We start from the raw sequence: 41,661 nt of genomic DNA, 5'->3' as shown, positions 1-41,661 counted from the left end.
AATACGTTAAATCATAGAATAGAGGAAACAGGTTGTTTTTATATTTATAATCGGTTTTTTGAATTTTAAGACGGTTTAAAAAACTTAAAAGCCAAATATAAACATCCTAGAACTACACAAACGACTCAACACTGCACACATAATCTTACATAGCTTTAAGAAAAAATTAAGAAAGCGGTGCTGAAATCAATGTAATGATTCAATAATCATTGCTATCTATTTAGTCAACATATAATGAAATAAAACGGATGAGACCGATATGAAAATTGAATTTGTATTTGATATTGTTTATCCCATGAGTTACGTTGCTTTTGAAAAGTTAAAAAAACATTGGGATCAAGCAACAGCAAATAAAATTGAGCTCCTCCCTGTACAAGTCCTTCCTGAAATTCCAGAAGAAGGTTTAAATGTTTACCAATATTTAACTGAAAGATATGGTTCTAAAGAAGCCAATCGTAAACTAGATATGGCAAAGTTTGCAGCTTATAGTGAAGACTTAACGGTTGATGTTGAGCATATGAAACGTATGCCAAACAGTCGCTTAGCACACCAGGCAATTCTCGCACTGAATAATAATTTTGACAAATTTGCACTGACACAAGCTATTTTCCATGCGGTTTTTTCACATGGTAAGGATATTTCCAACCCTGAAGTTATGAGAAGTATTATTGAAGGTATGGGCTTAGATGGTACTAAAATTTTACGCTCAATTCAGCACCAAGAAATAGCCGATAAACAAGCAGAAATTACTCAATATGTGCAAAGTCTCGGTAAGCATCCAACACCCTATTATATTGTGGATGGGCAAATTCAAGATGAAAGTTTCTCAACGCTCGATTTAAAAAAATTGCTTGTTGCAACAGCTTAAAATACTCGTTGTTTAATGACTAAAAAAGCGAGGAGATATATTTATTTTCCTCGCTTTTAATAATATTTTTTGATTAAAAATGATTATATTATTTAAGACTGACTTATAACGAATTCTTCATTTGTTCACCAATACGCTGTATCCGAGCTGCTAATCGTTGGCTTAAAAAGTAAAGAATCACGCTCAATACAGCAAAAATTGTTGTGATTACGATCAAAATAGATTTTACTCGATCTGACCAAACTTGTGCACGATTCACCACAGCATCAATCGACTTTGCTATAGGGGTTTCAGACTTACCATAAAGTTGGTGCTGAATCGCCCAAAGCTGTTCCGCCTTAAAACCATATTCTAAAAAATGCGGATCTGTGCGTTCTGCTTGAACCAACTGTGTATTATATGCCAATGCGACATCTCGATCAGATTTTCCATGCATCAGTGCTGCTTGAGCCAATAAATATGCCTGTACGGTTGGTTTAGTTTCAGTTTTTTGCAAGTAATCATATAGCTGGCTTTGCTGAATATTATCTTTATATTCAATCATTTTTTGAACTTGGTTATCTTCATCATCACGCAAGTCATACTGTACATACGTTAAACCTGACCATAGCACAATAAAAGCGATGAGCCACCCAATAAATTTCAGTATGAATGACTGAAAACGAATGCGGAAAAATTTGATTCTTTTTAAAAATGAAATAGAGATAAATGCGCCAATAAAGGACACCACCATTTTCAAAAAAAGCCAACCAAACCATGAAAGTAAATTCCAAACATAATCAGGCTGATGTAAAAACGCTTTTAAGTCACCATCAACAGCAAATGGAATATGTAATTGCCGAATCTGTTCACTTACTCCAAACCATTGATAAATAAAATCTTGTTGTACATAAAGCGATATTGCACTGAAAATTAGGGCTGTACAACTCACAATCGCCATGACCATGATATGATTGCGACGGCGTTGTAAAACATGTAAACCTGTTTCAATTTGTTGTATTTGAACAGGATCATGCTTATTTTTCAGTGTCTGATAATCAGCCAACTTATTTTATACTCCTCAAAAACATAATTAAAATTATAGACTTATATTCAAGATTTACCTGAAACATTATCTAAGACCAATTGTTGTAAATTACCTTGTAATGCTTTAATTCGCACTGTGGCTTCATCTCGTTTTTGCATGCCTTCTTTCTGAATCTGAATTACATCATTAACTGTTTTAATTAAGCTATTCTGTACATGCTCAAGCGTTTCTATATCAATGACTGAACGCTGATTGGCTCTTGCTGTATCAACAGAATTTTGATGCAGTAAATCTGCATTACGTTTTAATAATTCATTGGTCGCATCATCAATCGTATTGGCAAGTTGAACACTATTTTTCTGTTCTTGCAGTGAAATTGCCAAACTAATTTGGTTTTTCCAAGCAGGTAAAGTAATGTTTTTAATCGCATAAAATTTATCAACCAGCATTAAATTGTTAGATTGAATAATGCGAATCATCGGCAATGTTTGCATCGCAGATTGTTGTAGAATCAATAAATCACTCACTCGTTTTTCCAAATTATTGGCTAAGTGATTTAGGTCATAAATTTTTTGCCCTGTCTGCTGATCTTGCTCTTGTGCCGTTAATGCCGTAATTTCCTGTTGAATTTCCTGCTGTTTCAATTTACCCGCAGCAGCATAAATTCCGAGTTGTTTATACTCATCTTGTACACCATCAAACATTTTATCGAGTGTACCAACACGCGTTTTTAAACCATTTTGCGAACTTTCAATTTCTTTTACTAAAGTATCAATCTGCTCTTTGGTACTATTAAAATTCTGGTCAAAACTTTGCTTTGCACCTTTAAATTTATTAAGTAAACCACCTAAAAAGCCACTATTCTTCGATTTATTTAAAATACTTGACGTATTTAATTGTTGCGCAACCTGTACAACTTCATTGAGTTTTTGCCCTGTAGCATCAAGGTCTTTATTTTTCACCATGCCCAACAACTCATCGGTATATACAGATGTCCGTGTCGCAATTCCCTTACCGTATTCTGCAACTGCTGTCGGATTCATATCTGCAAGCTCTTTGCGTGCAGTCATGACATCGGCATAATCTGTTTCCTGCAACCCCATTTCTCTAAGGCTGAGTTGTTCAAATCTTTGTTGTAGTTCCATTGACTGCTCAACAGGAAGATTCTGCTTTTGATCTGACATTTTTTCGCCCCTAATTATATTTTAATGATGTACTTAAGTTTTTGATGTCGCTCGATCCAAAGAATCTTGCAGTGTTTGAATCAACTTTTCTCGACTTTTATCAAGTTGAGTCTGAGAATATTGTTGATGTTGCTGGCTTTGTTGCACATGATATTGCCATGCAGGAATCAGTACCTGCTCTGCCTCTTTAAAACGGTCAAGTAGGCTCATAGACAATTGTTGTGTCAATATCATTTGCGACATTGCAATATCATTGCTCGCCTGTAAAGTCTGCAAAGTATTAATTTTTTTAGATAATCGCTCAGCAAAATTATCAAGTGGATGTCTTGTTTTGATAAATTGTGGATATTCATCTAAAAATTCTGAAGCAGCCACAATATATCCTGCCATTTGTTCCCGATAACCTGTGGCTTGCAAAAACTTAGTCTGTGATTTCTGAATTTCCAATTGTAATCGTTGTGACAAAACACCCGCTTCCTTCACCAACAGATCAAGATCCTGCATATATTTAATTTTTGCTGAACCAAACTCAAGATCAATGCCTAACCATTTTTGTAGCACGTTAAATTTTTTATTTTTCATTACCTTTGTTGAATTGTTCAATTGAGTAACAATTTGACCAATAACCTGCCCCAATTGCTGATTTAATTTTGGGTCAATACCATTTAAAACAACAGCTTGTGCTTGCACAATTTGATCGGCAAAATGATTAAGGCGCATTTGATCATCAAGTAATGGAACAAGATGATGGCGTTTAATATATAAGAGATGATCCGGATCAATATTTATCTGATCAAGTGGAATCAAAGCGGTCATAGCAATGCTTATTCAATATACGAATTTATATTATTTTTATATAAGGCTCAAATCAACAAATTGCAAATAAAAACATGCTTTTGTGCAAAATCACTACAATTCTATTTCCCCGACTTAAAATCAATTTATAAAAAAGCCAATGATCGAAATCATTGGCTTTCTTTAACTCCCAATAACCATTTAAATCAGTTATGGAAAAAATTAACTCTTGACTTTTTTAGGCTGTAAAAACGGCGCAAACCAATCAAACTAAATAACCCTAACAGACCTAATATACCCGTTGCACCACCACCGCTACGTGCGCTTGGTGTAGATGCTGAATTACTCAATGTGACCGTTGCTGTATTTGAAACCAAACCATCAGCATCATAAACCATATAGTTAAATTTATAGTCAAATGGATCTAATGTATTTTTGATTTGTACGGTAATTTTCCCACCTAAACAGGTTAATTTTTTATCATTACCTGGACATGGACCACTACGTTCAGCAGTAACCGCCACAGGATCAGGCAAACTTGAAATGCGAATTGCCAAATCTTGACCTGCTGCATTTAAATAATAACGTGATTTATTGGGGTTATTCGACAACTGACTGACTAGGCCATCCCCATCATCATTCGTTTGATCGAGTAAATTAATATCAATTTTTTGATCTGTACCATGTTGAATGTTAAAGTTCGCATCTTTTGCAATTGGTGCAATGTTTATAAAATTCGCAACGATGTAGGCACTTGAACTCTTCACAGGATTAGATCCTTTCATTGTCAAAGTATATTTACAGAACTCATTATCACCTGTTGCAGTAATGAAATCATCTGTACGATACATCAGAACCTGTTTCAGTTCCTTATTCCATTCACAGCGCAAGGCAGGATCAATTCGTCCAACAAACTGTTTTTTCTCATCCAATTTTCCTGTGCCTAAACTTTCAACTGTAACATCATAATTTTCTGTCGTTAAATGCTTGATCTCGCGCCCTCCATCAGCACGAACAGCCTCATCAGGTAAATTAAGTGCAAATGGGTCTATAAATAAGGTTCTATATTTTTGATCTGACTTGGTATTATTAAGTAAAGTATTATAATTATTCATCATAATATTATAATACGGTAAATATTCAGGGTTCGTCTCTTTATTATCAATTAAGCCTTTAAACGTATCATATTCTTTTTGGTAGTTATTTATAATAGGTACAACAGATGTATTTATTGTTGCCAAATCCGTTGCTGTTAAACTTAGAATTTCTGTAGAACCAAGATCACAACTCGTATCAGTCGTATCTCGATTTAAAATACGTGTCATACCACGCTGATCTGTTCCAGCACATCCTGTAGAACCAATATCGACAAGATCTTTGTCTGTATTTAAATTTTTAAGAAAATACATCGGCATAAACGCTGTATATTCTGTAGGTGTCTGTAGCGTACTGAGCACGGTATCTGGGTTAACATCACTTACATCAACCAAAGTCTTTTTAACTTCATCTGTAAGAAGTTCTTTGGCTGTTTCACATTGATCATTATCACTTGCAAGTTTTATAGCATTATAAATATTAAGGAAGTTACTCCCCTTCACTTCTGTAACATCACCATCTGCATAACGACAAGATTTACCACCCTCATTAAAAGCAAGAATATTGTATTGTACTGACTTAATACCCCGTGAATTATACAATAACGTAGAAAACGCATTATTTTTAACAATGGTATTATTCACTAAAGCCAAAGATGCACTCGGACTTAGATTAATAGATTTTTCAGGTGTTTTTGAGCTAAATTGAAAAATTCGACCTGACTGTGCATTTGCAATGTTATTGGTAATTGTATTTGCGGTAAATATAGCTGTTGGCTGACCACAGAAAGTCATCGTACTTAAACTACTACTTGAGCCATTCCCCAAAATACTAGCACCCGTTACATTAATCGTTCGATTTGTATATACAAGGTTATCATTACACGTCATTGCCAAGACACTACCTTCGGTTGCGTCATTACCCTGAATAATTCCACGATTAATTGTTAAACCCGTGTCAATATCATTGAGAAAAATTGCACCACCAGATTTTGCTTTTGAATTTAAAATCTGTACGTTAGTTAGTACTGATGTACTTCCCAAATATAAAGCACCACCTGTATCTGAAGAATAGCCATCTTTTAAAATTATATTGGTTAAATTCAAAGCAGGTTTTTTTAAATTTGTCGTATTAAAAATACGTGACTTCCCTTGTCCACTAATCGTGGTTTTAAGTGCAGTTATTGCAGGAAATGTATTTGTTAATACATCCGCTTTACGATAATTAGCAGGTAATTTACCTAAAATTGAAAGCGAAGAATTGGGTTGTAATTCACGTGTCAGCTTATACTCACCCTCGTCAAGTTGAATAACATTGGTCATTGAAGCATCAACTTGCCCAACAGGACAACCTCCATATGCTTTATGCGTAGAAGCAGCCGTTACTGCCTCTCGTAAAGAGCATTTTTCAACATTTTCCCCATCTTCATCATCAAAAGTTGTGACGTAAATGGTTTTATCTTCAGCTGCCATCAGTGACATCGTTGATAAAATTGCGAGTGCGAGTATTCCTTTTTTATAGTTTTTCATCCTGAATTCCTACTATTTTTTAAACCTACGGAAACCAACCAAACCGATTAATCCAAGTAGTGCAAAAATACCTGTACTTCCACCTGATGTTTTTACTTTTTTATCTTCAAAAGTATTCGGCGGATCCTGAACGACTTTCGCAGGTACTTCAATATAAGGATTTCTAGAATCATTGAAACGTGTTGTAGTCGTTACCACTAAAATATTAAATTCATCTGCACCATGCCAATTTCCATTAGGCACATAAGTGATGTCACCTTCCTGCGTTATGCTGAGAGCTCCTTTTGATGGTGTATTCGTTTGTACAACTTTAAGACAACCAGGCAACCATGTTTTACCTTGTGGATCGAGCTCACTCCCCATAATGACTTTACATTGTGCAGGTGTAATTAAGTCTCCATCTTGCAATTGATCTGCTAGCGTAAATTTCGCTATCTCACCATAAAAGATATCTTTACCAACACTTGTAGTTGTTGTTTTATCGACTACAAGCTCTATTGCACCACGATCACATAGCTCAACACTACCAGGTCTTGATAAACCACGTTGATCGGCAGTAATACAAGACATCAAATCACTACCCGTTTGAGGTCCTTTATTGACAATCAATGAATCCGCTAATGTTGTGTAGTTAGTCAATAAGCGCGGTCTAAAATAACCTAAAATCGTTTTGTCTGACTCAGCAAAAGGACACAGTAAGCCATCTGAATTGACATCACACTTACCTTCGACACTCGTGCCAGCAATTAAATTTGCCGTGCCAATCAGTTGTGATGCACTGCCTGCACAGCCCACTGAGTAAAGGTTATTACTAATTTTATTGGCTTCAGCACCCGCAATAACACGACAATCTTCTGTACCATTTTTAGCCAAAATACTATTTACTACATAAGCATTTTTAAATGGTGCATTTATAATTAAGCCTTTCGTGTTCATGACCATCGTAATGTTATTGACCATCATTCCATCCATGACTTTGATGGTATAGCCTTTATTACTAAACATAGTTGTATTAATCATGCCACGCCCTGAGGTCGTGCCAATGTTATTACTTGTCTTTTCATCAAAAGCCTGTTCACTTTCAAAAAGGCTTGCATCTGCATTCTTTACTTCATTATCACGAACTACTGAGTTCGTCACAATAAACTGTGGCATGACACTATAGATCACACCACCTTGATTTGCAGTATTGCCGCGAAGTAATGAGTTTGTGACTCCAACGCTACTTAATGGCTTACTTTCTGTGTATGCACCTGCGTTATAAATTGCTCCACCTTGTCGTGCCTTACCATTCAATAACTGAGCATATTGCAGCAATATATTTTCTTTGTTAAAAATCAAGCCGCCTTGATCTGCACAACTGTCTTGATCACAACCATTTAAAGTAATTTCATTCAATGAGGCTGTAATTAGACTGTCTTTATCTGTCACTTGATCGAAATTTGGTGCGAGCGTACGGTCAATCAAAAAAATACGATCTTTACCTGCCATTTTAATAACAGCATTATTTTTACCTAAAAGTGAATCTATAGCTGCATTTTCATAGACAGATTTAATTAAGAGAGGCTTAGAAATCGTCAATTGACTATTGATTTTATATTCTGACTTTCCGACCAATTCAATGATGCTTGATGCATCTTTACCACCGCAACCATTATATCCCGCCTCAGGCATCCCCTGATTGATATATGTAATTGCTTCACGTAAAGAACATTGTGCATCCGCCTTTACAACATCTTCTGTTGTATTGACCGTAATATTTGCACTATAAGCATGCCCTGTAATACACAATAATCCTAAGCTTATGCCCCGTTTGAGCATTATCGTCTCCTTGGTTTATTTTAATTATTTGCGTCGCAGCCCAAAAAACAGGCTTTAATCCTTTTCGCGTACTTTGTCACAGCTCAATAAAATTCTCAAGAATTTTTAATTACTGTCTGTATTCATCAATCAAGGCATAGATTTGTTTTAAGGTTGCATTTGACAGTCTTGTCTTTTCACCCTTAAGTAATTTTTCTAAACGATCAACCGATTGCAACAGTGTACTGGTTTGATGTGGTCCATGTAATAGCAAATATTCCGTTATCTGTGGGTCAAAATGTACACCCCTACGAACCAATACTGAATTTAAGAGTGCTTGACGATCTGCATGTGAATGACCAGCTGGCACTTTTACACTTACTGCTTGGGTTAATCGAGATTGTAAATCGGGTAATTCAAGTTTTAATTCGATGGGTGCTACACGTGATGAGAAGACTAATTGACCACCACCTTCATTATTATTATTAATTAAATGAAAAACTGCTTTTTGCCAATGTGGCACACCACTAATAGCCTCAATATCATCTAATGCGACTAAATCATAGCGTTCAAGTGAAGTAATTGCTTCAATAGGAGCATCAAGTAATTCAAGTAATGAAACTTTTATTGCCGTTTTTCCTATTTCCAAATAGGAATCACAAATTGCAGAAAGTAAATGGCTCTTTCCTGTACCAGCACCCCCATATATATAGAACCGATCCATTAATCCTGTATGAAGCTGGCGGATTGCATCAATTACAGGTCCCCATCCGGGTCCAGAAAAATCACTAATTCTAGCATCCAGTTGAGGCTCTATATCCAACTGCAATTGACGCATATATTTATTTCATTCCTTAAAGTGGATCTTGATTTGTTTTTACCTTTTCATCTGTATCTTGCGTGTTTTTAATTTCAATATCAAGGTCAAGCTGTTCACTTTGTACCGAAATCAATTCACTCGCCCCTTGGTTATGCAAAGTGACTGTTGTCGGTTCAGACTGAAAAAATGGCGTTTTTTCATAATACTCACGAACATGCTTGAGTAGTACAACAATGACAGCGGCAACAGGAAGTGCGATAAGCATTCCAACAAAACCACCTAGCTGTGCACCTGCAAGTACAGCAAAGACCACGGCAACTGGAGATAAGCCAATTTTATCGCCCAATAAAAATGGTTGTAAAATATAACCTTCAACAAGTTGCCCAATTCCAAATACAGCCAACACCATCAATAGATGTTTTGGATCCATACCAAATTGGAAAAAACAAGCAATCACAGCAGCAACGATTCCAACACCAAAACCTAAATAAGGAATAATGCTACATAATCCTGCAACCATACCAATAATTAAACCAACTTCAAGTCCAATCAGTTGCAAACCTACGGCATAGATAATACCGAGGAGAATCATCACTAAAAATTGTCCTTTTACAAATGCACCTAAAACACTGTGACATTCACTGACAATTTTTAATGTACTTTGTTTATATTGACGTGGGATGAGTCCTTTCATGCTTTGCAACATGCGGTTCCAATCCAACATAAAATAGAAGGCAATCACAGGAATAAGCACCACTATGCCGCCAAGTTGAATAAAGCTTAGACCTGATTGGGCAATTTTGAGTGCAAGAGATTGGACGCTGTCAACACTATAGTTGGTTTGCACATAATCCATAATGACCTTAGACATCTGATCAGTATCAATTTCCATGTGTTCAACATTAAATGTTTGGGATACCCAAGGTAAAAGCGTTGAGTTCACCCAATGAATACCTGCGGGAATACTGTCGCGGGCATACATAAGCTGTTTCCAAACCAAGGGAACAAGGAACCACATCGCCCAAGTGATCACAACACCAATACCTATAAATACAGTCGAAATCGCCAACCAACGTGGTAGAAAACGATCTAGTTTTTCTACAATTGGACTAAATAAATAAGCAATTAAAAATGCAGCAACAAAAGGTACAACAACAGGTTTCAATAAATATAAAACCCAAAGCAACAGAGCAATGCCTGCAAGGATGAAAATTCGTTTTAAAGTCCGATCGTGCATCTAATCACGCCTTTTTCAGATTTAATCATTATAGAAAGTAAAATATTTAAATAAAGATAGCATTTTAGTGCATAAATAACATAAGAGTTTCGTATATTCGGGTATAATCTCCGCGCCAATGCGGAGACTTCAAATATGAGCAACTCATCTTCTACCCCAAACACTGGTTTAAGCTATAAAGACGCAGGTGTCGACATTGAAGCGGGCGACGCATTAGTCGATCGAATCAAATCAGTCGCTAAACGCACAAAACGTCCTGAAGTAATGGGCGGCCTAGGCGGCTTTGGCGCACTGTGTAAAATCCCAAAAGGTTATGAAGAACCTGTTCTTGTATCTGGTACAGATGGTGTCGGTACAAAATTACGTTTAGCACTTAACTTAAACCGTCATGACACAATTGGTCAAGACTTGGTTGCAATGTGTGTAAATGATCTACTTGTATGTGGTGCTGAACCATTATTCTTCTTAGACTACTATGCAACAGGTCACCTAAATGTCGATGTTGCTGCCAATGTCGTAACAGGAATTGGTGCGGGTTGTGAACTTGCAGGTTGTGCATTGGTCGGTGGTGAAACTGCTGAAATGCCAGGTATGTATGAAGGCGAAGACTACGATCTTGCAGGTTTCTGCGTAGGTGTCGTTGAGCAAAGCAAAATTATTGATGGTACTAAAGTAAAATCAGGTGACGTATTGATTGGTGTAGCTTCTTCAGGCGCACACTCAAATGGCTACTCTTTACTTCGCAAAATTCTAGACGTGAAAAACGTCGACCTTACACAAATCGTTGATGGTCGCCCACTTGCAGATGTTGCAATGGAACCTACTCGCATTTATGTAAAATCTATTCTTGAGTTGCTTAAACATGTAGATGTTCATGCAATGGCGCACATCACAGGTGGCGGTTTACCAGGTAACTTACCTCGTGTACTGCCAAATGGCGCTCAAGCAATTGTCAATGAATCTTCTTGGGAATGGCCAACATTATTCCAACTTCTTCAAAAAGAAGGTGGTGTTGAACAGTTCGAAATGTATCGCACATTTAACTGTGGCGTAGGCATGGTTCTTGTTGTGGATGCAACTGAAGCTGATAAAACTGTTGAACTTTTAACAACACTTGGCGAAAAAGCATGGGCAATGGGTCACATTGTTGACAATACTGAATCTGTTGAAGGTGCTGATGAAAAAATCCGTGTGATTTTTGCATAAGCCTAAGTCAAGAAAATGATTAAAATTGCTGTCCTCGTTTCAGGCAGTGGAAGTAACCTACAAGCCCTGATTGATGCCAATCTTTCAGGGAAAATTGTCGGTGTTATTTCCAATAAGCCTGAAGCCTATGCTTTAAAACGTGCGAAGCAGGCAGGTATTGCCACTGCAATTATTGAGCATAAAAAATATCCAAATCGTGAATCATTTGATGCTGTAATGCATCAACAATTGCTTGATTGGGATGTTGATTTAGTGATTCTTGCAGGTTTCATGCGTATTTTAAGTGCTTCATTTGTACAATCTTGGCAAGGTAAAATGGTGAATATTCATCCTTCTCTTTTGCCGAATTACAAAGGTATGCATACCCATCAACGTGTGTTAAATACTGGCGATGTGTTGCATGGTTGTACTGTACATTATGTAACTACTGAACTTGATGCAGGTCAGGCTTTAACACAAGGTGTGTTAAAAGTCGGCTTACATGATACTGTAGAAACTCTCAGTAATCGCATTCATGTACTTGAGCATTTAATTTATCCTCAAGCCATTGAATGGATTTGTAATGGTACGATTCAGCATTTAGACAATGGTGACGTTCACTACAAAGGTCAAAAACTCGATAAACCTATTCAGTTTTGTCAGTTTTAAGATTCTATTATCAATAAAAACGCATCTTAGGATGCGTTTTTTATGGAATAGGTTGAATAATGAAATGTCACTTAAAACAGCCCAGTTATTTAAATCAGGCTGTTTTTATGAATTATAACTTATTGAAATAATTAAACGAATATAGCTTATTTCCTATATGGTGTATTCTATTAGTTTTAGAATTTTTTAAGAGTTTATAAAACAGTTATACAAAGCAAAATATCTATAAACTTCGCTTTTTAAGTCTTTAAATCAAATTTTTAATGCATCTAAATTTTCATCAATTGCAGTTTTTAACCCTCTTCGCTCAAGCCATTTTCTTCCCCAAAGACTTAGCTCCAAAATCAAGTGATGCAATTCTTTCCCCTCTTCACTTAGTGAGTATTCCACTTTTGGCGGGACAACTGGATACACCGTCCGAATCACCAAACCATCTTCTTCTAACTCACGTAATTGTTTAGTAAGCAATCTTTGATTAATACTGACCAAATGACGCTGTAGCTCACTAAAGCGTAAAGTTCCATCTTTAAAAAGATGAAATAAAATAACCCCTTTCCATTTCCCGCCAAGGATATGTAAAGCAGCTTCCATTGAGCATCCGGGTGCAGAATCGTAGTTACGAAGTTTGGTCATAATAATTTATGGTTACCTTTTGGTAAGTAGTGGAATATTTTTAGCGTATAAACAATTTTTATTAGTATGTACCATTATTGCAGTCAAATACAAACTCTATTAGGAAAACAATGTCAGCTCTTTTATTTCACCCCATTACCATCCGAAATACTGTATTTAAAAACAGAATTGCAATGTCTCCAATGTGCATGCACTCAGCAACAGTAGATGGCTACATCACTGACTTTCACATTGTTCACTATGGTGCACGTGCTTTAGGTGGTGCAGGTTTGATCATGCTGGAAACTGCTTCTGTATTACCCAATGGTCCAATCGGTCCAGGTGATATTGGTATTTGGGATGATCATCATGTCGAAGGTTTAAGTCGCGTGATTGAAGTAATTCAACGTTTTGGTGCGAAAGCAGGTGCTCAACTCGGTCATGCGGGTCGTCAACTAGGAATTGATTTACCCTCTATTGCACCTTCTGCCATTCCTTATACGGCTGAATCACGTGTTCCACAAGAAATGAATATTGAACAAATTCAAGAGGTAGTTGAAGCGTTTCGTTTAGGCGCAGCGAGAGCAAAAAAAGCTGGCTTTGATGTCATCGAAATTCACTGTGCGCATGGTTATTTGCTCAATGAGTTTTTATCGCCACTCGCAAATAAACGTACTGATCTGTATGGTGGGAGTCATGAAAATCGCTATCGTATCGTTCGAGAAGTGATTGATGCTGTGCGTTGTGAATGGGATGGTCCATTATTCTTACGAATTTCTTCAACCGATTATGTTGAAGGTGGTAATACATTAGAAGATTTTCTAGTTTATGCACAATGGATGAAAGAACAGGATATTGATCTTATTGATTGTTCATCAGGCGGTATTGCGATGGTTCCAGTCAATACTTACCCGAATTATCAAGTACCTGCTGCTGAATTGTTACGTAAAGAACTCAAGATTATGACAGGTGCTGTAGGTCTTATTGAAACAGGTCGTCAAGCAGAAGAAATTTTACAAAATGGGCGTGCAGATATTGTTCTTGTTGGACGAGAAATGTTAAAAGACCCGTTCTGGGCACGTACAGCAGCGGATGATTTGAAAACAGAAATTGTAGTTCCACCACAATATACCCGTTATGGTTCTGCATGGCAGCGTAGTCTTCCTCGACCAGAAGTAGCACCTTTGAATATTTCAGTTGAAAAAAGTGCTTAAGCTAAAGTAAATTGCATAAAACCCTGATTTTTAATCAGGGTTTTTGTACAGTTATTTCCAAATAAAAAAATCTTATAAATACATTTAATTCTTTTTTAGGCAATTCTGACAAATTTCGGAACTAAAAAAACGACATTTGAAAAGCTTTTTGAGAAGCTCCTTGCGGGAAAGAACGCTACATCAGAACCAATTTTTATCCATTAGAATTTTTCATAAATCACAACACATTCGCTGCAAAACTCACTAGCTTTCTAACTCTATCTGTTTCAGCAAAACAGATATCATTTTCTAAATCAAATTCAGTAACAATTATCTGTTGAGGCAAAAATGGAAAAATCTCTGAAAAAATATCATTATTGATTTTTAAATTATTGAATAAACTTATTCAACATATCCTTAAATAATCATTTATTTTGAATTAATGTTTTAACCAATTCAACCGTTTCAGTCGGATACTCCAAAGGAAACATATGTCCTCCTTGCATTACTACATAAGGAATACCAAGTTTCTTTTTGATTGCCTGAGGCAATTTCTGCTTGATAAAAGGACTGTCTTTTCCAGAAACCAAAATCGTTGGGACTTTAGGCTTTGGCATTAGAAGCCAATATAGAGTCGAATTGGTTCTAAAAATTTTAACTTCATCATCACGTGAAATGGTCAATTCAACCCCACCTCGCCTAGGATCTTCCGTAAGTGCGTATTTAATATAGTCTTGAAAACAGGTTTCATCAAACAATTGATAAAAACCTTTTGGACGCAATAATTCAGCCGCTTGCTCACGTGAATCCCAATGATCACGGCGTTTAGCACTTAAACCTGCAGGCGTAATTTTATCTAACATTTTGGGGTGCAAATATTTCATCAACATCATCACAAATGAGGCTTTGCCCACAATCAATGGAGGGTCGAGTAAGATAACTTGTTCAAATAGTTCAGGTCTTTTATTAGAAGCCAACAAAGACAAAACAGCCCCTAAAGAATGACCAAGTGCAATAACTTTACGACCCTGAGCTTGCTGTACAATACTATCAATCACTTGATCTGCTAAACACGTCCAACCATTTGTAATTGGATAACGATGATCAGAACCAATAATTGGTGTATAAATCACATCATATTGTTCTTTCAATAAATCAAATAATTTACTGTAAACAAGTGCAGGCACACCATTGGCATGTGCAAAATGAATTAAAGGCTTATGACTCATATTTTTAATCTCTTCATCCATCTTTTTACATTACAGTTTTCATTGAACACATAGATCACTCAAATATTAAAGCAAAAAAAATTGCGGAAGTTTTTGCTCCCGCAATAGCTTTACTGCATTTTCACATCATTCTGATTCAAACCAACAGTTTGTCCAACAGCCTCACCAATCCCTTGCCCCATTTGAGCCCCCATACGACCAAGCACGCTATCGAATGGGCTATGTTCAATTGTATAGTTAACCGTTTTATTGATTTTCAGCTCACGTTTTAACGTTTCGATATTACCCTTTTTATCAGCAATACCCAGTTCAATCGCTTGCTCACCTGTCCAAAATAGTCCTGAAAAAATAGCAGGATCTTTTGATTTCAATTTTGTACCACGCCCATCTTTCACAGCTTGAATAAAGTGACTATGAACATTGTCCAATAAAGCTTGAATATGCGCTTTTTGCTCAGGATTGACAGGCTTAGTCATACTAAGAATGTCTTTATTATTGCCTGATGTCATCGTACGATCTTCAACACCCAACTTTTGTGCTAAGCCACTGACACCATAGTTTGGCATAATCACACCAATTGAACCAATCAAGCTTGAAGGATTGACCCAGATTTCATCGGCTGCCGAAGCAATATAATAAGCACCTGACGCCCCCATATCACCAACTACAGCATAGACTTTCTTTTCAGGATGCTGTTGTTTTTGGTAACGAATTTCTTGCCAAATATCATCGGACTGCACAGGCGAACCGCCTGGTGAGTTAATATTCAACACCACGGCTTTACTGCTTGTAGTCGCAAAGGCTTTTTTTAGTGATTTAATGGTATCTTCACTGTTGACACCCTGACTACTTGACTCAATTGTACCGACAATATTAACCACACCAAGATGTGTATCACTTGTACTCAGACCGTCTTCACCGCCTGAAAAATAACAACTCTTCATCATCATACCAAGCACGATAAAGATATAAAGGAAAGTTAATCCTTTAAAAACAATTCCCCATTTACGACTGCGACGCTGTTCTTCCACAGATGCAAGCACGACTTTTTCTAGAATTTGCCATTCTTGCCCGCTTGTTTGCTGCCCTGATGTTTGGGGCTGATTTATATTGTCATTTTGTGGTTTCGGTGGCCAATCGGACATAGACTCAATCCAGATAAAAATTTTAAGACAACATTATATACAACGAATGTGCATAATCTGTCTAATCTGCCAAAATTAACTTATAATTATTTTCAAATTACGCTAGTCTTTAATACAAGTACAACTTACCGAAAGAATATGACTCATAAAACAAATTCAACCACGACCCGCCTTCTTCATTTTTTAGGTCAGCGTTCAATTCGTTTCTCACGTCTTTTTGCACGTATGTTGGCAGGCTTCGTAAATATTGTTCATTCGACAAAAACCTCAAAAACGATTCGGCTCAACATTGAAATTTGCCTTCCTCAATACAACCGCCAACAGCGTGAATACATTACTCAAGCTGCAATTCGTAACGAATTACAGTCCTACTTTGAATTTTTTGCTATTTGGGGCAGTTCAAGTACAAAAAATATCTCACGCATTCGAAAAATTCAGGGGGAATCTTATTTTCATGAAGCTTTAGCTCAAGGCAAAGGCTTGGTGTTAATTGTTCCACATTTTGGCACATGGGAAATTATGAATGCATGGGTTGCTCAACACACCCAAATGACCATTATGTATAAACCTATTAAGAATGAAGATGCAGATGCATTTGTCAAAGCTGCACGTAGTCGTGAACAAGCCCATTTGGTTCCCACGGATGAATCAGGTGTTCGTCAAATTTTTAAAGCTTTAAAGCAAGGCGGTACAACTGTTATTCTCCCTGACCATACCCCACATGTTGGTGGCGATATGGTTGACTATTTTGGTATTCCTCTTGCTTCAAGCAGTCTAAGTGCTAAGTTGATTCAAAAAACCAAAGCACGAACGGTCTTACTCTATGCCATCCGTTGTGAGGATTCTGATCAGTTTGATTTATTCATTGAACCTATTTCTGAAGATATTTACCAAGGTTCTGCTGAACATGGCACACATGTGATTCATCAAACACTAGAGCATCTTATTGAACGCTATCCTGAGCATTATCATTGGAGTTATAAACGTTTCAAAGCACATCCTGAATTAAGACGCTTATATAATTTGCCACATAAAGAGGCAATGCAACTGATTGAGAAAATCCGTACAGAAAATTTGATGAATCAACAAAATACTTTAGAGATAGATTCAGCAGAATAGATTATTCTGCTTATCTATTTTTCAATTTTAAAATCAATTTGTGTATCGTGTATTTTCAACGTCTAAGCCACGTCTTTTCTGACCTAAATTCACGTATTTGCATCTCATGGTTATGGTCTAACTGGAACTGAATTGTCCCCTGATCAATAGTTGTGAGTAGCGGAATTTTAAGTGCCTGTAAACGAGCGAGTGTAATTGGACTAGGATGATGATAGCGATTACCAAAGCCTGCCGATGCAATCACAAGTTTAGGATGAAACTGTTTTAAAAATGCAAAGGATGAACTGTACTGACTACCATGATGTCCCAAAACTAAAACATCGACATTCAAATGCGGATAGCGTTGTAAAATTTGATACTCCGCTTCCCATCCTGCATCTCCCATGAGTAAAAAACTCTTATATCCTTTTCCAACTTGTAGTGCTTGAATATATAGAACGCATGACAATTCATTTTGATTATTGGCAACTTGGTTTAAATCGGCAGATTGTGGCGACAATACTTCTATTTTCACCTGACCATATTGCCAGACCTGCCCTGTATGGCAATATTCAAAAGGATAGCCATCAAAGCGTTGATCTTTTTGATTGGAAAAAACTTGATCTATTTTTATTTCCTCTGCGACACGGCTAAATGCACCGCTATGATCTTGGTCTAGATGTGTCAATAAAACACTGTTCAAATGTTTAATACCTTGTTGCATCAAATACGGAATAATAATTTGCTGTCCAACACTAAACTTGCTTTCATCATAATTTCCACCAGTATCAATCAACATATTATGCTTAGGCATTTGCAAATGAATGGCTTGCCCCTGACCAACATCCAAGATATTTAAGCGAAATGCATCATCATGTTTCACCCCCAACAATATTGGTACGACACACAGCACCGCCCAACCCTTTGGGATCACGCCACGTGGTAAAAAAATTATCAGCACCGAAAGTGAAAGCATAAAAATCAGCAATGGTGTCATGGCAAACCAATGTAAGCTCGATGCCATTAAACTGTCTAAACACCCCAACATCCACAGCAATAGTCTTAAGCAGGCATCTGCAAGCTGAAAAAATAACATTCCTAATGGTTCAAACAGTAGCCATAAAAATGCACCTATCACCTCAATGGGAACAATTAATGCACCAATGATTGGAATAGCAATTAAATTTGCAAAAGGTGCAGCCCAAGACACTTGCTGAAAAATAAGAATCACTAAAGGAAATAACGCAATAAAAATTTTCCATTGCGATTCAATCAGTACTTTTAGCCACAAAACAGTTTTATCACGCCAAGTTTGAACCTGTTCATGTTCAGTTGTAGGCTCGATTTTTTGCTGAATAGTTTGATAAACCCGAATTAGAATAAAACATGCGCCATAAGAAAGCCAAAATGCAGCGGATAAAATACTAAATGGGTCAAAGAGTAATAATAAAGCCGCACTTAAGATTAAAATACTCGATGCCCGCATACGTTGTTGCATTAAAATAATGGTGCTGATCAATATTACGGTCAATAATGTGCGCATTGCCGGAATCTCAAAACCAACAAAAGCTGTGTATAACCAAACACAAAGCACAAAGGGTAAAAGCATTAAATAGGGTCGTGGGATTTTCAGATAAATCTGAGGTTTAAAACGCTTAATCAACAAATTGATTACAAAACAAAAAAGTACGGCAAAAATCAACACATGCGGTCCTGAAATCGCCAATAAGTGCGATATCCCCAAGCGTTTAAACATTTGTTGTGTTTCTTTGGACAGTAGACTTTCATCACCTGTCAGCAAGGCAAGCAATAAGCCTTTTTGCTGAAAAGGTTGCCGAGATAAATAGTCACGAAAATCAAAGCGCTTTTGCTCAACCGCAAGTTTTAAGCGTGCATTCCAGCTCGCTTGCTTTTCTATAAACTGCTGAAAATTATAGCCAAGATTGGATACTTCATTTGCTGTGACGGGTTGAATTGTTTTAACCTGCAACGTTGCCATCACATTGTCTTGTAGCATCCATTTTTCAGCATCAAATACACCGGGAACCGCATAACTATGTGCAGGTCGAACTTTACCACTGACCTGATAATAGTGCCCCGGCAACATATTGGCATATGGTAATTCTTCCTTAATATTGAGTGTCCATAACATCGGTGAATGTGCTTGATTGAGCACAACGGCTTTTTGACGAATTTTCGCGCCTGAAGGATCATCCAATACCCACTGACTGATCTGTGAAATATAGATAATGGCATCAACTTGTTCAATGTGCATGACTCGTTTAGCAAGCCGCTGATCTAATTGAGTATTAGCATAAAAATGACCCGCAAAAAAACCACTTAAGCTAAGTAATATCCCAAAAATACTGCGATAAATTGGAGAGTAACTCAATTTGGCTTTAAAAAAAGGCAGTAATAAACCAATGCCACTCAAGAAAAAAACCACAGTAGCAACAAAAGAAACAGTCGATTGAAAAGTGCTAGGAAAAATATTGCCTATTGTCAAAATTCCGACAATCCACCCTAACAAAAGCAGTAAAAAAGACATAATGATCTTCAATTTTTATTCTTATAATACTATTAAAGCCCATTTACATGAGCTCTAACAAGGTTCGCTATCGGATTATTGACCAAGAATATAGTTGGTTAGACCCATAAACCATCTTGCATATGCAAAACTCGATCGGCTTGTTTAGCAAGTTGTTCATCATGCGTCACAATCAACATTGCCATATTGAGTTCTTTACGTAAATCGGCAAGTAATTCAAAAATACCTACTGCTGTATTACGGTCTAAATTTCCTGTTGGTTCATCAGCAAGCATCAATTGTGGGCGAGTCACCAAAGCACGAGCCAAAGCCACACGTTGTCGTTCACCACCTGATAACTCACCTGGTTGATGGGTCAGACGATGACTTAAACCAACACGTTCAAGCAAATATTCTGCTCTTTGTTTGGTTTCTTTAAAGGTCATATCTTTACGCAACATCAACGGCATTGCCACATTTTCAAGTGCCGTAAACTCAGGCAATAAATGATGGAATTGATAAACAAAACCTAAATGTTGATTTCGTAGAAAACCACGCTCAGCTTCGCCCAATTGATCAAAGCGTCTGCCATTCAACAAAATGCTGCCCTGAGTAGGTAAATCGAGTCCACCCAAAATATGCAATAGCGTACTTTTACCTGAACCTGATGAACCAACAATTGAAACAAATTCACCTTGTTCAATAGCAAGCGATAAACCTTTAATCACATCGACATTGTTTTTACCTTCATTGAAGGATTTATAAATATCTTTTGCCTCAAGCACCAATTTACTCATAACGTAATGCCTCAGCAGGTTGAATTTTCGCAGCACGGTATGCAGGGTAAATGGTCGCAATAAAGCTTAAGCCAAGTGATAATACGACAATTTTCACAACATCTTGCCATTTCAAATACGAGGGTAAATAGTTAATAAAATAGGCATCAAATAAATGCAGACCAAATGCCGTACTCACCCATCCGACCAAATCACTGACTGTTAATGCAAGTGTAATGCCCAAAATTGTTCCCATGATTGTACCGACCACTCCAATTACAGTACCTTGCACCATAAAAATTTGAGTAATGGTTTTCGGTGAAGCTCCAAGGGTACGCAAAATTGCAATATCAGCCTTCTTATCTGTGACGACCATCACAAGTGAAGATACGATATTAAATGCAGCAACAATCACAATCAGCACGAGTAACAATGCAACCATGGTTTTTTCCATCTGAATAGCACTAAACAGATTACCGTGGGTATACGTCCAATCAGAGGCATAAAAATTGCCACGACCCGATTGATTTAAGTCACGAACAATTTCATTGGACATTTGTGGTGCAAGGAAAATGTCATCCAATTTCATTCGAATGCCTTGTGCACCATCAGGTAGTCGAAGTAACGTAGAAGCATCATTGAGTGCGATATAACCTAAACTTGAATCAACTTCTGCACCAATACTAAAAATACCAACAATTTTAAATCGTTTAAATCGGGGTACAACACCTGCAGGTGATGGTGTTGCTTCAGGCAAAACCAACGTGACGCTGTCATTGAGTCTTAAACCCAATCCATCCGTCATTTGCTTACCCAAAACGATGCCGTATTCACCTTTTTGTAGCTTATCAATGCTTCCTTCAACCATGTGTTGCTGAATAATTGAAACATTCTTTTCGTATTTAGGTTCAATCCCCGTGACCATAATCCCCGCAACAGTGCCTTGTGCTGTCAACATCCCCTGTAATTGGGTAAAAGGAGCAACGCCAGCGACATGTTCATGCTGTTCAATTTTCTTTGCAAGTACGGGCCAGTCTGTTAATATTTGTGTTGAGGAAACAGTAGCTTGAGGTACCATACCTAAGACACGGTTTTTTAGCTCACGGTCAAAACCATTCATAACAGATAAAACTGTAATCAGTACAGCGACCCCAAGGGTCAGACCGATCATGGATACGAGAGCGATAAAAGAAATAAAGTGATTGCTACGCCGAGCGCGAGTATATCTCAACCCTATATACAGTGAGATTGGTTTAAACATACCATCCAGTCCGAGGTGTTTTTATGGAAACGTTACAGCATCAAAATGATGGAAACGAGCGTCGTGTTATGTCTCGAATCGATGCTGCATTAAGAATCAACTATCAGGTCATTGCTGAGGAAGTTGCACTTAACGATCCATACGATCCTAATTTTGTATTACCGCGCTATTTTCTACTACTTGCAGAATTAGATCAATTTGATCATGCGATTCAATACGAATTGGAACAATTAAGTGAAAAAGATCAACAAATTGCTCGAATATTATCCTTATTTAATCAAAAATTAAACCTCATCACTGGTTCTTTGTACGATTCGATTGTACAAAGTATGTTACCTAGTCCTCAACATGTAAATTTTTCAGAGAGTGGTTTTAGTTTTCACAGCAATACATCTGTCAAACAAGGCGCTTATTTACACGTCACACTCAGCCATCCTGAAAATTTTTTTCATATTGCTGCCATTGCGCAAGTCGCTTATTCTGAACCTCATCATGAAGGGAGTTATCGAATTGGTGCATACTTTGTTACACTTCATCCACAGGATAAGGTGAAATTATCACAATGCATTAAAAATCAACAAATTGAAACAAGTTGAGCTTATTACTTGAAGGTGTGATTAAAAAATAAGCACAACAAATTCATTTATAAACAATTTAATTATTTTAAATAAAAATAGCAGAACGAATGGTATGAAAAATGGACTATTTCAAGTATCCATTCGTTCTGTATAATCTTAACGCTATAATCAACATTATGACTGATGATCTATATGTTTTAACTTTTCGGCCAATATTCGATTCGCTTTAAAGTCTTTATAAAAATATAAAAATAAACCTGACAACAAAATACCTGCTCCAACAAATACCATCGCAGATGGTTTTTCATTATTTAACATTGAACCAAATAACATCGCCAACATAGGTGTCATCACTGTGGTCAATGATAATGTCGTCGCTTTAATATTTTGTACCAGCTTAAAATAACAGAACATCGCAATTAGGGATGCCATAATCACCGTATAAAGCAGCGCAAGTAATGATTTGGTTTCAGGAATATGCGTCGGAGCATACTGCCAAATAAAGGGCAATAATGCGATTGCAACCCCTGTTGACACTAAAATTGAACCTGTTGCTTGCGCCATAGGCTCAACTGTTGCATTGACTTTTTTCACCCAAAAAATCGACAAACAATAGGTAAATACACTCATTAGCATTAAAGCGATTCCAATCGGATGTACATGCTGTCCTACACCACTACTCATACAAATCACAGCAAGACCGCAAACAGATACGGACATGCCGAACCATTGCAGGCGGTGTAGTTTTTGTTGAAAGCCAAATCGTCCAATTAAACCCGCCATAATAGGTGACAAACCAAACATCAAAGCAATAATGCCTGAGCTTAAATAATTGGTTGCAAGGTAAGTAAAAAATTGCGAACCCATTAGACTAAAAGAACCCGCTACATAACTATGTAATGCGACTTTATCGAAGGGAAAATGAATTTTTAGCAACCACAGCAAGGCAAGTGCAATAGGTAATGCAAGAAAAAATCGAATGACCAATGCCCACATTAAATGTAAATCTTGCACACTCCACACAATAGCAAGTGGCGTTGTTGCCCAAATAAACACCAACAAACCATAAGTCAGCATGATATTACTTTGTGAAACAGGATTTTGCGCAGACATTTTATTTCCAATGACAAAAACAACATCAAAACGATGCTGTTGTTTCTTACATATACATTAATTGGTGAATGGCTCTTTGAAAAAAATCCACAACGAACATTACGCTGTTTTACGTTTCTGCTTCATAATGGTCTGATCAAGACTACTTGAAAATTCACGTTTATCACGTTCAGAAATCGGTGGTGGTCCACCAGTTTGCACACCTGCACCACGAAGCGTTTCCATAAAATCACGCAAATGCAAACGCGCTTTAATATTGGCTTCAGTATAGATTTCACCACGAGGATGAATCGCGATCCCACCTTTCTCAATCACTTGAGCCGCAAGCGGAATATCTTGCGTCATGACAATGTCATTCGCTTTCATACGCTCAATAATTTCTTTGTCTGCCTGATCTGAACCTTGCATGACTTGTAAAGAATTAATCCGTATTGATGGTGTAATACCTACTGGTTGATTAGCAACAAAGGTCACTTCCAATTGATAGCGATCTGAGGCACGAATAATCACCTCACGAAGAATTTTTGGCAATGCATCTGCATCGACCCAAAGTTTAAATGGCAACACGTGCTATTCCAACAATTCACTTATGAGCAGTCTAACAAATACTGTTCGATTTAAAATGCATTTTCAAGTTTTATTCTGATTTCTCATACATTGATAAAATATTCAAATGTATTTGTGAAGTATTTTGTGAATTTTCACATTATATTCTAAAATACAATATTAAAATTATCGCCATCATCATTATGCAATCTTCACAGCCATCTCAGCATCATCCTGCTGATGGAACATCAGTCCATCTGAAAAGAACAATGACTAAACGGCATTTAATTATGCTGTCCCTCGGTGGTGCCATTGGTACAGGGCTATTTCTTAGCTCAGGTCAAGTGATCTCTCAGGCAGGCCCGATCGGTGCCATTATTTCCTATATTATTGGTGGTCTAATCGCCTATATGGTGATGCTGTGCCTCGGTGAACTGGCTGTAAATAATCCTGTTACCGGTTCATTTGGTGCATTTGCGACTAAGAATATTGGACCAGGCACAGGTTATATGGTGTCCTGGATGTATTGGTTAGGATGGTCAGCGACCCTCGGTACGGAGTTTACCGCAGCCGCTTTACTGATGCAGGAATGGTTTCCAAGCACTTCTATTTGGCTATGGACACTCGTTTTTATTATTGCAGTATTGGTTTCCAATCTATCATCAACTCGTTTTTTTGCCGAATCTGAATTTTGGCTATCTTTTGTCAAAGTCAGTACTGTGCTGATCTTTATCCTGCTTGGACTTGCTGCTATTTTTGGATTCGTTGGTTTTGAAGGCTACACCTCTGCACCACTGTTCAGCAATTTGACTTCGCATGGTTGGTTTCCAAATGGTTTATTTCCAATTTTTGCCACTATGTTAATTGTTAATTTTGCATTTAATGGCACAGAAATGATTGGTATTGCCGCAGGTGAAACCGAAAATCCTGAAAAGAATGTACCTAAAGCAATTCATGCTGCAGTATGGCGTTTGATGATTTTCTTTGTCGGCACTATTATTGTCATTAGTGCTTTACTTCCCTACCAAGATGCGGGACTCAATGCCTCACATGGCAGCGGTTTAAGTAGCAGTCCATTTGTTTCTGTTTTTAACCTAATTGGTATTCCTTATGCAGAAGATATTATTCGTTTTGTAATTATCACGGCATTACTTTCTACAGCAAACTCAGGGCTTTATGCTGCATCACGCATGATGTGGGCACTCTCAGTTCAAAAACAATTACCCCGCGTGTTCTCTAAATTGACCAAATCAGGTACCCCTGTTATTGCTATTTTAGTAACCATGATTGGTGGTTTACCAGGATTACTCTCTGAACAATTTGGCGCAGATGTGATCTTTAAAAATCTACTGGGTGTTGCAGCATTCACCATGGTCATTGTGTGGATGAGTATTTGCTGGAGTCAATTTAATTTCCGACGTAAATGGTTGCGTGAAGGTCATACTCTTGCCGAATTGAAATTTAAAACACCATTATTCCCACTTGTGCCCATTCTCGGCTTTGTTGCCTGTACAGTTACGGGGTTAAGTATGGCTGCAGACCCTGAAATGCTTTCAGGTTTCATTGGTTGCTTAATCTTTATGGCAGCCTGTTATGCAAGTTACTATTGGTTATATCATCCTAAAAAATAATTTGAAGATTTATAAAGATCAAATACAGATACGTTAAAAACTGTGCGTAGAACGTCTATTAAATTATTCAGGGGTAAATATTTGCCCCTGTTTTCTATAAAAATTATGTTCTTTTTATCTTAATTTGCTATTTTTCATCCAATCGATTCACAATGCTATAAAAAATCCAATTTCTTGTTTGACAGCCCCATTAAATATCCATATTATAGCGCCATCTTCTAAACGTCCCTATCGTCTAGAGGCCTAGGACATCGCCCTTTCACGGCGGTAACCGGGGTTCGAATCCCCGTAGGGACGCCATATTCTGCTTTATCTTTATTATAAAAATCATCCTCAATTTTATTTCCATCATTTCTCAATTGCACTATTTCATAATATCACTACAATAACCCGCTTCACGTTGTTAACTTTCTTATTATGCAATCTCCACACTCTCAGCAGGATGCTGTACAGTCATCTTCCTCTGCACCGTTAAAACGTGCAATGAGTACTCGTCATTTGGTGATGATCTCACTCGGCGGTGCTATTGGTACAGGCTTGTTTTTAGGTTCTGGTGAAGTCATTGCTCAAACTGGTCCTGTTGGCGCAATCATTTCCTATATCCTTGGTGGCATCATTGCTTACATGGTCATGCTTTGTTTAGGTGAACTTGCGGTACACATGCCCGAATCAGGCTCTTTTGGTAGCTATGCCAACAAATACATTGGTCCAGGCACTGGCTATACAATCACTTGGCTCTATTGGCTCACTTGGGCTGCAACATTAGGCACAGAATTTACTGCTGCTGCACTACTCATGCAAGAATGGTTTCCTGATATTTCCATGTGGCTATGGACAATTATCTTTGCAGCGGTAGTCTTTGGCTTAAATATGAGCTCAACCCGATGGTTTGCCGAGTCTGAATTTTGGCTTGCATTGGTCAAGGTCATTACTGTCATTGCCTTTATCATTTTAGGCTTATTGGCTATTTTCGGTATCATCAATTATCAAGGTTATGAATCTGCACCACTCTTTAGCAACTTGACTGCTTCAGGTTGGTTTCCCAACGGCTTAATTCCTATTTTCACCACCATGCTGATTGTCAACTTTGCCTTTTCAGGAACTGAGCTAATTGGCGTTGCAGCAGGTGAAACCGAAGATCCTGCTAAAAATGTCCCTAAAGCCATCAACACAGCCATTTGGCGTTTATTGATTTTCTTTGTCGGTACAATCATCGTCATCAGTGCATTACTGCCACATAACATGGCAGGATTAGATGCTCACGGTGTTAGTAGCAGTCCTTTCGTGACCGTGTTTAACCATATTGGTATTCCGTATGCAGTAGATATTATTCGTTTTGTGATTATCACCGCACTTCTGTCTGCTGCCAACTCAGGGTTATTTGCAGCATCACGCATGATGTGGGCACTCTCCAATAAAAAACAATTACCTGCAGTATTTGCGAAAGTCAACAAGCGTGGTATTCCTTATGTTGCTGTAATGGTCACCATGATGGGTGCATTACCTGGGCTACTTTCAGAACAATTTTCACCTGAATTGATTTTCAAAAACTTACTGGGTGTTGCTGCATTTACCATGGTAATTGTATGGATGAGTATCTGTCTCAGCCAATTCAACTTCCGCCGCCAATGGTATAAAGAGGGACATACAACTACTGAGTTAGGTTTTGCCGCTCCACTGTTTCCAATAGTACCTATACTCGGTTTCTTCTTCTGTTTGATCACCTGTATCAGTATGGTATTTGATCCTGAAATGTGGGCAGGTTTCATCAGTTGTCTGATCTTTATTACGCTGTGCTATACTAGCTATGCTGTATTCTATAAAGCAAAAGATCAAAGCTAAGCCAATTGAAACACGCCATATTTTTCTTAAAAAGTGTAGCCCTTCGCTACACTTTTTTACATTCTGATACAGCATATTTTCAATAAAATCCTTAAATTAGAATCATCTATATAAGAATATTTAAGCATTACAATGAAAATTATTTTTATTCATGGTATGAATCAACAAACCTATAATGCTGAAAGCTTAAAACAACATTGGCTTGATATTTTTAAACTTGGTATTAATGAACTCCATCTCCCCGTAAAAATTGAAAACTTAGATATTGCGTTACCTTTTTATGCCGACTTAATCACTGAACACCAATTGAGCAACACTTTTGATTTAGATGCCTTCTTACCCAAATCTCTCTTAAAATCCCACTTACACAAGTGCGTACAAGCTCAACCAAGTGTCGTTACACCAACAACTCGTATTCCAATACTGCCCTACTTCACCCCAAATCAAAATTTAAAACTCTCTACACGCCTATATCTAGGCTCACAACTCGTAAAGGACAAAGCTTTAAAAGAATTTTCTTTAATTCTTAATAATTTCCCAAAATTACATGAAAGCTTAATTCATAAGTTTTTAATAGAAACCTATTTATATTTAGCAAATACTGAATTTATGAATGAAGTACATCAACGCATTTTAACCTGCTTAGAAAAAGGCGAAGAATATATTATTGTTTCACACTCACTAGGGACAGTCATTGCATACAATCTCCTGCAACAACTCAATGCTGAATATTGTATACAACGATTTATCACCCTAGGTTCACCACTTGCTTTTAAGGTGATTCAATCAAAATTGATGCAACCAATTACAAGACCAACAAGTTTAAATGGTGATTGGCATAATTTTTATTCACCCGATGATTTTTTAACAACATTCCCATTAATCAACGAACCTTTTAATTTTAATCCCGAAATTATTAACACTTCAATTTCAACTTTTGTAAATTCACCACATAAAATTACAGGCTATCTGCAACACCCTGCAGTCATTCAAAATATTTTAGAATTATTTTTAAACCCAACCCCCAAATAACGTTTTATTTTTAAACGATTATCTATTTTTTGCTACTTTTTTAAACATCTGAACGATATTTCCTATTTTGGCTCAGAAAAAGGTTTGACACATCCCCATATTCACCCTAATATACGCCCACCTCTGAAACGTCCCTATCGTCTAGAGGCCTAGGACATCGCCCTTTCACGGCGGTAACCGGGGTTCGAATCCCCGTAGGGACGCCAATTTAATTGGTATAAAAGTTTCAGATAGTGCCTCACTCTATTGTCCCTATCGTCTAGAGGCCTAGGACATCGCCCTTTCACGGCGGTAACCGGGGTTCGAATCCCCGTAGGGACGCCACATTCAGAATTGAAATTTACTTTTTAATTCAACAAAAAAGCCTGAGCATTGCGATTCAGGTTTTTTTATGTCTTATTGATTTATCTTTTATTCATTTACATGATCAACATGCAATTCTATCGACTTATATTTTCTATTTTTCTTATACAATATACTTTATGATCAAAACTAAATAACTTACAGAATAAAAATACAATGAAACTCAAGTTACATCACCACCCAAACTCTCGCTCACAACGTATCGTTTGGCTGCTTGAAGAATTACAACTTGATTATCAACTTGAAATCCATTCCACGCATACGAAAAATGAAAATGGACAACCGTTAAAATTTCCAACACTCCTGATACAAGATAATGATGCACAAAATCAACTTAGATTTACTGAAACGAGTGCAATTGCTGAATACTTATGTCAAAAACAACAGAAGCTCATTATCCATCCTAACCAACAAGACTATTGGAGCTTTTGTTTTTATCAACATTATGCTGATGCAAGCTTTATGCCCAGTCTTGCCCTCAAACAAGTATTTAGCCAAATAGCTCAGCAAACACCTTGGCTTGTTCGCTTTGTCAGTATTGCCTTTAAAGCTGCATTCAACAAGGGTTATTTAAATCCTAAAATTCAAACACAACTGCAAATACTCAATACATACTTAGAAAAAACCATGCCAAAAATCAAATTTGGCTCACAGGAGAAGATTTTACTTATGCAGATATTCTCTTATGGTTCCCACTACAAGCAAGTGCTTACGCCTCCCCAGACTTTGCACATTACCCTGCACTCGTAAATTATTTACAGCAAATAAAAAGCAGACCTGCCTTTCAAGCATCGCTACAAAAAGGACAATGGTCTGCTGATCTATTTCAAAATTACTGGAAAATTACATCAAAGTAATTTAAACAGCTTGGCAATCAAGCTTAAGCCGATTTACGAGAGTTCACACGCCCCTGAATCACTGCCTTCACATTATTTTTTGCATAACCTAAAAATACTTTAAATGGTGATAATTTTGGATTTGGCTTTTTACCTTCACCAATGGCTTTAAATTGTGCTGCATACCAAATAATTTCCATAATCGCCATTTTATCGACAAAAGAAATACCTGTTTTAATCTGTTCCACAGCATAACGCACATCTTGCCCTGCAATGAGACGATCTGTTAAATCCGTTTCTACAGCCAATGGTCGTGCAATACCAATAAACTCACACGCCCCACTATCCAAAGCAGCATTCATACCTACAACAGTACGGAAACCGCCTGTCACCATCAAATGGCACTTCACTTCTTTACGAATTTTTTCAGCAAAGTCGAGGAAATATGCTTCTCGAGCAATACTACTTTGCTTACGTTTTTCAGCTTTTGCACCTGCCATTGCAGGTGCTTCATAAGTACCACCTGAAATTTCAATGAGATCAATACCAGCAGTATCAATCGCTTTAAACACCTCAACGACTTCTGCTTCGGTAATACCACCACGTTGGAAATCGGCAGAGTTCAATTTCACTGAAATAATAAAATTATCTGAAGTTTCCGCACGGACTGCTTTATAGATTTCCAATAAAAAACGCATACGGTTTTCAATTGAACCACCCCATTGATCATTACGCTTATTCGTCAACGGTGATAAAAACTCACTAATCAAATAACCATGCGCACCATGCAATTGAATACCTTCAAAACCTGCTTTCTCACAAATCACCGCAGTCGTTGCAAAACGCTGAATAATGTCGAGAATTTCATCCTCACGCAACTCGCGAGGCGTGGCAAAGGTTGTTGCCAACAATGGACTGAAAGGCACAGCAGAAGGCGCAACTGTTTCTTTATTTAACCCTTTAGGACACTGGCGACCTGGATGTGACAATTGAATTAATTGCACCATGCCATATTTCTTACCGATATCTGCCCATTCTTTAAGCTTTACAAGATCACGCTCGGTTTCGATGACGACCACACCCGGCTCATTTTTAGCACGGTAGTCAACCATCACATTGCCTGTAATCGCACAACCTAAACCGCCTTTTGCCCATGCCTCATACAATCCCAAATGCAAATGGTTCGGTTGTCCTGCTTGGTTGGCAAGTGCCTCACTCATTGCACCTTTAATGATTCGGTTTTTGAATGTGGTATTTTTAATTTTTAAGGGTTCAGCAATTCGATTCATTATTCTGGCTTCCTTTTAGAGTTTTTACTCTACCTAATTTCGTACTGAGTTTAAAGTTGACAATACTGTTTGTCAAATTGAAAAGTGCAGTATTAATAGAGACTCGCTTTAATCAATCGTTGCGTATATTCATGTAAAGGCTTTTCAAATAACGATTCCGTGTCTTGAAACTCCACCACTTCTGCATCACGTAGTACCATGACTTTCTGACACAAGGCACGTACAACATGTAAATCATGGCTAATCAACAAATAACTCATTTGGTCTTGCAGTTGTAATTTTCTCAATAGACGAATCATTGAACCTTGCGTACTTTGATCCAATGCCGAGGTTGGCTCATCTAAAATAAGTAACTTCGGCTTTAAGACCAATGCCCGAGCCAATGCCACACGCTGTCTTTGCCCACCCGACAATTCACTGGGATAACGCAAACGAAATGCTGTTGAAAGCTCTACACGTTGCAAAACATCATCAATCTGCGCATCAACATCCTGCATTTTTGGATTACGTAATGCTAAACCTTCTGCAATTAACTGTTCCACATTCATGCGAGGATTTAAACTTGAAAATGGATCTTGAAACACAATTTGAAAATCGGCACGTAAAGGACGTAATTTACGCTCTTTAAGTTTATTCAAATCTTGATTGACTAAATAAATCTGACCTGAACTTTCAATCAAACGTGCTACAGCCAAGGCAAGTGATGATTTTCCTGCACCACTTTCACCCACAATGCCAACACTTTCACCTTGCTTTAGGCGTAAGTTGAGTGGCTCTACAGCAACCACATAATCTTTGATCCGATTGAGTAAACCTGTCTTTATTGGAAATCTAACCCCAACCTTTTCTAAAGTCAGGATACGTTCTGCATTTTCGGGTAACCCATTGGGTTGTCCATAATCATGATCAAGTAAGTGTTGTGTATAGTCCGATTTAGCATGCTGAAAAATGTCCCGAACTGAACCTTGTTCTTCAATAACACCTTGATGCATCACAATGACATGATTGGCATATCGATGAACAAGATTCAAATCATGGCTAATCAAAATCAATGCCATTTTTTTGTTCAACATCAACAATTGCAATAAATTCAATACATGTGCTTGTGAGGTTACATCTAAAGCCGTCGTCGGCTCATCTGCAATAATAATGTCAGGTTCAGTTGCCAATGCCGCCGCAATCATCACACGCTGACGCTCACCACCTGACAATTCATGCGGATAACGTTTCAATAGAAATCCAGCATCTTCAAGTCCAACATCTTGCAACAATGCAACTGACTTTTTGCGTGCCTGTTCTTGTGTTAAACCCGATAATATTAGTACTTCACCGACAATTTTCTCTACACGATGCAATGGATTGAGTGCTGTCATCGGCTCTTGAAAAATCATTGCAATTCTTTGACCGCGAAGTTGTCTAAGCTCAACATCATTCAGCTGTAAAACATCCTGGACTAGATCTTTATTTGAACTTTGACTTTGATTTAAATCTAGATTGTGATAATTAATCTTTCCCGAGGCTTTCAAGCCATTCGGCAATAAATTCAGCATCGCCAAAGCCGTTAATGATTTTCCTGAACCACTTTCTCCTACAATGGCTAATATTTCATTACTATGCAAATCAAAATTTAGGTTCTGTACCAACATTTGTTGTTGATATTGAATACTTAAATGCTCAACTGATAAGAGTTTTTCTTTGATTGGTTCAGCATTTGGTGTACTCACTTGATTTGTTTTAGTGTTGTCGTGGATCGAATGCATCTCGTGCTGCCTCTCCAATATAAATGAGTAAAGAAAGCACCAAAGCCAAAGTAAAAAATCCAGACAATGCTAGCCACGGTGCATTTAAATTATTTTTTCCTTGTAGCAATAACTCACCAATTGATGCTGAACCCGGTGGTAAGCCATAACCAAGAAAATCAAGCGCCGTTAGTGCTGTAATATTTGCAGTCAACATAAATGGAATTTGTGATAATGCCGAACTCATGGCGTTGGGTAAAATATGCCGAAACATAATCACGTGGTCACGTACACCGAGCGCTCGTGCTGCACGAACATAATCCAAATGACGTGCCCGTAAAAATTCGGCACGTACCAAACCAACTAAGGATGACCATCCGAAAAGCAACATAATCACAAAAAGCCAATACACGCTGGGGGTCAAAATACTCACCAAAACCATGACCATAAACAGTGTCGGCAAGCCACCCCAAACTTCAATAATACGCTGCCCAATCAGATCGACCCATCCTCCATAATAGCCTTGAATTGCACCGACACAGATTCCAATCAAAGAGGCAAGTAAGGTCAAACCTAAACCAAAGAGCAAAGACACACGCAAACCGTAGAGTAAACGCGCCAAAACATCTCGTCCTTGATCATCTGTACCGAGCCAATTTTGTGCTGATGGTGCAGAAGGTACAGGTACATCGAGTGCCAAATTAGGCGTTTGATCTGCGTATGGAATCAGTGGCCATATCATCCAACCTTTGGCTTCAACGAGTTGTTGTACAGCAGGATCTTTATAATCAGCTTCAGTTTCAAAAACCCCATCAAATGTTGTTTCAGGGTAAGCTTTAACAATCGGAAAATAATACTGCTGATCATATTTAATCAAAATCGGCTTATCATTAGCGATCCATTGCACAGCCAATGTGGCAATAAAAATCAACATAAATAGGTTAAAACAGCCAAAACCTAATTTATGCTGTCGAAATCTTTGAAATCGAGCGCTCATTAAAGGTGACATTATTTTGCACCCCAAAGATCAAAGCTAATGCGTGGATCAATAATTTGATACAGCACATCACCCACTAAACGAAGTAACAAACCAACCAGAGTAAAAATAAATAAAGTACCAAAAATGACTGGATAATCTCGTTGTTGAATCGCCTCAAAACCGAGCAAACCTATGCCATCAAGATTAAAAATAATTTCAATAAAAACATTGCCCATCAAAAAAATACCCACTAAAGCTTCGGGTAAACCTGCGATGACAACGAGCATTGCATTGCGAAAGACATGCCCATACAACACACGATTTTCAGACAAGCCTTTTGCGCGCGCAGACACCACATAAGGCTTATGCATTTCTTCTATAAATGAGTATTTGGTCAAATACGTTAAGCTAGCAAAACTACCCAACAACATCGTCAACAATGGTAAAGCCATATGCCAAAAGTAATCGGTAATTTTTCCAATCAAGCTTAGGGATGCAAAATTTTCAGAGGCTAAACCCTGTAGCGGAAACCATTGAAAATATGATCCACCTGCAAAAAATACAATCAGTAAGACCGCAAAGACAAAGACCGGCACTGCATAGCCCACTGCAAGCAGTAAAGATGTTGTACGATCAAATACCGTACCATGTAAGCGTGCTTTACGAATACCAAGTGGAATAGAAATCAGATAAATCAGCAAGGTACTCCACAGTCCAAGCGATATGGTCACAGGCATTTTCTCCATAATCAATGCCGTGACCGTTTTATCCTTAAAAAAACTCGTACCAAAATCAAAATGCATGTAGCCTTTTAACATCAGCCAAAAGCGTTCATGCATCGGTTTATCGAAGCCATATTGCGCTTCAATTTTAGCGATCATGTCATCACTTAACCCCTGCCCACCACGATAATGGCTATCACTGATACCACTCAAAGCACCTTGTTGTGCCATTCCTTGAAAATTTTCAGCCTGATGAACAGCTTGCTCCACAGGTCCACCAGGTGCAATTTGAATCACCACAAAATTAATCAATAATATTGCCAACAATGTCGGAATAATCAACAGTAGTCTTTTTAAAATATATTGACTCATAATGACCTACTTTGCATGGTTTCGTATCAAGACATCACCTGATGATAGATTCAACGTATAGCTGACTTAATTTATGGTTTACGCAGATAACGGCTCACTTTTTGAGCCTGCATCGCATCGACCCACCAATAATCAAGCCCAATAGACAGTCGCGCTTGCCGACTTGGTTGCTGATAGATATTCCAATACGCCAACCATGTCTTATCTTTTGCCCCAGTGAGAATTTGATAATAGCCCGAACGTAACAAACGATCGAGAATTTTAGTTTGAATAATCAATTGTTGCCGATTCGGTGCATCAATCACCTCTTGTATTGCTTGATCAATCACGGCGTTACGAATACCTGCATAATTGTAATTACCGACCTCATTTGCAGCATGACTACCCCACATCTGCATCTGTTCATTACCAGGCGTCAACGATTGTGGCATTTCATTCATGGTCATATCAAAATCGGCTTTACGTTTCCTTTCCAAATATTGAGGGACATCAACCTGACGAATACTGACTGAAATTCCTAACTTCTTCAAATTGCGTACAAATGGAATAACACTCTGTTGCGGTTTTTCAGGATCAAGTAAAAATTCGATACGAATGGGTTTATTTTTCAGGTCGAGTAATAATCCATTGTGATAACGATAACCTGCCTTAAGCAAAATCTGTCGAGCTTCAAGTAAGTTTTTACGGTTAAAACCACTTGCATCACTTACAGGCGCTTTCCATTCTGCAAGTACAGCCTGACGCTGTACAGGATTCAGGCGAGGCAAAATAGGTTTTAAAAATAACATTTCAGTAGGGCTAGGCGTACCTGTTGCTGCTAATTCACTATTTTGAAAATAACTTTGTAACCTTTGATATTGACCATAAAACAACGCCTTATTCATCCATTCAAAATCATAGGCATAACTGATTGCCTGACGAAAATGAATATCATTGAATGGACTGCGACGATTATTCATCACAAAAGTCTGCGTTGCGACAGGTTTGGCTGTTTTGATTGCTAATTTTTTTACCATGCCTGCTGTTACCGCAGGAAAGTTGTAGCCTGTGACCCACGTTCGTGTAAATAACTCTTCATGCAAAGTATATTGCCCCGATTTAAATCCCTCAAAGGCAACCTCGTTATTACGATAATACACATAAGTCAATGTATCAAAATTATAGCGACCCATATTGACCGGCAAAGTACGCCCCCAATAATTAGGGTTACGTTTATAGCGAATACTGCGCCCGGCATCAATACGATCTATCACATAAGGTCCTGAACCTAAAATCGGTTGCAAAGTCGCTTTACTAAAATCACGTTTTTTCCACTCTGCACTCGAATAAATTGGCAAAGTCGCAACAATCCGCGGCATTTCAACATTTTTATTATTTTTAAAAGTCATTTTCACTGTATATTTTGAGATGACTTCGGTTTTCACTAAGTCAGATAAATACATCTGCAAACCCAAATTCGATTTTTGCTGATATAAATCAAAAGTATACTTCACATCTTCAGCCGTCAATGCCATGCTATTACTAAAACGTGCTTGAGGATTTAAATGAAAAATAATGTCTTTAGGTTGATTAACATCAAAAGTTACACGCTCCGCTAATAGTGGGTACAAAACACCCGGTTCATCTAATGATGGATCCATCAAAGTATCAAATAAATAATTAACACCCTGCGTTTCAGTACCTCGCCCATTCATACTGTTTAAATTGTCAAAAGTTCCCTGACTCGCTCGGCTCAGTGCTCCACCTTTGGGCGCAGTCGCATTAGCATAAGGCATGACTTTAAGATGCGTATATTTCGGCTGCGTGTGCGTGGCAATATAAGGCATAGTCTGCACAGCTGACCATGTCAATGGACTTAATAGTGCAAGGAATATACCTAGCATATATTTAACATCCTGTTGCCTTAAACCACACATTTGCATCAACTGGGTTTCCTTTTCCTTATATAAACAAATACAGCGCATTTCAAATGCGCTGTATTTTGAGCTTTATTTCAGATGTTGTGAATAGATCATTCACTCAATTCGGAACTTTAATTACTGCGCCTAAACGTAAAGGTGAATTTGGCTTCAAATCATTCATTTCAGCCAAAGTACTCACATCCATATTATATTTTGAAGCAAGACGGATCAGTGAGTCACCACTACGAACTTTATATTCAGTCACCGTTTTTGGTACTAAAATTTGCTGTCCACGCTGTAACCCTGCTTTAGCATTCAGGTCATTCAACTGTGCAAGTTGTTGTACAGGTATTCCCGTACGACTCGCAATAGCATTCAGTGAATCTCCCGCTTTTACTGTATACGCTTCAGTATTTTTACCTGTAACTTTTGAACTACTTTTTGCATTGGTTATTACTTCCTCTTTGTCTTTAGCCACTGCGGATTTATTGGGTAATTCTCCATCAGTTTTAAGGCGTTGCCCAACCTGAATTTGAGCTGTGCGAGATAGACCATTTAAGTCAGCGAGAAAATTTAACTGTAAATGATACTTTTTCGCCACACTTGCAAGTGTATCACCCGATTTCACCACATAAATATCGCTCAGTTTTTCTTGCTTCGCTTTATCTTGTTTTGTGCTGTCTTGTGTCGTCTTATCTTGTGCAACTTTTTCCTGTTTCGCTACTGTTTTAGAATGACCATCATCATTCAATTTAAGCTTCTGCCCAACAAATAAACCCGCATTGGTATTGATATTATTCCAATCGGCAACTTGACTTACAGACAAATTATACTTTGCCGCTACCGCAATCAGACTATCACCCGACTGCACAGTATAACTGTCAGGCGTTACACTTCCTGCCGGAATTTTGAGTGTTTGACCCGCCATCAAACCTTTAGAGGTTGATAGATTATTTAAATCGGCAAGTTCAGATAATGTCATTTTAGACTGCATCGCAATACTTGAAAGCGTGTCACCACTTTGAACTTTATAACTTTCCGTTTTGAGCTGTGTGGTTTTATATTCGCTATCGGCTTTGACATCTTTAAACTTGGTCTGATCGACCACTTTAGATTCAAGTTTAGCTGTACTGTCTTTCGCGACCTCATTTAAAGGAACATTAATTTTTTGCCCAACCATCAAGCTACTGTTTGCAGATAGTCCCGATGTTAAGTCAGCAAGTTCTTGATTAGACAATGCATAACGATCTGCAATGAGTTTTAAATATTCACCACGTTGTACGGTGTAAGTTTTGGTCTTAATTTTAGCTGCTTGTTTAGTCGAATGTGTCTCATTTGTCTGAGCTTTTGTCGGCTCTGCTTTTTTAGCAGATGCAACAAGATTTAACTTCTGCCCAACCAATAAGTTACTTGTAACTGTCAAGTTATTCATATTGGCTAAATCAGAAACACTTAAGCCAAATTGCTCAGCAACGCCTGTCAGACTATCATTGGGTTTAACCACATAAGAGCTTAACTTCGGATCAACTTTTTTAATGACTTCCGAAGTATCTACTTGTGGTTTTGCATCATATAAATATAGCGTTGTTCCCACATACAGTGTTGTACTTGGATCGACTTGGTTCCATTTGGCAACATCACGCCAGTTCACACCATTTTTTAATGCAATAGTTGCTAAAGTATCTCCAGGTAAAACAATATAAGTACTGCGTTTTCCTTTTGGTGGTACGACAACTACATCACTATCTGTTTTAGTGAACGTTTTACCTTGATTTAGCTTCGCTTCTTCAGGTGTTACTACATTTGCTTCTGCTAAACCTTTCGGGTAAGCAAAACCAACTGTAACTTCCTGACCTTTTTGCTGTGCAACCGACTGACTTGTTTGAATTGCTGTGAGCTTAATTTTGCCATCAGCAGGATCAACGACTTCTGTACCTTGTGGTGCAAGTGCTGTCAGTTCACGTACCACCGCTTCTCTTTCAGCTTGAGTTGGCTGCGGTTCAAGAACTTGTTTAACAGACTCTTTCAAGCCTTCAGCTTTAACAGCTTCCTGAATTTGCTTTATTTCTTGACTTGAAATCGGTGGCTCAACTCTCACCGGTTGAATATTTTTAGCTTGCGTTACAGCAACAGGAATACGTGGCGCGCTCGGAATATCAGCATTAGATGCAAAATTTGCTAAAGCATTAGCACCCTGAGGGGTATTTTTTAATGTTGTAATGGCGTTTGTTGTTATTGGGTTGGTTGGGGCTGTTGTTGTCGCAGGGCGTGTCGTCACACTAGCTGTCGTCGATGAGTTCAATGACGGAGGTGTCATTTTTGAAGGCGTAATTGTTTGTGTCAATGTGTTTGATGACTGCGTGGTCGCTGTAGGTACAGACGTTGCCCACAATCCTCCTGATGATGCGGACAATGTACGTAATTTTGCATCGACTGAAGGATTAACATCAGCAGGAATTAAAATACGCATTGTGCTTGATGCATCGACCACTTCACCACGATGACCAGGATTTAATTGATACAACTCAGCACGGCTTAAACCAACACTCGCAGCAATCTGATTTAGGGATGATCCTGGTGCAACTGCTACTTCACGGAAATGCGGACGGTTAGCAATAGGTGGTAAACTCACCCCATAATTTGAGGGTGTTTTAATAATTTGTGCAACTGCCAAGAAACGTGGTACATAATTCATGGTTTCTTGCGGTAATTTTAAAGACCAATAATCAGTTGGCAAACCTGCCGCTTGATTTCGGTTAATCGCCTGTTGAATTCGTCCTGGTCCCGCATTATAAGCCGCAAGTGCCAGCTCCCATGAACCAAACTGATTGTATAAACTACCTAAAAACTCATAGGCTGCACGTGTTGATTCAACAACATCACGGCGACCATCATAAGCCGTATTTTGTTTTAAGCCGTAAATCTTTCCTGTACTGGGAATAAACTGCCACATCCCTGCAGCCGCTGCACTACTCGTTGCAGCTGGATCATATGAACTTTCAATGACTGGGAGTAATGCCAGCTCAGTCGGTAAACCACGACGCTCTGCTTCTTTTACCGTGTGATACAAATAACGACTCGCTCGTGCGCTTAAACGATCGATATAAGGCTGACGTGAAATAAACCAACTACGCTGTGCTTCAATACGAGAATCCCAACGATTTTCATCCATTTTAAAACCCACTGTCATGCGCTTCCACACATCACCATGTTTTAAAATCAAGAGACGATCACCCTCTACTGCACGCATATCGGTTGCAGAAAGTAAATCTTCAAGTGAATCTAAACTATTGGCATCCAACATTCCTAACTGTTTGGAAGATTGGACTTTGCCTGTATTTGGGGTTGAGGAACAACCTGTCGCTAAACCTAATGCTGCCAATGCAGACGTTAAAAGCGAAAATTTGAAAATATTTGGAGCAGAGGGCTGCCACACTGCTGTGGTTGGTTTAGACATACAGGATTCCGAACAACGCATAGTAAATTATTTTATAAAAGCCATTTTAATTGAGCACCCAATACAAACAAGGCACGAAGTGCATGCAATTTGCATATAAATGTTACAAGAAATTAAAAAAAACCGAGATCGGGCACTGAAATCGCCGATTTGCGTATACAATAAATTCTTCAACCCCGATGTTCAACTCTTAAATTTAATTCGTTGGTCCAAACTATGTCTGAAACAATTACGCTTTATGTCGATGGTGCATGTAAAGGCAATCCTGGCTTAGGGGGGTGGGGTGCGTATATCATTACTGAAACAGCAGAGCATAAATTGTGTGGTGGTGAAGTTGAAACTACCAATAATCGTATGGAGTTGACCGCAGCCATTGAAGGAATTGCATTTTGCCCGACCAACGCAAAACTCATCTTATGGACAGATTCTAACTATGTAAAACGTGGCATTACCGAATGGATTCAAGGTTGGAAAAAGAAAAATTGGAAAGATGTTAAAAATCCCGATCTTTGGAAAAAGTTAGACCAAACTTGCCAAGGTCGTGACATTGAATGGAATTGGATTAAAGGTCATGCAGGTCATCCAGGCAATGAAATGGCAGATCAATTGGCAAATTTAGGCGTAGAAAAAACCGTAGAACAAATGAAAAAAGGTGGTTTAACACAATCCATTTTACCAAGTACCTTAGTCTCAAGCATTGAAACTGTCCCATCTGAGCAAGCAAGTGTTGACGCTAAAAAAAAAGCTGAACAAGATTGGTTACTCGACGATCCCTTCGGCTTCGATTTGATGGAATCCGAACCTGAGGAAGAGTTATCCAATAATGATAATATAGAAATAGAAACACATACATCAATTGAATTTGATGGTGTTACGCATACCCATACGATGAATACTCACGCTGCGACAACAGAACACCCCTCATCAAGCATTCAACATAATATGACTGACATTCAACCAACAACGACAATAAAGAATATGACCGAGTTACATCCACAAATTGTGATTACCCCTGCGACAAAAAATTTACAAGGAACTCGCCAACTCATTTTAGATACGGAAACTACAGGTTTCTATTTTCAAGATACTGACCGTATTATTGAGGTCGGTGCAATTGAAATGATCAATCGCAAGCTGACAGGTAGTTCAATTCATATTTATATTAATCCTGGTAAAGAAGTCGGTGACTCTGAACGAATCCATGGTATTAC

The 41,661-nt window shown here is 38.0% G+C and carries 32 protein-coding genes, 3 tRNA genes and 2 pseudogenes (1 of these 37 running past the window's edge); 16 read left to right on the top strand and 21 right to left on the bottom strand.

The window, feature by feature from the left end; genetic code table 11:
- The first annotated feature begins 259 nt into the window (after positions 1 to 259).
- Positions 260 to 868, top strand: coding sequence for a DsbA family protein (locus ACK1JC_RS06670; RefSeq protein WP_409511075.1), 609 nt, complete (start codon positions 260 to 262; stop codon positions 866 to 868).
- A gap of 103 nt (positions 869 to 971) precedes the next feature.
- Here the strand turns inward: ACK1JC_RS06670 and ACK1JC_RS06665 are convergent, their stop codons facing one another.
- The 7 genes from ACK1JC_RS06665 to cxpE all read right to left on the bottom strand — a co-directional run bounded on the left by ACK1JC_RS06665 (position 972) and on the right by cxpE (position 10,355).
- Complete coding sequence (locus ACK1JC_RS06665) at positions 972 to 1,913, bottom strand: hypothetical protein (RefSeq protein ID WP_409511074.1); 942 nt, start codon at positions 1,911 to 1,913, stop codon at positions 972 to 974.
- Positions 1,914 to 1,960: 47 nt separating this feature from the next.
- Complete coding sequence (locus ACK1JC_RS06660; protein ID WP_409511073.1) at positions 1,961 to 3,079, bottom strand: toxic anion resistance protein; 1,119 nt, start codon at positions 3,077 to 3,079, stop codon at positions 1,961 to 1,963.
- Between the two features lie 33 nt (positions 3,080 to 3,112).
- Complete coding sequence (locus ACK1JC_RS06655; RefSeq protein WP_409511072.1) at positions 3,113 to 3,895, bottom strand: tellurium resistance protein; 783 nt, start codon at positions 3,893 to 3,895, stop codon at positions 3,113 to 3,115.
- A gap of 185 nt (positions 3,896 to 4,080) precedes the next feature.
- Positions 4,081 to 6,498: a CSLREA domain-containing protein gene (locus ACK1JC_RS06650; RefSeq protein WP_409511071.1), complete on the bottom strand. Its 2,418-nt coding sequence runs from the start codon at positions 6,496 to 6,498 to the stop codon at positions 4,081 to 4,083.
- Between the two features lie 12 nt (positions 6,499 to 6,510).
- The gene (gene rbtA / locus ACK1JC_RS06645; RefSeq protein ID WP_409511070.1) at positions 6,511 to 8,319 is read right to left on the bottom strand and encodes a rhombotarget A; all 1,809 of its coding nucleotides are present in this window, start codon (positions 8,317 to 8,319) and stop codon (positions 6,511 to 6,513) included.
- A 109-nt stretch (positions 8,320 to 8,428) separates the two neighbouring features.
- Positions 8,429 to 9,136 carry a DnaA regulatory inactivator Hda gene (gene hda, locus ACK1JC_RS06640; protein ID WP_409511069.1) on the bottom strand — a complete coding sequence of 236 codons (708 nt, stop codon included), beginning with the start codon at positions 9,134 to 9,136 and terminating at the stop codon, positions 8,429 to 8,431.
- A 16-nt stretch (positions 9,137 to 9,152) separates the two neighbouring features.
- Positions 9,153 to 10,355 (bottom strand): chloramphenicol efflux transporter CxpE, encoded by a 1,203-nt coding sequence (gene cxpE, locus ACK1JC_RS06635; protein ID WP_409511068.1) that lies wholly within the window; start codon positions 10,353 to 10,355, stop codon positions 9,153 to 9,155.
- A gap of 135 nt (positions 10,356 to 10,490) precedes the next feature.
- Between cxpE and purM the strand changes: the two genes are divergently transcribed.
- A complete protein-coding gene (gene purM / locus ACK1JC_RS06630; RefSeq protein ID WP_409511067.1) occupies positions 10,491 to 11,561 on the top strand; it encodes a phosphoribosylformylglycinamidine cyclo-ligase in 1,071 nt (356 codons plus the stop codon).
- Between the two features lie 15 nt (positions 11,562 to 11,576).
- Entirely contained in the window at positions 11,577 to 12,209 is a 633-nt protein-coding gene (gene purN, locus ACK1JC_RS06625; RefSeq protein WP_409511066.1) for a phosphoribosylglycinamide formyltransferase, read from the top strand.
- Between the two features lie 252 nt (positions 12,210 to 12,461).
- Here purN and ACK1JC_RS06620 read toward each other — a convergent pair whose 3' ends face one another.
- Complete coding sequence (locus ACK1JC_RS06620) at positions 12,462 to 12,842, bottom strand: winged helix-turn-helix transcriptional regulator (RefSeq protein ID WP_409511065.1); 381 nt, start codon at positions 12,840 to 12,842, stop codon at positions 12,462 to 12,464.
- Between the two features lie 110 nt (positions 12,843 to 12,952).
- Here ACK1JC_RS06620 and namA point away from each other — a divergent pair, with 110 nt between their 5' ends.
- Complete coding sequence (gene namA, locus ACK1JC_RS06615) at positions 12,953 to 14,035, top strand: NADPH dehydrogenase NamA (RefSeq protein WP_409511064.1); 1,083 nt, start codon at positions 12,953 to 12,955, stop codon at positions 14,033 to 14,035.
- Between the two features lie 404 nt (positions 14,036 to 14,439).
- Here namA and ACK1JC_RS06610 read toward each other — a convergent pair whose 3' ends face one another.
- The gene (locus ACK1JC_RS06610; protein ID WP_409511063.1) at positions 14,440 to 15,243 is read right to left on the bottom strand and encodes an alpha/beta fold hydrolase; all 804 of its coding nucleotides are present in this window, start codon (positions 15,241 to 15,243) and stop codon (positions 14,440 to 14,442) included.
- A 110-nt stretch (positions 15,244 to 15,353) separates the two neighbouring features.
- Positions 15,354 to 16,388 carry a signal peptide peptidase SppA gene (gene sppA / locus ACK1JC_RS06605; protein ID WP_409511062.1) on the bottom strand — a complete coding sequence of 345 codons (1,035 nt, stop codon included), beginning with the start codon at positions 16,386 to 16,388 and terminating at the stop codon, positions 15,354 to 15,356.
- 138 nt (positions 16,389 to 16,526) lie between these two features.
- Here sppA and ACK1JC_RS06600 point away from each other — a divergent pair, with 138 nt between their 5' ends.
- A complete protein-coding gene (locus ACK1JC_RS06600; RefSeq protein ID WP_409511061.1) occupies positions 16,527 to 17,507 on the top strand; it encodes a lysophospholipid acyltransferase family protein in 981 nt (326 codons plus the stop codon).
- Between the two features lie 55 nt (positions 17,508 to 17,562).
- Here the strand turns inward: ACK1JC_RS06600 and ACK1JC_RS06595 are convergent, their stop codons facing one another.
- From ACK1JC_RS06595 to ACK1JC_RS06585, 3 genes are all read right to left on the bottom strand, one after another.
- The gene (locus ACK1JC_RS06595; protein ID WP_409511060.1) at positions 17,563 to 20,034 is read right to left on the bottom strand and encodes a DNA internalization-related competence protein ComEC/Rec2; all 2,472 of its coding nucleotides are present in this window, start codon (positions 20,032 to 20,034) and stop codon (positions 17,563 to 17,565) included.
- Between the two features lie 98 nt (positions 20,035 to 20,132).
- Complete coding sequence (gene lolD, locus ACK1JC_RS06590) at positions 20,133 to 20,810, bottom strand: lipoprotein-releasing ABC transporter ATP-binding protein LolD (protein ID WP_409511059.1); 678 nt, start codon at positions 20,808 to 20,810, stop codon at positions 20,133 to 20,135.
- The gene (locus ACK1JC_RS06585; protein ID WP_409511058.1) at positions 20,803 to 22,050 is read right to left on the bottom strand and encodes a lipoprotein-releasing ABC transporter permease subunit; all 1,248 of its coding nucleotides are present in this window, start codon (positions 22,048 to 22,050) and stop codon (positions 20,803 to 20,805) included. The genes lolD and ACK1JC_RS06585 overlap by 8 nt, the downstream gene beginning before the upstream one ends.
- A 23-nt stretch (positions 22,051 to 22,073) precedes the next feature.
- Here ACK1JC_RS06585 and ACK1JC_RS06580 point away from each other — a divergent pair, with 23 nt between their 5' ends.
- Positions 22,074 to 22,646 carry a PilZ domain-containing protein gene (locus tag ACK1JC_RS06580; protein WP_409511057.1) on the top strand — a complete coding sequence of 191 codons (573 nt, stop codon included), beginning with the start codon at positions 22,074 to 22,076 and terminating at the stop codon, positions 22,644 to 22,646.
- A gap of 156 nt (positions 22,647 to 22,802) precedes the next feature.
- On the opposite strand, the gene ACK1JC_RS06575 is transcribed toward ACK1JC_RS06580, so the two are convergent.
- Both ACK1JC_RS06575 and ACK1JC_RS06570 read right to left on the bottom strand, forming a co-directional pair.
- Entirely contained in the window at positions 22,803 to 23,741 is a 939-nt protein-coding gene (locus ACK1JC_RS06575; RefSeq protein WP_409511056.1) for a DMT family transporter, read from the bottom strand.
- 99 nt (positions 23,742 to 23,840) lie between these two features.
- Positions 23,841 to 24,308: a YaiI/YqxD family protein gene (locus ACK1JC_RS06570; RefSeq protein ID WP_409511055.1), complete on the bottom strand. Its 468-nt coding sequence runs from the start codon at positions 24,306 to 24,308 to the stop codon at positions 23,841 to 23,843.
- Positions 24,309 to 24,490: 182 nt separating this feature from the next.
- Here ACK1JC_RS06570 and ACK1JC_RS06565 point away from each other — a divergent pair, with 182 nt between their 5' ends.
- From ACK1JC_RS06565 to ACK1JC_RS06530, 8 genes are all read left to right on the top strand, one after another.
- Positions 24,491 to 25,918, top strand: a complete 1,428-nt coding sequence (locus tag ACK1JC_RS06565; protein ID WP_409511054.1) for an amino acid permease — start codon at positions 24,491 to 24,493, stop codon at positions 25,916 to 25,918.
- Between the two features lie 224 nt (positions 25,919 to 26,142).
- A tRNA-Glu gene (locus ACK1JC_RS06560) sits at positions 26,143 to 26,218 on the top strand.
- Positions 26,219 to 26,335: 117 nt separating this feature from the next.
- On the top strand, positions 26,336 to 27,760 hold the full coding sequence (locus ACK1JC_RS06555) for an amino acid permease (RefSeq protein ID WP_409511053.1): 1,425 nt from the start codon (positions 26,336 to 26,338) through the stop codon (positions 27,758 to 27,760).
- A gap of 132 nt (positions 27,761 to 27,892) precedes the next feature.
- Positions 27,893 to 28,792 carry a hypothetical protein gene (locus ACK1JC_RS06550; protein WP_409511052.1) on the top strand — a complete coding sequence of 300 codons (900 nt, stop codon included), beginning with the start codon at positions 27,893 to 27,895 and terminating at the stop codon, positions 28,790 to 28,792.
- 130 nt (positions 28,793 to 28,922) lie between these two features.
- A tRNA-Glu gene (locus tag ACK1JC_RS06545) sits at positions 28,923 to 28,998 on the top strand.
- A gap of 42 nt (positions 28,999 to 29,040) precedes the next feature.
- Positions 29,041 to 29,116, top strand: a tRNA-Glu gene (locus ACK1JC_RS06540).
- 195 nt (positions 29,117 to 29,311) lie between these two features.
- Positions 29,312 to 29,905 carry a glutathione S-transferase gene (locus ACK1JC_RS06535; protein WP_409511051.1) on the top strand — a complete coding sequence of 198 codons (594 nt, stop codon included), beginning with the start codon at positions 29,312 to 29,314 and terminating at the stop codon, positions 29,903 to 29,905.
- Positions 29,833 to 30,012, top strand: coding sequence for a hypothetical protein (locus ACK1JC_RS06530; protein ID WP_409511084.1), 180 nt, complete (start codon positions 29,833 to 29,835; stop codon positions 30,010 to 30,012). Before ACK1JC_RS06535 ends, ACK1JC_RS06530 begins: the two co-directional genes overlap by 73 nt.
- A gap of 23 nt (positions 30,013 to 30,035) precedes the next feature.
- On the opposite strand, the gene ACK1JC_RS06525 is transcribed toward ACK1JC_RS06530, so the two are convergent.
- The 6 genes from ACK1JC_RS06525 to ACK1JC_RS06500 form a co-directional block, all read right to left on the bottom strand.
- Positions 30,036 to 31,280, bottom strand: a complete 1,245-nt coding sequence (locus tag ACK1JC_RS06525) for an NADH:flavin oxidoreductase/NADH oxidase family protein (protein WP_409511050.1) — start codon at positions 31,278 to 31,280, stop codon at positions 30,036 to 30,038.
- 92 nt (positions 31,281 to 31,372) lie between these two features.
- Positions 31,373 to 33,040: an ATP-binding cassette domain-containing protein gene (locus tag ACK1JC_RS06520; protein ID WP_409511049.1), complete on the bottom strand. Its 1,668-nt coding sequence runs from the start codon at positions 33,038 to 33,040 to the stop codon at positions 31,373 to 31,375.
- The gene (locus ACK1JC_RS06515; protein ID WP_409511048.1) at positions 33,015 to 34,028 is read right to left on the bottom strand and encodes an ABC transporter permease; all 1,014 of its coding nucleotides are present in this window, start codon (positions 34,026 to 34,028) and stop codon (positions 33,015 to 33,017) included. Before ACK1JC_RS06515 ends, ACK1JC_RS06520 begins: the two co-directional genes overlap by 26 nt.
- Complete coding sequence (locus tag ACK1JC_RS06510) at positions 34,028 to 35,092, bottom strand: microcin C ABC transporter permease YejB (RefSeq protein WP_409511047.1); 1,065 nt, start codon at positions 35,090 to 35,092, stop codon at positions 34,028 to 34,030. The genes ACK1JC_RS06515 and ACK1JC_RS06510 overlap by 1 nt, the downstream gene beginning before the upstream one ends.
- A gap of 71 nt (positions 35,093 to 35,163) precedes the next feature.
- Positions 35,164 to 36,975, bottom strand: coding sequence for an extracellular solute-binding protein (locus ACK1JC_RS06505; RefSeq protein ID WP_409511046.1), 1,812 nt, complete (start codon positions 36,973 to 36,975; stop codon positions 35,164 to 35,166).
- A 136-nt stretch (positions 36,976 to 37,111) separates the two neighbouring features.
- Positions 37,112 to 40,450 (bottom strand): LysM peptidoglycan-binding domain-containing protein, encoded by a 3,339-nt coding sequence (locus tag ACK1JC_RS06500; protein WP_409511045.1) that lies wholly within the window; start codon positions 40,448 to 40,450, stop codon positions 37,112 to 37,114.
- 216 nt (positions 40,451 to 40,666) lie between these two features.
- Here ACK1JC_RS06500 and rnhA point away from each other — a divergent pair.
- Both rnhA and dnaQ read left to right on the top strand, forming a co-directional pair.
- Positions 40,667 to 41,084, top strand: a pseudogene (gene rnhA / locus ACK1JC_RS06495) (ribonuclease HI); the annotation flags it as partial.
- A gap of 356 nt (positions 41,085 to 41,440) precedes the next feature.
- Positions 41,441 to 41,661, top strand: a pseudogene (gene dnaQ / locus ACK1JC_RS06490) (DNA polymerase III subunit epsilon); its annotated part runs 517 nt beyond the window's last position; the annotation flags it as partial.

It is taken from the genome of Acinetobacter sp. TY2 (genome assembly GCF_046269225.1).
Lineage (GTDB): Bacteria > Pseudomonadota > Gammaproteobacteria > Pseudomonadales > Moraxellaceae > Acinetobacter.
This window is presented reverse-complemented; position numbering and strand designations above follow the sequence as displayed.

Excerpts from the sequence above, each read along its gene's own strand:
- ACK1JC_RS06510 (WP_409511047.1), bottom strand. The coding sequence starts at position 35,092 with ATGAGTCAATATATTTTAAAAAGACTACTGTTGATTATTCCGACATTG.
- ACK1JC_RS06595 (WP_409511060.1), bottom strand. The coding sequence starts at position 20,034 with ATGTCTTTTTTACTGCTTTTGTTAGGGTGGATTGTCGGAATTTTGACA.
- ACK1JC_RS06520 (WP_409511049.1), bottom strand. The coding sequence starts at position 33,040 with ATGCATTCGATCCACGACAACACTAAAACAAATCAAGTGAGTACACCA.
- purM (WP_409511067.1), top strand. The coding sequence starts at position 10,491 with ATGAGCAACTCATCTTCTACCCCAAACACTGGTTTAAGCTATAAAGAC.
- ACK1JC_RS06505 (WP_409511046.1), bottom strand. The coding sequence starts at position 36,975 with ATGCTAGGTATATTCCTTGCACTATTAAGTCCATTGACATGGTCAGCT.
- cxpE (WP_409511068.1), bottom strand. The coding sequence starts at position 10,355 with ATGCACGATCGGACTTTAAAACGAATTTTCATCCTTGCAGGCATTGCT.
- ACK1JC_RS06565 (WP_409511054.1), top strand. The coding sequence starts at position 24,491 with ATGCAATCTTCACAGCCATCTCAGCATCATCCTGCTGATGGAACATCA.
- ACK1JC_RS06555 (WP_409511053.1), top strand. The coding sequence starts at position 26,336 with ATGCAATCTCCACACTCTCAGCAGGATGCTGTACAGTCATCTTCCTCT.
- ACK1JC_RS06550 (WP_409511052.1), top strand. The coding sequence starts at position 27,893 with ATGAAAATTATTTTTATTCATGGTATGAATCAACAAACCTATAATGCT.
- namA (WP_409511064.1), top strand. The coding sequence starts at position 12,953 with ATGTCAGCTCTTTTATTTCACCCCATTACCATCCGAAATACTGTATTT.
- ACK1JC_RS06575 (WP_409511056.1), bottom strand. The coding sequence starts at position 23,741 with ATGTCTGCGCAAAATCCTGTTTCACAAAGTAATATCATGCTGACTTAT.
- ACK1JC_RS06525 (WP_409511050.1), bottom strand. The coding sequence starts at position 31,280 with ATGAATCGAATTGCTGAACCCTTAAAAATTAAAAATACCACATTCAAA.
- ACK1JC_RS06660 (WP_409511073.1), bottom strand. The coding sequence starts at position 3,079 with ATGTCAGATCAAAAGCAGAATCTTCCTGTTGAGCAGTCAATGGAACTA.
- ACK1JC_RS06515 (WP_409511048.1), bottom strand. The coding sequence starts at position 34,028 with ATGTCACCTTTAATGAGCGCTCGATTTCAAAGATTTCGACAGCATAAA.
- lolD (WP_409511059.1), bottom strand. The coding sequence starts at position 20,810 with ATGAGTAAATTGGTGCTTGAGGCAAAAGATATTTATAAATCCTTCAAT.
- ACK1JC_RS06500 (WP_409511045.1), bottom strand. The coding sequence starts at position 40,450 with ATGTCTAAACCAACCACAGCAGTGTGGCAGCCCTCTGCTCCAAATATT.
- ACK1JC_RS06585 (WP_409511058.1), bottom strand. The coding sequence starts at position 22,050 with ATGTTTAAACCAATCTCACTGTATATAGGGTTGAGATATACTCGCGCT.
- hda (WP_409511069.1), bottom strand. The coding sequence starts at position 9,136 with ATGCGTCAATTGCAGTTGGATATAGAGCCTCAACTGGATGCTAGAATT.
- ACK1JC_RS06535 (WP_409511051.1), top strand. The coding sequence starts at position 29,312 with ATGAAACTCAAGTTACATCACCACCCAAACTCTCGCTCACAACGTATC.
- rbtA (WP_409511070.1), bottom strand. The coding sequence starts at position 8,319 with ATGCTCAAACGGGGCATAAGCTTAGGATTATTGTGTATTACAGGGCAT.
- ACK1JC_RS06670 (WP_409511075.1), top strand. The coding sequence starts at position 260 with ATGAAAATTGAATTTGTATTTGATATTGTTTATCCCATGAGTTACGTT.
- ACK1JC_RS06610 (WP_409511063.1), bottom strand. The coding sequence starts at position 15,243 with ATGAGTCATAAGCCTTTAATTCATTTTGCACATGCCAATGGTGTGCCT.
- ACK1JC_RS06650 (WP_409511071.1), bottom strand. The coding sequence starts at position 6,498 with ATGAAAAACTATAAAAAAGGAATACTCGCACTCGCAATTTTATCAACG.
- ACK1JC_RS06620 (WP_409511065.1), bottom strand. The coding sequence starts at position 12,842 with ATGACCAAACTTCGTAACTACGATTCTGCACCCGGATGCTCAATGGAA.
- ACK1JC_RS06655 (WP_409511072.1), bottom strand. The coding sequence starts at position 3,895 with ATGACCGCTTTGATTCCACTTGATCAGATAAATATTGATCCGGATCAT.
- ACK1JC_RS06580 (WP_409511057.1), top strand. The coding sequence starts at position 22,074 with ATGGAAACGTTACAGCATCAAAATGATGGAAACGAGCGTCGTGTTATG.
- purN (WP_409511066.1), top strand. The coding sequence starts at position 11,577 with ATGATTAAAATTGCTGTCCTCGTTTCAGGCAGTGGAAGTAACCTACAA.
- sppA (WP_409511062.1), bottom strand. The coding sequence starts at position 16,388 with ATGTCCGATTGGCCACCGAAACCACAAAATGACAATATAAATCAGCCC.
- ACK1JC_RS06600 (WP_409511061.1), top strand. The coding sequence starts at position 16,527 with ATGACTCATAAAACAAATTCAACCACGACCCGCCTTCTTCATTTTTTA.